Origin of the sequence: Bergeyella anatis, assembly GCF_036016955.1 — a bacterium.
Classification (GTDB): domain Bacteria; phylum Bacteroidota; class Bacteroidia; order Flavobacteriales; family Weeksellaceae; genus JAYWXI01.
The window spans coordinates 57,672-114,566 of sequence record NZ_JAYWXI010000001.1 but is presented as its reverse complement, the minus strand read 5'-3'; the positions used below and the strand labels follow the sequence as shown (position 1 = coordinate 114,566).

At 44.4% G+C, this 56,895-nt stretch carries 60 protein-coding genes and 1 tRNA gene (2 of these 61 running past the window's edge); 32 read left to right on the top strand and 29 right to left on the bottom strand.

The features are described from left to right. A protein-coding gene (gene recG, locus VQ048_RS00550) for an ATP-dependent DNA helicase RecG (protein WP_327609737.1) crosses the window boundary here: on the top strand, positions 1-1,271 show its 3' portion. Its footprint begins 817 nt before the window's first position; 1,271 of the gene's 2,088 nt are visible here — the last part of the coding sequence; its start codon lies off the left edge, out of view; it ends in the stop codon at positions 1,269-1,271. Between the two features lie 135 nt (positions 1,272-1,406). Next, positions 1,407-2,057 carry a permease-like cell division protein FtsX gene (locus tag VQ048_RS00545; RefSeq protein ID WP_327609736.1) on the top strand — a complete coding sequence of 217 codons (651 nt, stop codon included), beginning with the start codon at positions 1,407-1,409 and terminating at the stop codon, positions 2,055-2,057. A gap of 196 nt (positions 2,058-2,253) precedes the next feature. Here the strand turns inward: VQ048_RS00545 and VQ048_RS00540 are convergent, their stop codons facing one another. The 7 genes from VQ048_RS00540 to dapA form a co-directional block, all read right to left on the bottom strand. Continuing rightward, positions 2,254-2,487: a hypothetical protein gene (locus tag VQ048_RS00540; RefSeq protein WP_327609735.1), complete on the bottom strand. Its 234-nt coding sequence runs from the start codon at positions 2,485-2,487 to the stop codon at positions 2,254-2,256. A gap of 19 nt (positions 2,488-2,506) precedes the next feature. Then, entirely contained in the window at positions 2,507-2,668 is a 162-nt protein-coding gene (locus tag VQ048_RS00535) for a hypothetical protein (protein ID WP_327609734.1), read from the bottom strand. Between the two features lie 110 nt (positions 2,669-2,778). Next, positions 2,779-4,983: an ATP-binding protein gene (locus VQ048_RS00530; RefSeq protein WP_327609733.1), complete on the bottom strand. Its 2,205-nt coding sequence runs from the start codon at positions 4,981-4,983 to the stop codon at positions 2,779-2,781. A gap of 17 nt (positions 4,984-5,000) precedes the next feature. Then, a complete protein-coding gene (locus tag VQ048_RS00525) occupies positions 5,001-5,447 on the bottom strand; it encodes a response regulator (protein WP_327609732.1) in 447 nt (148 codons plus the stop codon). A gap of 4 nt (positions 5,448-5,451) precedes the next feature. Continuing rightward, positions 5,452-6,009, bottom strand: a complete 558-nt coding sequence (locus VQ048_RS00520; RefSeq protein WP_327609731.1) for a helix-turn-helix domain-containing protein — start codon at positions 6,007-6,009, stop codon at positions 5,452-5,454. A 162-nt stretch (positions 6,010-6,171) separates the two neighbouring features. Next, positions 6,172-6,690, bottom strand: a complete 519-nt coding sequence (locus tag VQ048_RS00515; protein WP_327609730.1) for a GNAT family N-acetyltransferase — start codon at positions 6,688-6,690, stop codon at positions 6,172-6,174. Between the two features lie 54 nt (positions 6,691-6,744). Continuing rightward, the gene (gene dapA / locus VQ048_RS00510; protein ID WP_327609729.1) at positions 6,745-7,620 is read right to left on the bottom strand and encodes a 4-hydroxy-tetrahydrodipicolinate synthase; all 876 of its coding nucleotides are present in this window, start codon (positions 7,618-7,620) and stop codon (positions 6,745-6,747) included. A gap of 114 nt (positions 7,621-7,734) precedes the next feature. On the opposite strand from dapA, the gene VQ048_RS00505 reads away from it, so the two are divergent. The 4 genes from VQ048_RS00505 to recO are packed head-to-tail and all read left to right on the top strand — an operon-like array spanning position 7,735 to position 12,428. After that, entirely contained in the window at positions 7,735-8,493 is a 759-nt protein-coding gene (locus tag VQ048_RS00505; RefSeq protein WP_327609728.1) for a 5'-nucleotidase C-terminal domain-containing protein, read from the top strand. After that, positions 8,493-9,452 (top strand): bifunctional metallophosphatase/5'-nucleotidase, encoded by a 960-nt coding sequence (locus VQ048_RS00500; RefSeq protein ID WP_327609727.1) that lies wholly within the window; start codon positions 8,493-8,495, stop codon positions 9,450-9,452. The genes VQ048_RS00505 and VQ048_RS00500 overlap by 1 nt, the downstream gene beginning before the upstream one ends. Beyond that, positions 9,404-11,737, top strand: a complete 2,334-nt coding sequence (gene porZ, locus VQ048_RS00495; protein WP_327609726.1) for a type IX secretion system anionic LPS delivery protein PorZ — start codon at positions 9,404-9,406, stop codon at positions 11,735-11,737. Before VQ048_RS00500 ends, porZ begins: the two co-directional genes overlap by 49 nt. 1 nt (position 11,738) lies before the next feature. Next, positions 11,739-12,428 (top strand): DNA repair protein RecO, encoded by a 690-nt coding sequence (recO, locus tag VQ048_RS00490; RefSeq protein ID WP_327609725.1) that lies wholly within the window; start codon positions 11,739-11,741, stop codon positions 12,426-12,428. Positions 12,429-12,446: 18 nt separating this feature from the next. Here recO and VQ048_RS00485 read toward each other — a convergent pair whose 3' ends face one another. Further along, on the bottom strand, positions 12,447-13,265 hold the full coding sequence (locus tag VQ048_RS00485; protein WP_327609724.1) for a glycosyltransferase family 2 protein: 819 nt from the start codon (positions 13,263-13,265) through the stop codon (positions 12,447-12,449). Between the two features lie 16 nt (positions 13,266-13,281). Beyond that, on the bottom strand, positions 13,282-13,893 hold the full coding sequence (recR, locus tag VQ048_RS00480; protein WP_327609917.1) for a recombination mediator RecR: 612 nt from the start codon (positions 13,891-13,893) through the stop codon (positions 13,282-13,284). Between the two features lie 290 nt (positions 13,894-14,183). On the opposite strand from recR, the gene secG reads away from it, so the two are divergent. Together secG and mgtE are read left to right on the top strand one after the other, a co-directional pair. Next, the gene (secG, locus tag VQ048_RS00475; protein WP_327609723.1) at positions 14,184-14,516 is read left to right on the top strand and encodes a preprotein translocase subunit SecG; all 333 of its coding nucleotides are present in this window, start codon (positions 14,184-14,186) and stop codon (positions 14,514-14,516) included. A 184-nt stretch (positions 14,517-14,700) separates the two neighbouring features. Continuing rightward, positions 14,701-16,008, top strand: a complete 1,308-nt coding sequence (gene mgtE, locus VQ048_RS00470) for a magnesium transporter (protein WP_442872804.1) — start codon at positions 14,701-14,703, stop codon at positions 16,006-16,008. Here mgtE and VQ048_RS00465 read toward each other — a convergent pair. The 8 genes from VQ048_RS00465 to greA form a co-directional block, all read right to left on the bottom strand. Next, positions 16,005-16,535, bottom strand: a complete 531-nt coding sequence (locus VQ048_RS00465) for a DUF1003 domain-containing protein (protein ID WP_327609722.1) — start codon at positions 16,533-16,535, stop codon at positions 16,005-16,007. The two genes, mgtE and VQ048_RS00465, sit on opposite strands and share 4 nt — an antisense overlap. A gap of 67 nt (positions 16,536-16,602) precedes the next feature. Further along, positions 16,603-16,676, bottom strand: a tRNA-Met gene (locus VQ048_RS00460). A gap of 44 nt (positions 16,677-16,720) precedes the next feature. Next, positions 16,721-18,001 (bottom strand): TlpA family protein disulfide reductase, encoded by a 1,281-nt coding sequence (locus tag VQ048_RS00455; RefSeq protein ID WP_327609721.1) that lies wholly within the window; start codon positions 17,999-18,001, stop codon positions 16,721-16,723. Between the two features lie 54 nt (positions 18,002-18,055). After that, a complete protein-coding gene (locus VQ048_RS00450; RefSeq protein ID WP_327609720.1) occupies positions 18,056-18,289 on the bottom strand; it encodes a hypothetical protein in 234 nt (77 codons plus the stop codon). Positions 18,290-18,300: 11 nt separating this feature from the next. Beyond that, positions 18,301-20,250 carry a T9SS type A sorting domain-containing protein gene (locus VQ048_RS00445; RefSeq protein ID WP_327609719.1) on the bottom strand — a complete coding sequence of 650 codons (1,950 nt, stop codon included), beginning with the start codon at positions 20,248-20,250 and terminating at the stop codon, positions 18,301-18,303. A gap of 118 nt (positions 20,251-20,368) precedes the next feature. Then, positions 20,369-21,550 (bottom strand): ATP-dependent Clp protease ATP-binding subunit ClpX, encoded by a 1,182-nt coding sequence (clpX, locus tag VQ048_RS00440; RefSeq protein WP_327609718.1) that lies wholly within the window; start codon positions 21,548-21,550, stop codon positions 20,369-20,371. A gap of 67 nt (positions 21,551-21,617) precedes the next feature. Then, positions 21,618-22,007 carry an HIT family protein gene (locus VQ048_RS00435; protein WP_327609717.1) on the bottom strand — a complete coding sequence of 130 codons (390 nt, stop codon included), beginning with the start codon at positions 22,005-22,007 and terminating at the stop codon, positions 21,618-21,620. 22 nt (positions 22,008-22,029) lie between these two features. Beyond that, positions 22,030-22,500 (bottom strand): transcription elongation factor GreA, encoded by a 471-nt coding sequence (gene greA / locus VQ048_RS00430; RefSeq protein WP_327609716.1) that lies wholly within the window; start codon positions 22,498-22,500, stop codon positions 22,030-22,032. 103 nt (positions 22,501-22,603) lie between these two features. Here greA and VQ048_RS00425 point away from each other — a divergent pair, with 103 nt between their 5' ends. Both VQ048_RS00425 and dtd read left to right on the top strand, forming a co-directional pair. Beyond that, complete coding sequence (locus tag VQ048_RS00425; RefSeq protein ID WP_327609715.1) at positions 22,604-23,041, top strand: hypothetical protein; 438 nt, start codon at positions 22,604-22,606, stop codon at positions 23,039-23,041. Between the two features lie 24 nt (positions 23,042-23,065). Further along, positions 23,066-23,515, top strand: coding sequence for a D-aminoacyl-tRNA deacylase (dtd, locus tag VQ048_RS00420; RefSeq protein WP_327609714.1), 450 nt, complete (start codon positions 23,066-23,068; stop codon positions 23,513-23,515). Positions 23,516-23,568: 53 nt separating this feature from the next. On the opposite strand, the gene VQ048_RS00415 is transcribed toward dtd, so the two are convergent. The 3 genes from VQ048_RS00415 to VQ048_RS00405 all read right to left on the bottom strand — a co-directional run bounded on the left by VQ048_RS00415 (position 23,569) and on the right by VQ048_RS00405 (position 25,753). Continuing rightward, positions 23,569-24,075, bottom strand: a complete 507-nt coding sequence (locus tag VQ048_RS00415) for a hypothetical protein (RefSeq protein ID WP_327609713.1) — start codon at positions 24,073-24,075, stop codon at positions 23,569-23,571. A 72-nt stretch (positions 24,076-24,147) separates the two neighbouring features. Next, positions 24,148-24,918: an enoyl-CoA hydratase/isomerase family protein gene (locus VQ048_RS00410; protein WP_327609712.1), complete on the bottom strand. Its 771-nt coding sequence runs from the start codon at positions 24,916-24,918 to the stop codon at positions 24,148-24,150. Between the two features lie 28 nt (positions 24,919-24,946). After that, entirely contained in the window at positions 24,947-25,753 is an 807-nt protein-coding gene (locus VQ048_RS00405; RefSeq protein WP_327609711.1) for an enoyl-CoA hydratase/isomerase family protein, read from the bottom strand. 452 nt (positions 25,754-26,205) lie between these two features. On the opposite strand from VQ048_RS00405, the gene VQ048_RS00400 reads away from it, so the two are divergent. From VQ048_RS00400 to murB, 6 genes are all read left to right on the top strand, one after another. Next, positions 26,206-28,902: a SusC/RagA family TonB-linked outer membrane protein gene (locus VQ048_RS00400; protein ID WP_327609710.1), complete on the top strand. Its 2,697-nt coding sequence runs from the start codon at positions 26,206-26,208 to the stop codon at positions 28,900-28,902. 62 nt (positions 28,903-28,964) lie between these two features. Continuing rightward, positions 28,965-29,117: a hypothetical protein gene (locus tag VQ048_RS00395; protein WP_327609709.1), complete on the top strand. Its 153-nt coding sequence runs from the start codon at positions 28,965-28,967 to the stop codon at positions 29,115-29,117. A 122-nt stretch (positions 29,118-29,239) separates the two neighbouring features. Further along, a complete protein-coding gene (locus tag VQ048_RS13065; RefSeq protein ID WP_503619818.1) occupies positions 29,240-29,839 on the top strand; it encodes a RagB/SusD family nutrient uptake outer membrane protein in 600 nt (199 codons plus the stop codon). Positions 29,840-29,999: 160 nt separating this feature from the next. After that, complete coding sequence (locus tag VQ048_RS00375) at positions 30,000-30,533, top strand: RagB/SusD family nutrient uptake outer membrane protein (RefSeq protein ID WP_327609706.1); 534 nt, start codon at positions 30,000-30,002, stop codon at positions 30,531-30,533. 153 nt (positions 30,534-30,686) lie between these two features. Next, complete coding sequence (locus tag VQ048_RS00370; protein WP_327609705.1) at positions 30,687-31,892, top strand: pyridoxal phosphate-dependent aminotransferase; 1,206 nt, start codon at positions 30,687-30,689, stop codon at positions 31,890-31,892. A gap of 90 nt (positions 31,893-31,982) precedes the next feature. Beyond that, positions 31,983-33,011 (top strand): UDP-N-acetylmuramate dehydrogenase, encoded by a 1,029-nt coding sequence (gene murB / locus VQ048_RS00365; protein ID WP_327609704.1) that lies wholly within the window; start codon positions 31,983-31,985, stop codon positions 33,009-33,011. Between the two features lie 5 nt (positions 33,012-33,016). Here murB and VQ048_RS00360 read toward each other — a convergent pair whose 3' ends face one another. After that, a complete protein-coding gene (locus VQ048_RS00360) occupies positions 33,017-33,481 on the bottom strand; it encodes a VanZ family protein (RefSeq protein WP_327609703.1) in 465 nt (154 codons plus the stop codon). A 46-nt stretch (positions 33,482-33,527) separates the two neighbouring features. On the opposite strand from VQ048_RS00360, the gene lnt reads away from it, so the two are divergent. The 6 genes from lnt (at position 33,528) to VQ048_RS00330 (ending at position 37,375) form a co-directional block, all read left to right on the top strand. Further along, positions 33,528-35,168, top strand: a complete 1,641-nt coding sequence (gene lnt, locus VQ048_RS00355; protein ID WP_327609702.1) for an apolipoprotein N-acyltransferase — start codon at positions 33,528-33,530, stop codon at positions 35,166-35,168. 136 nt (positions 35,169-35,304) lie between these two features. Continuing rightward, the gene (gene rpmB / locus VQ048_RS00350; RefSeq protein WP_327609701.1) at positions 35,305-35,541 is read left to right on the top strand and encodes a 50S ribosomal protein L28; all 237 of its coding nucleotides are present in this window, start codon (positions 35,305-35,307) and stop codon (positions 35,539-35,541) included. A 10-nt stretch (positions 35,542-35,551) separates the two neighbouring features. Then, complete coding sequence (gene rpmG, locus VQ048_RS00345; protein WP_327609700.1) at positions 35,552-35,734, top strand: 50S ribosomal protein L33; 183 nt, start codon at positions 35,552-35,554, stop codon at positions 35,732-35,734. Positions 35,735-35,759: 25 nt separating this feature from the next. Next, the gene (locus VQ048_RS00340; protein WP_327609699.1) at positions 35,760-35,912 is read left to right on the top strand and encodes a DUF4295 domain-containing protein; all 153 of its coding nucleotides are present in this window, start codon (positions 35,760-35,762) and stop codon (positions 35,910-35,912) included. A gap of 127 nt (positions 35,913-36,039) precedes the next feature. After that, entirely contained in the window at positions 36,040-36,993 is a 954-nt protein-coding gene (gene ftsY / locus VQ048_RS00335) for a signal recognition particle-docking protein FtsY (RefSeq protein WP_327609698.1), read from the top strand. Positions 36,994-37,120: 127 nt separating this feature from the next. Then, a complete protein-coding gene (locus VQ048_RS00330) occupies positions 37,121-37,375 on the top strand; it encodes a GlsB/YeaQ/YmgE family stress response membrane protein (protein WP_327609697.1) in 255 nt (84 codons plus the stop codon). 80 nt (positions 37,376-37,455) lie between these two features. On the opposite strand, the gene sppA is transcribed toward VQ048_RS00330, so the two are convergent. Beyond that, complete coding sequence (gene sppA, locus VQ048_RS00325; RefSeq protein ID WP_327609696.1) at positions 37,456-39,210, bottom strand: signal peptide peptidase SppA; 1,755 nt, start codon at positions 39,208-39,210, stop codon at positions 37,456-37,458. Positions 39,211-39,243: 33 nt separating this feature from the next. Between sppA and folK the strand changes: the two genes are divergently transcribed. From folK to fmt, 5 genes are all read left to right on the top strand, one after another. Next, a complete protein-coding gene (gene folK / locus VQ048_RS00320; protein ID WP_327609695.1) occupies positions 39,244-39,660 on the top strand; it encodes a 2-amino-4-hydroxy-6-hydroxymethyldihydropteridine diphosphokinase in 417 nt (138 codons plus the stop codon). Positions 39,661-39,672: 12 nt separating this feature from the next. Further along, positions 39,673-41,154 carry an OmpA family protein gene (locus VQ048_RS00315; RefSeq protein ID WP_327609694.1) on the top strand — a complete coding sequence of 494 codons (1,482 nt, stop codon included), beginning with the start codon at positions 39,673-39,675 and terminating at the stop codon, positions 41,152-41,154. A 48-nt stretch (positions 41,155-41,202) separates the two neighbouring features. Continuing rightward, entirely contained in the window at positions 41,203-42,660 is a 1,458-nt protein-coding gene (locus tag VQ048_RS00310; RefSeq protein ID WP_327609693.1) for an OmpA family protein, read from the top strand. A gap of 88 nt (positions 42,661-42,748) precedes the next feature. After that, positions 42,749-44,659: a RecQ family ATP-dependent DNA helicase gene (locus VQ048_RS00305; protein ID WP_327609692.1), complete on the top strand. Its 1,911-nt coding sequence runs from the start codon at positions 42,749-42,751 to the stop codon at positions 44,657-44,659. A 27-nt stretch (positions 44,660-44,686) separates the two neighbouring features. Next, positions 44,687-45,637, top strand: coding sequence for a methionyl-tRNA formyltransferase (gene fmt / locus VQ048_RS00300; RefSeq protein ID WP_327609691.1), 951 nt, complete (start codon positions 44,687-44,689; stop codon positions 45,635-45,637). Between the two features lie 59 nt (positions 45,638-45,696). On the opposite strand, the gene VQ048_RS00295 is transcribed toward fmt, so the two are convergent. From VQ048_RS00295 to VQ048_RS00285, 3 genes are all read right to left on the bottom strand, one after another. Next, the gene (locus VQ048_RS00295; protein WP_327609690.1) at positions 45,697-46,728 is read right to left on the bottom strand and encodes an asparaginase; all 1,032 of its coding nucleotides are present in this window, start codon (positions 46,726-46,728) and stop codon (positions 45,697-45,699) included. A gap of 75 nt (positions 46,729-46,803) precedes the next feature. Continuing rightward, positions 46,804-48,270, bottom strand: coding sequence for a M28 family metallopeptidase (locus tag VQ048_RS00290; RefSeq protein WP_327609689.1), 1,467 nt, complete (start codon positions 48,268-48,270; stop codon positions 46,804-46,806). After that, positions 48,203-48,436: a hypothetical protein gene (locus tag VQ048_RS00285; protein WP_327609688.1), complete on the bottom strand. Its 234-nt coding sequence runs from the start codon at positions 48,434-48,436 to the stop codon at positions 48,203-48,205. Before VQ048_RS00285 ends, VQ048_RS00290 begins: the two co-directional genes overlap by 68 nt. 220 nt (positions 48,437-48,656) lie before the next feature. Here VQ048_RS00285 and VQ048_RS00280 point away from each other — a divergent pair, with 220 nt between their 5' ends. The 3 genes from VQ048_RS00280 to VQ048_RS00270 all read left to right on the top strand — a co-directional run bounded on the left by VQ048_RS00280 (position 48,657) and on the right by VQ048_RS00270 (position 51,099). Then, entirely contained in the window at positions 48,657-49,187 is a 531-nt protein-coding gene (locus tag VQ048_RS00280) for a YceI family protein (RefSeq protein ID WP_327609687.1), read from the top strand. Positions 49,188-49,218: 31 nt separating this feature from the next. Further along, positions 49,219-50,532, top strand: a complete 1,314-nt coding sequence (locus VQ048_RS00275) for a hypothetical protein (RefSeq protein WP_327609686.1) — start codon at positions 49,219-49,221, stop codon at positions 50,530-50,532. 72 nt (positions 50,533-50,604) lie between these two features. Beyond that, entirely contained in the window at positions 50,605-51,099 is a 495-nt protein-coding gene (locus tag VQ048_RS00270; protein WP_327609685.1) for a YceI family protein, read from the top strand. A gap of 69 nt (positions 51,100-51,168) precedes the next feature. Here VQ048_RS00270 and VQ048_RS00265 read toward each other — a convergent pair whose 3' ends face one another. After that, the gene (locus VQ048_RS00265) at positions 51,169-51,405 is read right to left on the bottom strand and encodes a hypothetical protein (RefSeq protein WP_327609684.1); all 237 of its coding nucleotides are present in this window, start codon (positions 51,403-51,405) and stop codon (positions 51,169-51,171) included. 120 nt (positions 51,406-51,525) lie between these two features. On the opposite strand from VQ048_RS00265, the gene dnaG reads away from it, so the two are divergent. Beyond that, complete coding sequence (dnaG, locus tag VQ048_RS00260) at positions 51,526-53,445, top strand: DNA primase (protein ID WP_327609683.1); 1,920 nt, start codon at positions 51,526-51,528, stop codon at positions 53,443-53,445. 76 nt (positions 53,446-53,521) lie between these two features. Then, on the top strand, positions 53,522-54,199 hold the full coding sequence (gene clpP / locus VQ048_RS00255) for an ATP-dependent Clp endopeptidase proteolytic subunit ClpP (RefSeq protein ID WP_327609682.1): 678 nt from the start codon (positions 53,522-53,524) through the stop codon (positions 54,197-54,199). 94 nt (positions 54,200-54,293) lie between these two features. Here clpP and dnaJ read toward each other — a convergent pair whose 3' ends face one another. The 3 genes from dnaJ to VQ048_RS00240 form a co-directional block, all read right to left on the bottom strand. Then, positions 54,294-55,421, bottom strand: coding sequence for a molecular chaperone DnaJ (gene dnaJ / locus VQ048_RS00250; RefSeq protein ID WP_327609681.1), 1,128 nt, complete (start codon positions 55,419-55,421; stop codon positions 54,294-54,296). A gap of 72 nt (positions 55,422-55,493) precedes the next feature. Continuing rightward, positions 55,494-56,033 carry a nucleotide exchange factor GrpE gene (locus VQ048_RS00245; RefSeq protein WP_327609680.1) on the bottom strand — a complete coding sequence of 180 codons (540 nt, stop codon included), beginning with the start codon at positions 56,031-56,033 and terminating at the stop codon, positions 55,494-55,496. An 84-nt stretch (positions 56,034-56,117) separates the two neighbouring features. Next, positions 56,118-56,895, bottom strand: the 3' portion of a protein-coding gene (locus VQ048_RS00240) for an Nramp family divalent metal transporter (RefSeq protein ID WP_327609679.1). The gene runs 539 nt beyond the window's last position; only the last 778 of its 1,317 coding nucleotides appear in the window; its start codon lies beyond the right edge, outside the window; the stop codon is at positions 56,118-56,120.

The window sequence follows — 56,895 nt, the reverse complement described above, 5'->3', positions numbered from 1 at the left end:
GGGTTTTAAAAGAAATCCGCACCGACATGAAGCGCCCCATACAAATGAACCGCCTTTTGCAAGGGGACGTCGGCTCAGGAAAAACCATGGTCGCCCTACTCTCCATGCTCTTAGCCTTGGACAACCACTTCCAAAGCTGTCTGATGGCTCCCACCGAAATCTTGGCCCAGCAACACTTCAACAGCATCACCGAGCTTTTAAAAGACACGGGGCTTTCCGTCCGCCTGCTAACCGGATCCACCAAAACCGCCGAACGAAAGATGATTCACCAAGAGCTCCTCAGCGGAGAACTCTCCCTCTTGGTCGGCACCCACGCCCTCTTGGAAGACACCGTACAATTCAAAAACCTCGGACTGGCCATCATTGACGAGCAGCACCGCTTCGGTGTAGCCCAAAGAGCCAAACTATGGGCCAAAAACAAAATCCCGCCACACATCCTCATCATGACCGCCACTCCCATCCCCAGAACGTTAGCCATGAGCTTTTATTCCGATTTGGACGTGTCCGTGATTGACGAATTACCAGTCGGAAGAAAACCTATCATCACCGCCCATCGGAAGGAAAAAGACCGAAACACCGTATACCAATTCTGCAAAGACGAACTAAAAAAAGGGCGCCAAATTTATTTCGTCTACCCCCTGATAGAAGAAAGCGAATCGCTGGACTACAAAAACCTCATGGAAGGATTCGACCACATCACCCATCATTTCGACGGCTACAACGTCGCCATGCTGCACGGTAAAATGCCACCAGCCGATAAAGAAGCCGCCATGGATTATTTCGCCTCAGGGCAAGCCCAAATCATGGTGGCCACCACCGTAATCGAAGTCGGAGTAAACGTCCCCAATGCCTCCGTCATGGTCATTGAAAGTGCCGAAAGATTCGGACTCTCGCAGCTTCATCAACTCCGAGGGAGAGTCGGACGCGGAGCAGAACAAAGTTTCTGCATCCTAATGAGTGCCGATAAACTATCCAACGAAAGCCGAAAACGCCTCCGCACCATGTGTGAAACCAACGACGGCTTCAAAATCTCCGAAGTCGATATGCAACTTCGAGGTCCAGGCGACATCTTAGGAACCCAGCAAAGCGGCGTTGTCGATTTTAAAAGGTTGGATCTCGCCCAAGACGGCAAAATCATAAAAATAACCAAAAATGCCGTGGAAAAACTGTTAGCCAACGACCCTGCTCTAAATCATCCCGTACACGCTTCCATGCGGACATTCTACACCCAAAAATACCGCGGTAAAAACAAATGGAGTAAAATTTCGTAAACGCTAAACGCCGTTATCTAAAGAAATAAAAAAGAAACAAACCCTGCCATCCCCATAACAAAAAAAACTTTTGACCATTTCCACTTTACCATTCTATCTTTTTTACATAAGTTTATCTTAGTAAACCACAATGCCATGAAACAACGCCTAAAAATCTTTTTAACCTTGTTTCTATCGGCCTTTTTGCACGCTCAGAATGCCGATTGGAATGAAATAAAGAAAAATTATTTTCAAAAAATACTCTTTGAAAATTCGGATGTTCTTTTAACCCCACAAGACAGTCTGGAGCTATCGGTAGTAAAAATTGAAAAAGAGGCAGAAAAGAAAAACGAACTTAAAAATAATCCCCCTTTACACCAAGAAAAAACCAGTTTGGCAGATTTAAAATCCAATTTGGAGATAGAAAACCTCAACCTTAAAAAAAATTCTGCCTATTTTATCAAAATTAACTTTCCTAAACCGGAGCACCAAAACTACACAATCTACCTCAAGGATTCCATCCAAACAAAAGAAGTAAATGACTTAAAAAAATTCTTAGAACTACAATTTAAACCTGAAAAAATAACCTATACCTCAAAGGAAGAGGCCTCCAAAGAAGCGAAAAATCTACTCGGTGTAGAATATTCAGAACTGTTTGAAGAAAACATCTTTCCTGCAAGCCTTGAAATTACAACAAAAAACAAAATCAATATAGAATCTCTAAAGAAAAAATACCCCTACACCATTGATGACATTAAAAGCAATGAACTAAAAATCAAATCAATAACACTGAAAATTAAAACGTAAAACAAAGCCTTTATCGGCATCAGTAACTCCAATAATGCGAAATTTCTCGTTGAAAGATATCCTCCGTTGAATCTCAATAGGGTATCATCAGTTCGATCACTTAATAGCTTGACCGCCTAAAGCCAAAAAGTTTTATTGCCGAAAATTTGCCACTTTACCTCTCTACCTTGAAAACCCGACCTAAATAAAGAGCGACCTATCTCTCATAGCCATCGCCATCCATACTTCTTGCCACAAGTAGACCGATAAGAATAAATACAAGTCCCCCAATCACCCAAACCAAAGGCTGAGACAACCAGTGCGACGACGATGCTGCTACCTCATGCCGGCACCCGATAGGCCCTTCCCTATGCTCCGCCCAAGCCCTAAGCGGAAACCCCAAAACCAAAAACAATACAAAAAGCCAACGCCGTCCCAAAATACTACTCATTTTTCGATGAATTAATCAACTATTTACGGCTTTTACGGTAATCCGCCACAAAGCCCCACATGAAAAAAACAACAGCCAACAAAAAAGAAAAATGCGTCCACTGACCGGCATCAAGAATCATATAGGCCACCAACCAAAATGCCAAAAAAAATCCTGAAAACCAATACCGTAAGTTAGTCATCTCCACCTTTATTTAACTGCTGCTTACAAAATAACAGACTGACCGCCTTTGGTGTATTATTAGTTTCCGGTTTTGTTTTACACGATTACCATATTCGAAAAAAAGCCACTCTAAGCCGGAAGGTAAACCGTAAAAACCGCTCCTTCCTGCGGATACCCCTCCGCAAAAATATAACCGTTGTGATTATCCACAATTTTCTTGCAAATTGCAAGACCGATTCCCGTCCCCTTATATTCTTGCTTTCCGTGCAGGCGGTTGAACAAAGCAAAAATACGGTCGGCATATTTCTGCTCGAAGCCAATGCCGTTGTCCCGAAACGTCATCTTGTAATAACAAGATTGGGGTTTGCTTGCGAGGTGCTCCTCCTCCGAGGCATCCACTTTTTCCACCCTTACCTCAATGCAAGGTGGAGTCTCCGCTTTGGCGTATTTAAGCGAATTGCTAAGTAAATTGATGAAAAGCTGCTGAATCTGAAAAGGAACCACCTCCAATACCGGCATTTCATCCGAAGAAATCGTTGCTTTTTTATCCTCAATCGTCTGCGCCAACTCTTCCGTCGCATTAGAGAATAAAACATTAAGATCACTCGTTTCAAAAACCTGTTCGGCACGCGTTGTTCGAGAAAACTGAAGCAAATCGTCAATCAACGTCCGCATATTCCCCGCCGCAACAGCCGTACGGTCCATATATTGCTGCCCCGTTTCCGATAATTTATCGTATTCTTTGGCTTTCAATCGGGAAATAAACGTCTCTATTTTTCGCAAAGGCTCCTGAAGGTCGTGACTGGTAACATAGTTAAAAGCCTTCAATTCCTCGTTATTCGCTTCCAGAATAGCATTCTTCTGTTCGATATTTTCCTTGGCTAAAAATTCGGCGGTAACATCCCGAGCAATCACGAGCAGATACCGCCCTTTTTCTCTGCCGTCAATTCTTTTGCTGTTAATGGAAATATACCTCAATTCTCCATCCCGACGGAGGATACGATGGGTGAAAGGTTCAATGTCCTCCTCCGCATACATCTGCTTGATTTTTTCGTCCACAAAAGCCTTATCTTCCGGATAAACGTAAGGCAGAAAAGTGGCAAGATCATGCTGGAAGTTCTGAGGTTCCAAACCGTAAAGCCGAATCAAATTATCGGAAAAAGCAAACGCATCGTCCTCCACAAACCACTGCCAGGTACCGAATTGTCCTATTTTTTCGGCTTCGTCATAGGTTTCACTGGCTATACTGAGGTTGTCGTTGCGTTCCTTCAAAAGCCAGTTCACGCCTTCCAATTTTAATTCCTTTTCGACTTCTTCGGTAATGTCCGTGGTTATCCCCAAGATGATAGGCTCTCCCGACTGCAAAGTCACCCGACATCCCACCACTTGAAAATGCCTCAAAACACCGTCTTTTCGGATAATCCGGCATTTAAAAGGCGGAACATTTTTCAAACTTAGGATTTCTTGAAACTTTTCATGAATCCGAGTGCGATCCTCCGGATGGACAAATTCCGAAAAATACCCGTATGAAGCAGCCGAATCGCGAGAACTCACCCCCAACAAACGGTAAAGATTTTCCGAAAAAGCATACGATTTACCTTCCAAATCGTAAGTCCAAATGCCATATTCGCCGACCTCTTGGGCAAGGTTAGACGTTTCCAATGCCAACTTCAAAGCTCGGGACGCTTTCCGCTGTCTACGGAAATCCCTATTGGTCTGAAAAAAAGCAAACGACAAAAGCCCCAATGAAAAAAGAGAAATCACATAAAGATAAATGGGCGTATCTTTCTGTGTAAAAAGAAATCTCGACTTCCGTTCCTCCAGCAAACGTTTTTCCTTGGCCAACATGACGTCAATTTCTGAAGAAATGGACTTCATAATATCGCCTCCCGAAATCAGCGATCGCATGGTCGCCTCTTTATCCGCCGCATAATCGACCGAGCCGTCAATATAGGTGTTTACCAACTCGAGTTTTTCCTCCACAAGTTTACCCAAACGAGCCGCCGACGCCGACTGCTCGGCATTATCCCGAACCAAAAAAACAACAAGGCCCAAACTTTCCCGAACCTTTTCTTCCGAAGTTTTCAGGTCTTTTATCACCCTTCGGTCTCCCGTTACAATGTAGTCCCTCCGGCTGGTTTCCATATTTTTAATTTCAGAATAAAGCCCTTCCAAAGCCAAAGAAACATCAAAAGAATGGTACACCCGGTCGTTGTGATTGCTCAAACGATCCAAATGCTTGTACGTCAATCCCATAAGAAAAAATATGAGCGCCGTAGCAACCACATAAATCAACGTCAGATAAAATGTCGAACGGTCCGGTAAATATTTCATCGCCTATGACTTATCCCTTATAACCGAAGCAAAAAATTATCCTTGTTCATCCCCGAAGTCTGATACTGCCAACTCCTGGTAACCACTTCCGAAAGTACTTTCTTCAAATCCTCAAAGTCGCTGGGTTTGCGGATGTAAACATTAGCCCCCTTCACAAAGGTTTCCTCTATATGCTCCTCCGAGGAAGAAGTAGAGTAAATCGCAACGGCCATTTCCCGAAATCGATCGGACGATCGAATCTCTTCCAAGCATTCCATCCCGTTCTTTTTAGGCATATTAAGATCCAAAAAAAGAATCTCCGGCAACATGGATTCCGGGTCGTTCAAATAAGTCATCAACTCTTCCCCGTCTTTAAAAGTATGGATTTTGGTATGAATTTTCAATTCCTCGAAAGCGTCGGTAAAAAACAAACGGTCATCCTCATCATCATCCGCCAATATAATATAAGTGTATTCTTTTGTCATAAATTTAATTTTTAATGGCTTGAACCCTACGTTTGGCTATAATCTTCTGAAACTGAGAAGGCGTCATACCCGTCGTATTTTTAAACTGAGTACTGAGATGAGCCACACTGGAATAACTCAGCCGATGGGCAATATCCGTCAACGAAAGATTTTCGATGATTAACAACTGCTTAGCGTATTCAATTTTTTGTAAAATGATATAATTTTCGATAGACGTATAAGTTACCTGGGAAAAAACGTTAGAAATATACCCGTAACTATGCCCCAACTGTTCCGCCAAATACACCGAAGCCTTCACCTGGATACTTTCCTCCGAAAATACCATTTTGGCGATCACGTCTTTAATTTTCTGAACCAAAGCTGTTTTTTGATCCTCAATAATGTCGATACCATAGGCCTGCAAACGTTCTTTCAGCTCCGAATAACTCTCTTTAGGCAATTTTTCCAAGAGTTCGACCTCTCCAAAAGCCAACACTCTATGATTAACTCCCATTGCAGCCAGCTGTTCTTCAAGTACTTTGCGGCAAATGGCATTAAAATCAAATTTCAGATTAATTTTCATTCATCGGTTTTTTGTTTCAGAAAGTAAAGATACAATTACTTTACCAAAACCAACTCTAATTTTAAAAATAAATCACCATATTTTTCTACGCCTAAAAAAAACACCCTCATATTAAAAAAACGTTAAAAATTTCTCTATCAATCAAACCCTAAAAAAACAAATTCAAGAAAAAAACGAAAGATCTCGATAATCATACGCCATAAGGTAGTCATCCATCACGAAACCTCCCCCAATATCAAAAATCCCTTCACCATAAACCTCGAACCCCTGAGAACGATAAAAAGACAAAGCCTTATTTTTTTTATTCACATTAAGAATAATCTTTCGATTACCATACCGTGCCACTTGCTTCTTGAGAAAACCCAGTCCCGCTTTCCCTACCCCTTGCCCCTGGGATTCAGGCAAAAGATAAAGACGATGAAGCTTTGTTGTTTCCGGCTCATAATCGTGTTCAAACCCCATAAACCCCATTTCCTCCCCTCCATTCCGAAACAATACGTAACGATATTTAGACGCAGCAAAGTGACGCTCCAACTGTTCATCCGAATACATCATCTTCAGCATATAAGCAATTTGTTCCGGAGAAAGAACCTCCCTATAAGCCGCTTCCCAAGACCGCTTCGCAATAGCCCGAATCCGAGGAATATCCGACAAAGAAGCGTCGATAAAATCAATTTTCATAAAAACAAAACCCTAAAAAAGCAGGCTTAAAAAAACCTGCTCTATTTTTAAATCTTATTGCAAAAGCGCCATGGCTTCCCGTATCCTCTGCTGCAACCCTTCCGAAGCCGGAACCAACGGCAAACGAAGATGATTTTTAAGAATCCCCTTCTCGGCCAAAACGGTTTTAATCCCACAAGGATTCCCTTCGGCAAAAATCAAACGCGTAATATCCACCAAACGGTTATGAATAGCATAAGCCTCCTTCACTTTCCCCTCAAAAGCCAAGCGAACCATGGTAGAGAACTCCTTGGGATACGCCTGTCCTATCACGGAAATCACCCCGTCACCGCCAGCCAAAGTTACCGGCAAAGTAAATTCGTCATCCCCAGACACCAAAGAAAAACCAGAAGGTTTCTTTCTCAGTATATCAAAATACTGCAGGATATTGGGGGCCGCCTCCTTAATCATGAAAAGATTAGGAAACTCTTCCGCCAAACGAAGGGTCGTGGAAGCCTCGATATTCTGCCCCGTCCTTCCCGGAACATTGTAAATGATAATCGGTTTTCCCGTAGAAGCCAGCGCCTTATAATGCTGATAAAGCCCTTCCTGATTCGGCTTATTGTAATACGGCGAAACCGAAAGCACCGCGTCAAAAGCCGAGAGATCCGCTGCTTCGATCTGCTTTTTAACTTCTTGCGTATTATTACCTCCTATACCTAAGACCAACGGCACACGCCCGGCATTCACCTTAACCACGTGCTCAATCACTAAGGCCTTTTCTTCCTGAGAAAGCGTAGCAGCTTCCGCCGTCGTCCCCAAGACCACCAAATACCCAATCCCGTTTTCTATATTATAGTTTACCAGATTTGTCAAAGCTTCAAAATCAACCGACAAATCTTCGTTAAAAGGCGTTACCAATGCCACGCCCACTCCTTTTAGTCTACTCATTATACTGCATTAATTAAAAACCAAAGTTATAAAATTTTGTTCAAAGAATTACGCTTGAACCGCATAGAAAATACAAAGCATATATTTATCTTTGCAAAGTAACATCGCATCATCATGAAAAATAAACTTTGGATTTCCTTGCTTTCGGCTTCGATTCTCTGGTCCTGCCACTCCCCGATCGTTCTATCGTCGGTTCAGCCCCAGAAAAACATCGCCATTGCTTCGGAAAACGCTTCGGATAAAACCGTTGAACAAACCATCATTCCTTACAAAAAAGCATTGGAAAACCAAATGAATGCCAAAATTTCCCATACCGAAGTGGAACTCACCAAACAGGGAGACAACAGCAATTTGGGAAACCTTTTGGCCGACTACACGCTTCAGGGAGCAAGGCAATGGGCCGCTAAAAACGGACTCCCTATCACCGATGCTTCCGTCATCAACATCGGAGGAATACGCACCAGCATCGGCCAAGGCGACATTTTATTGAAACATGTATATGAAGTCATGCCTTTCGAAAATGAAGTCGTCATCATGAAAATGTCAGGCAAAGACCTCGAAGGCCTTTTTCAATACTATTTGGAAACCCAAAAAAACAATCCGGTATCGGGCTTTCTCATTGAAACCGAAAACAAAAAAATAACCCAAGCCCTAATCAACGGCGCCCCCATAAATCCCAACCAAACCTATTACATCGCCACGTCCGACTATTTGGCTTTCGGAGGGGATAATATGCGGTTTTTCAGCCGGGGCGAAATGATTAACACCGGAATAAAACTACGAGATCTCTTCATCGAAAAATTCAAGGAAAACCCCGAAGTCAAAACACCAAAAGACATCCGACTCATCTTCAAAGACAAAGCCCAAGAATAATGAACAGAAAGCAATTCATAAAAACAGCAGGAGCAGGCTCTTTAGCATTGGCTGCCTCCCCTAACTTTCTATTCGGTTCCACCAACGGAATCCTGAATCAAGAACCCGCGTACAAACTCACCATACTGCACACCAACGACCAGCACAGCCGTATCGAGCCCTTCGACGAAACCGGAGGCCGCAACGCCAACAAAGGAGGATTTGCACGAAGAGCCCACCTCATTGCCCAAATAAGGAAAGAAGAACAAAATGTTTTACTTTTGGATTCCGGAGATATTTTCCAAGGAACCCCTTATTTCAATCTTTTCGGAGGCGAACTTGAATTCAAACTCATGTCCATGATGGGCTACGACGCCGCCACAATGGGAAATCACGATTTCGACAACGGCTTGGAAGGCTTTATAAAAGTTCTTCCCCACGCCAAATTCCCCTTCATCACGTCCAACTACGATTTTACGAACACCATCGTGGAAGGAAGAACCCAGCCCTACAAAATCTTCAAAAAAGGCCCCATTAAAGTCGGAATATTCGGTCTTGGAATCGAGCTGGACGGATTGGTAGGTAAAAAACAATTCCTCGAAACCAAATATTTGGACCCCGTGGAAACCGCAAACCATTACGCCGAACTTCTAAAAAAAGAGAAAAAATGCGATTTGGTCATTTGCCTTTCTCATCTGGGCTACCAGTACCGCGATAACGACCAAAAAATATCCGACGTGCGTTTGGCTTCCAAAACCGAAAACATCGATCTTATTCTCGGCGGACACACCCACACCTTCCTCCCCGAACCTCAAGCCTACGAAAACCGGGCTGGAAAACAGGTCTTAGTAAACCAAGTGGGCTTTGCCGGTCTTCTGCTCGGCCGCATAGATTTCTTTTTCGATCGAAGCAAAAACCTCAAAAATACCGCATGGAACAACCAACCCATCAACGCTGCTTTAGATTCGGTTTTGGGATAAACCTAAACCCTTGGCAACGCTCGATTTCATGGCTTATACTGATGATTCTATCCGCTTTCCTCGGCAAAGCCCAATCCATCAGTTCCAGCCGGTGGAGCGACTTGTTTTCGTATCAAAACGTCCTGCTCATACGCCCGGACGGCCAAAGAATCGTGGCCGCCACCGAAAACGGACTGTTCTACTTCACCCCCGCCAGCGGAGAAATCACCAAACTCTCCAAAGCCAACGGTCTCCACGAAGTGAAAATTTCCGCTTTTGATTACAACGAAACACTGAAAATAGGATTAATAGGCTACACCAACGGAACCATGGACGTCATTAAAGAAGACGGCATTACCTATGTGATAGACATCCCTATGGCCTCAGGTTTTAACGGTTCAAAAAAAATCAACCATATCGCTATCACGGGCGATAAGGCCGTTATTTCGGCCGATTATGGCGTTTCCCTATTCAATTTGACCCGTAAAGAATTTGAAGACACTTGCTTCTTCCTAAACAACGGGGTTTATGAAGCTGCCAAGGCTTCCGTCATCCACCAAGGCACCGTGTATTCAGCGACCGCAACAGGCCTCAAAAGCCACGCCATCAACGTCGCTTTCTCCGTATTCTCGTCGTGGCAAACCACTGCTTCGGGAAATTTTCAATTCATCGCCAGCAACGGCAACCAACTGGCTTTTGGAAACCCCACGGAAGTTTACTACGGCGAAAACACCCCTTTCAACCGACTGCAAGAAACTTTTTCCAACCTAAAAAATCTTACCCTCTCGCCTGAAGAAATCATAGCCACTTCCTCCAAAGAAGTCAAAACCTTCCGTCTTTCTGGTTTACCAAACCGCTCCCTGAGCTCGAAAGAAGAATTAAACGCCGCTTGGATTTTCAAAGGAAAACTCTACGCCGCTACCGCTTCACGCGGCATCATCGCACCTGATGGAAATTATATTCTTCCCGACGGCCCTTACAGCAATCGAGCCTACAAAATGCACTTAAATAACGGTAAACTATGGGTCTCCACAGGCGTCTTCGAAAAGCGCTATAATGAACCTCCCTCGGTTGCCGCTTACCCCAATCTCGGTTTCCTTTTCTATGACGGCAGCCAGTGGGTCTACCCTTCGTTCTTTTTGAATAACAATTCGGAACGCTTCAACGTGATGGATGTCATCGCTAATCCCACAGATGACAACGAGGTTTTCTTCACCAACATGAGCAACACGCCGACTCAGGGAATTTACAAAATGCGCTACGACCGTAACGCTAAAGATTTTGAACCCGTCAAATTTTACCACAGTGGGCAACCCGACTACCTAAGCCGCCCCACCGGACTGGTCTTTGACGACAAAAACAATCTTTTCGCCACCTCTTTCGTAAACACGAACGACTGGCTGAGTGCCTACGCCTCCTACAATCGGAGCACCGACCGTTTCGACTACAGCCTCCTGCAAGGAACACGAGGCTTCGGCGCCTTAAAACCTGTATTCCATAACGGCTTGCTTCTTATCCCTCTCCCAAGAGCCAATAGCTTCGGTATCATCCATCTAAACAACACCCCTCTAAATACCGCCGATGATTTAAAAATCCTCCTAAATTCCGAATCAGGCCTCCCCTCCGGAAGCCAAGGTTCACTGAGTGTCGCCATGGATCAAAACGGAACCGCCTGGATCGGCACCGACCTAGGACTAAGAGTAATAAGCAATCTCTCTTCCAATTATCAAAATGCCTCCGCCGAACCCATAATCATTGAACAAAACGGCATCGGAGAAGAATTATTCAGAGACTCGGCCATTCTCCAAATCGCAGTGGATTCCGGAAATCAAAAATGGGTTTCCGTAGAAGGAGGAGGCGTATTTTACCTGAGTGCTAACGGCCAAAAAACCATCCAGCATTTTACCCGAGAAAACTCTCCCCTGCCCAACAACAACGTAACCGACATTAAAATAGATCCCAAAAGCGGTAAAATATTTTTTGCCACCATTGACGGCATCGTAACCTACCAAGGCGACGTCGCCAACGTTAGCGAAAATTTCGGGGAGATTCTCGTCTATCCAAACCCTGTGGTCTACGCCAATCACAAAGGCAGCGTCCGCATCAGAGGCCTTGCCGAACGTACCAATATCCGCATTACCGACGCGGCCGGCCATTTGGTTCATCAGGCCGTTGCACGGGGAGGATACTACGATTGGGACTTAACCAACAACGGAAAAAGAGTCGCTTCCGGCATCTATTTCGTCTTGATGACCAACGCCGACGGCACCGATAAAGCCACCGCCAAAATTGCCGTAGTCAATTGATATGGAACAAGAAAGAGGATGGCTGCTAGCCTACACCAAACACGGCGATCATAACGCTGTACTGCATTGCTTTACCTTAAAAAACGGCTACAACAGTTATTTCATCAAAGGGATTTTTGCTCCGAAAAACCGAAAAAAAGCCTTTATCCAACCCCTGAGGGAAATCGAGTTTTTAGTGCGAAATTCATCAAATTCAGCATTAAAAAGCATTCACAACATCGAGTTAGCCCCCAACGCGTTCCAAGATTGGAATACCGATTTCAAACTGGGAGCCATTGTTTTTTTTGTATCGGATTTCCTCAACCAAATCCTCCGCCACGAAAACAGCAACCCAGAACTCTACGAAGAAATCCGAGCCCTCCAATCTCAGTTTCAAAACAAAAATTACGCCTGCCATCTGGTGTTTCTCCACCGTCTGTTGCAAATCCAAGGCCTCCAACCCTTATACAGCACCAACCCTTTTTTAGATCCCGAAACCGCCCAATTTATCCCAACCCAAGCGCATTCGGTTTTTAACCAATCGGTTTCTGAACTCTGGCAGACCCTAAGCCTTGCCAAAGAGCCCTATGCAACCATAATCCCGTCTAAAGAAAGAGCTTTTTTCCTAGACAGCCTCTTAATCTATTACCACTACCATTTCGGTAATTTCCGATCGCCGAATTCCCTCGAAGTCCTCAAACAATTATTTTAAAAAAAATAAAAAAGAAGGCTAAACAAAATACCTCTTCACCCGAGCGAGAAAAACCCGAACTCTCAAAAACCAATACTTCCCCCTTTGGTAAACCTTATACCCCTTAACCTCCCAAAAACCAAGCCTTCCCATCCGATGCATCTCGTCAAGATTCTGCTGAAAACCAGATTCCATTGCCTCCAAATTGGCCGAAAGCCCCGACTCCCCAAACGTCCGTTTGCCTCCTCCCGCAAAAACCACCTCCTCATCCAACAAAGCCATGGCATGATTCAGAGAAATTTTCAACCAATAATTGACATCTTCCGCGTAACACTGCCCTTCCTTGAAAAATCCCGTGCTCTCCAAAACCTTCCTGCGAAAAATAACCGTCGAAGGCATAGCCTCATTTCTCAAAAGAATTTTCCTGAAGGTTATTTTGGCCAGCTTTCCTTTAACCGTATAAGGAAACCGAATCTTTTGCCCCGTTCGTTTCCCCGCCAAAAAATCCAACGCCATCGCTGCATCCGTGAGATACTCCAGCTGAATAGCCGTTTTTTGTTCAAGCCAAACATCATCGGCATCCAATAAAGCAAAAAAATCCCCCGTTGCCTCGCGCATCCCCGCATTACGAGCAGAAGAAACCCCTCGGTTTTCCTGCACAATATACCGAAAGGGAATTTCAGGATGCTCCTTTTTAAATGCCAAAACCTCTCTCTCACTATCATCCGTAGAGCCATCATTAACCACAACAACTTCAAACTCCACCCCTTCAACAGATTGACAAACAATGGATTCAAGGGATTTCCGAACAGTAGATTCGGCATTGTACACCGGAAGAATAACGGAAATTTTAACCATGATTTTTCAACTTTCGCTATCCCGCTTCGCTGTATGGAGTCCGGTTTTGGATGGAACGCCCCAACGAAAGTTCATCAGCATATTCCAGTTCGTCCCCTACCGCAATCCCTCGGGCAATCGAAGAAAACTTAACCTCATACCCCTTGTACTTTTTGTAAATATAGTACGCCGTCGTATCCCCCTCCATCGTGGCACTGAGCGCAAAAATAATTTCGGAAACCTCTCCCGAAGAAAGTTTTTTATCCAAAGCACCGATATTAAGCTGATTGGGCCCTACCCCTTCCATCGGAGAAATTCGCCCTCCCAAAACCAAATACTTGCCTTGGTATTTTCCCGTATTTTCAATCGCCATGACATCCCGTACATCCTCCACCACACACAATAATTGCGAGTGCCGCCTCTCACTGGCACAAATCTCACAGATCTCCGTATCCGAAAAATTATAACACTCTCTGCAATACTTGATCTCTTTAACCAACCTCTGAAGTGCCGTCCCCAAAGCCATCGCCTGACTTTCGGGCTGCTTCAGAAGGTGAAGCGCCAAACGAAGCGCCGATTTCTTCCCAATCCCGGGAAGCCCGCTGATTTCTTCAACGGCATGAGCCAAAATTTTACTCGGATAGTCCATCGCACAAAGATAACGGTTTTGGCGCCCCCCGCCAAGTTGCATCGTGAGCTTCATCCCAACATTAAATCCCTATTGAATGTTTGCATCGGAAAATTAAATCAGCATTCCCTCCTGAAAACTTCATTCAAAAAAATAGAAATCTCAAAAATTTCATCCTGCATCTCCCAATCGCTAGTTCACCACCAAAGTCGCTCCCCCAAAAGGCCTATCCTGCTCTCGTTCAAGCTTAAAAATAATTTGTAATTCGCCAAAAAATACCTATATTTGCGAACTAAAATTCGGAACAACACATGAGTACAATATTTTACCTCTTCATGGTACTTATCATGATTGCCTGTCTGCTTCTTATCATTGTTGTAATGGCTCAAAATCCCAAAGGTGGAGGGCTTTCTTCAACATTCGGAGGATCCGGGGCAGCTCAATTCGGCGTGCAACGAACCAACGATTTCATGGAAAAATCCACTTGGACGCTCGGAACAACCATTGTTGTACTTATCGTTCTAAGCGTCGTCCTAACGGCTAAACCTTCCTCTACGACAAAACCAGCTCCGGTGCAGCAGTCTTCTGCCCCAGCGCAACAAACTACGGCCCCTGCCTCTCAGCAGGCTCCCGCAGGAAAATAAAATCTATATTTATTTCGATTATCCTTCCGCTTTTAACTTTGTTAAAAGCGGATTTTTTTATTTCTTTCGGGCATTCGTTTAATATTAAATCCTTACTTTTGCTCTCTCCGAAAAATCATAACTACTCTATTCTAATATTTTGGCAGAAGAAAACAGAACCTTTCAGACCCAGCTAAAAAAAGCCATTGAGCAGCGCAACGTAAGTGAAACCGCCATCCTTATCTCGGAGATGGAAGCGGTAGATATTGCCGTGCTTTTTGAAGAACTGGACGAAGAGGAACAAAAATTCCTTTACGACCATATGGGTAATGAACAATCGGCCGAAATGCTTTTGGAAATCGACGAAGACGACCGAAAAAAATTCCTAAGCCACCTCTCTTCCAAAGAAATCGCCGATGAAATCATAAACGAAATTGATTCCGACGACGCTGCCGACATCATCGCCGAACTCCCCGAAGAACAGCAGGACGAAATCATCCAGCATCTGGATGACGAAGAACACGCCCAAAATATCGTGGATCTCCTCCGCTATGACGAAGACACCGCAGGAGGATTAATGGCCACCGAATTGGTAAAAGTAAATCAAAACCTTTCCATCATTTCCGCCGTCAAAGAAATGAGAAAACAAGCCGAAGAGATGGAAGAAGTCTACTCCATCTACGTGGTGGACGACAGCGAAAAACTCCTCGGCATACTCAGTCTGAAAAAACTACTGACCACTTCGTCCTCGACCAAAGTAGCCGAGGTTTTTAATCCCAAATTCCGTTCCGTTAAAGATTCCGAAGAAGCCGAAGAAGTTGCCCGTTTTATGCAACGTTACGACCTTTTTGAAGTGCCCGTTGTCGACTCTTTGGGTAAACTCGTAGGACGAATTACCGTGGACGACGTGATGGATTTCGTAAAAGAAGAAAGCGAAAAAGATTACCAATTGGCTTCAGGGATTTCCAGCGATGTCGACCATACCGACAATATCTTCAACATGACCAAAGCCCGATTACCTTGGTTGTTTATCGGTATGGTCGGAGGGCTTGTCGGCTCTCGAGTTTTGCAAGGCAATCAAAGCGCTCTCCAAAACGTTCCCGCTTTAATGTTTTTCGTCCCCCTAATTGCAGCTACCGCAGGAAACATCGGTGTCCAAGCCTCGGCCATCATCGTTCAGGGATTGGCGAACGACACCCTGGGAAAAGACACTTTCCGAACCCTCATCAAGGAGGTTAGCGTATCCGCCGCTTCAGGCCTCATTCTCTCCCTTATTATTTTCGGGTTCAACCTCCTTATCAACCATCATGATTTAACGGTTTCTTTAACCATCTCGGTCTCTCTGCTAGCCGTTATCATGGTCGCTGCCGTCATCGGAACGGTAGTCCCCATCATCCTTAACAAAAATAAAATTGATCCCGCTATCGCTACCGGCCCGTTTATCACCACCTCCAACGACATCCTCGGCGTACTCATCTATTTCTCCATCGCCCGAATGATTCTCCATATCTAAGGCGTATTTTCCTGTCTGATTTTATTAAGCAACCGCTCAATCTCATCCATCTTCGATTTTAAAGAATCAATGTTATTTTTATTGTTCGACACTTTGCTTTTCAGCATCACGGTACGAGCCTTTTCACTATAGTGTTCGTCATCTTCCCCCAATTCTTCGTGAATATCTTCGTTAATTTCCTCAATATCCTCCTGAATATCTTCAATGTTTTCGTTAATCTCCTCCACGTCTTCTTTTAAGACTTCGATGTGCTCGTTACTCTTATTAACCGACATTTGAATGAAAATCGCCAAATAAATCGCTTCCAAAGAAAGAATCGTGGTCAAAGTAAGAAGCATTGTATCAAAAGGCACCCAACCGAACACCGGTAAAAGAAAAGCCGCAATAAAAAGCAACGTATGAACCACTAAAGAAGATACCGATCCCACCCATAACATAACGCTATTAGCCACCCTCTCCAACCAACCGATTTTAGCCTGAATCCGCTCATCGAGCTCCGCCGCCGTATGATTTTGTTTCTGTTGCATGGTTAAAGATAAGGTTTTTTCTGCGGAATCGAAAATAAAAAACCACTCCTATAATAGGAGTGGTTTGTAGCGAAGACGGGAATTGAACCCGTGACCTCAGGGTTATGAATCCTGCGCTCTAACCATCTGAGCTACCTCGCCTTTAGAGTGGTGCAAATATAGAAATATTTTACAAATCCACAAAATTATTTTAAATCTAACGAAGAAATTACTTCACCAAAATGTTCCGGCTTATCCAAAATCACATTATTTTCATTTAAAATAATATAACTCGGCGTTGCATGAATGTTATACAACTCTCCATAAGAGCTATACCACCCTTTTAATTCCGAATCGTTAATCCATGGATAACTCTCCGCTTTAGCCAAATAAGAAGCCTTATCCGAGTCAAAAGACAATCCTATAATTTCCACTCCATTACGTTTCATTTGCTCGTAGTAAGGGATAAATTTAGGCAGCTCCGTTTCGCAATGCGAACAAGTGGAAGACCAAAACACCAAGACTTTTTTCTTCGCTTTCACTGCAGCAATGGACTTTGCTTTGGTATTGGTTGCCGAACGGAAAACATAGTCCGGAAGTTTTGCGCCTATTTCGGTTCTTTTATTCGTTTCAAGCGTAGACGCCAACCTTTCGTTAATCGTACACTTGAGATTTTTGGCCTCCGTCAAATATTTTTCTTTCAAAGCAGTCATCCCATAAGCATCAAAAATATCAATCAATTCCGAAAGCACCGTCTGACCTCTAGGCGTTTCTACATTCACCTCATCAAGTAAATTTTGCACCGCTGTCTCCGGCGATACCCCTCCCGCATTTTTGAGATAAGTCAATAAAAGAGGTTTCATAAGCCCACTGGTTTCCAAATAATCTCCAGAGTTCGATATAAAACGAAGAACCTCTTCATTAGATTCTCCTGCTTCTGAAGCCTGAAGAAGAAAACGCCCATACGTTGCCGTATAGTAACCGATGAAAGGATGAACAGAAACATCCGGCATAGTAGAAGACAAACGCGTTATCTCCTCATTAAGATTTTTATAAAAAGGAGCCGAAGGCTTATAATACCCTTTGATTTGGGAAAGCACCGGCAAAATATTTTTTTTCCGCATCTGAAGCCCCTGAACCTCATCCATCAAAGCATTAACCTCATCCGAAAAAATAACTTCTGTAATCTTATCGCCCTCGGTAGTCAATCGAATAGCCACATCTTTATTTTCCGATACTAAATTCACATTATAGTTAAATTCCGGAAAATAGATCTTCATCATTCCCGTATAAGACTTGGGATAAACCAGTTTCCATTGGCCTTTTTTCTGAAGAACTTTTCCGACCAAGACATCCTTAGAACCGTTAAGCGTATAAAAAAAAGCTTCGCTCCCTTCAAGATTACGATCTGAAACAACCTCGATTTTAAATTGCGCTCCTATTGAAATCCCCAAAAAGAGCAATAAAGAAAAAAAAATCCGTCTCATAGTAAAACTAAAAATAACCCACCAAGGTGGGTTATGTGTTATCTCATAATAAAATTAAGCTACTCTCTTGCGGTAATACCGACTAACAAAATAGAAAATAAAAGCTAAGCCAATGACTAACAAAGCGCCTTCATACATATCAATTGGTGTCTCCACCGGTGTACCAGGTCCTCCAGTAGCCTCTTCATTTAATTCAGGAGGCAAGGAAACAGATTGCTGAGCACTTAGTAAAGCAAATGAAATCGCAAAAACACCTAAGACCAGCTTATTGATTATTTTATTCATCATTATGTTTTTAATTATTTAAGAATTTTCTTCAAAACAGTTTCCCCTTTCTCTGAGGTAACTTTAACCAATAGTATTCCTTCCGATTTATCGTTCAAAGGCAGAACATAATCATTCACCGTAGACACATTTTTAGCCGAATGAATCAATTGCCCCGTAGCAGAATAAACTTCCACATCGGCTTTGGTCCATCCTTGAGCGAAACGCACCACCCATTCCTCACTCTTCTTAGCAACTACAGTAGACAACGAAGTCGTTCCCGATAATGCGGACAACGTACCTGAAGAAGGCTGCCCATAGTATAAATTATACGTAGCATATCCTACTGAGAGTTCATCTCCAGTTACTAATTTGGTGAGCCCCCCCTCTTCATTTCCAATATAGAAACTTTCACCTGAAGATAATTGATCTACAAGAAGTCCTCTTTCGTAAACAAAAAACTTAAGAGATTTAACCTTCGGATTAGCAATAACCATCGTTATTTTTTTTCCTTTGTAGTCTACCTCATTAGCCTCGTTGATATATAACTGCTTATTGGCGGTATAATCATCCTCTCCTTCACTTGTCTCTTCCTTCGTATATATTGCCGCTCCATCAAAGTTTGCTTGAAGTCTAGCCGCTACCGAAGACCCGGTAACAGCAGATGGAGAAACAGCATAGTAAGTTCTTCCTATCTCTTTATTATTCTCGTCCAATGCAATGACTCCCACCTGTTTAACGATAGCACTTGCAGGTAAAGCATTCGAAGAAATCCCCCTTCCAGTAGGACTAATTGAAGATTTTGAAGTATCCACAACGCTCGAAAACTTCCTACCATTGCCCAAGTTTACAACAGGATTTACATCCGAACTAAACTTTATTGCTACTTCTCCCAAAGGTTTTATCATCAGAGATTGTTCCACTGCTCCTACTTGCCATATCCCTCCCGATTGCTTTACAATAACCATTGTTGAAGCAGCATCATTATAGGTCGTTCCTACGCCATAAGACCAATTCAATCCTCCTCCACTAAAGTAAGATATACCTTCAACATCTGTCATAGCTAACCCCAAATTCGCCAAATGATACAAGTCTAGGTTAGTAAGAAATGGATTAGCAAATTGGCTCATTCTCTTGCCATAATTAGCACTCCATTTCACACTTTCAAAGACATCATTCAAATAGGAATTATACCTTTCTCTGTAATAATTTATCGAAGCTCCATTGACTCCAAAAGAAGACACTGTAGAAGTGAGCAAAGAAACAGCATTAGTATTCGCCTCGGCATCTCCCACTGGAACACCTTTAAACTCTTTTAAATCTGTATCTGGAGTCCATACCATAGACGCCAATGAATTTTGCACAGGAACAATGAAATAATCCGTAGGATTTCCCATCTTAGAATCCCCCCCTACTACCTGATCAAATCTAGAAGCTATATTATTCCATCTAAAAACCGAATTAGGAGCCCATCTCCCATTTCTTGTAAAGGTACCATTCGTTAAATTAAGATATCCTCCTACTGAATTATTTAAATCTTGCAGTGTAAAATCATAAAAAGGGAGACCAATTTGCTGACTTCCTCCCGTTGTACTATGATTAACATCTGCCATATATTCCTTCACAACTTTTCCGGTAATGCTTGCCTGAGGAATTCCTGAGATATAAAGTTGACCGTAAATGTTTTTCTGCAAAGAAGGGAATGTAGTATCCTCATAGAATTTTCTCCCAAAAACCAAACGGAAATTCGCACTATTGTCTATATCAATTCTGGATGCAACCGCCGCCGAATTATCCTTCATCACCATCATATTCCCCATGTTCAGCGCCGTACTATTAGCGTCCGCCTTTAGGCCTCCCCCATTGTACACCAATGTCCCATTGTTGACCGCCATGCTGGTACCAGGACCTATATAGGCTACATACTGAGCACCCACGGGAAGTGTCATCATTAGTAAACCAATAGCCAATAAATTTTTTTTCATTACCACTATATTTTGTGTTGTTTATTACATCAATCAAATACAATATATCACCTGCAAAGGTATTCATTTTTTCTGAATCCCCAACTTTTTTAATCCTTAATTATCGAAAATACTCAAATTATTCCAATTCAATTGCTTCTGCATCCAAAACAATCGCGCTCTCCTCCCCGATATTAAACATATAATCCTCTAAAACTTTTTCCGTCGTTCCCCGAAGGCCACGTGCGCCCAAACCTTTCGCCATGGTTTTTTCCACAATCTTCTCAATGGCTTCATCGGTAAACGTCAGCGTTATCCCGTCCATCTTGAACAACTCCACAAATTGGTTCACAATAGAATTCTTCGGCTCCTTCATAATACGCACCATCGTCTCTTTGGTCAAAGCATCCAAATAAGTCACAATCGGAAAACGCCCTAACAACTCCGGAATCAGCCCAAACTTGCGCAAATCAATCGCATTGATATACGGCAACACATCCTCTTCCTGCTTCTTCTCCAATTTATCCGCACTAAAACCTATCGCCTGTTTATTGAGCCTACGCTCGATAATTTCCTTAATTCCGTCGAAAGCCCCTCCCGCAATAAACAAAATATTCTGTGTATTGACCTGGATGTATTTCTGATCGGGATGCTTGCGCCCCCCTTGAGGCGGCACGTTAACAATACTTCCCTCCAAAAGCTTTAAAAGCCCCTGCTGAACTCCTTCTCCCGATACATCCCTCGTAATACTGGGATTATCGGACTTGCGGGCAATCTTATCAATCTCGTCGATAAACACAATGCCTCGTTCGGCCTTCTCCACATCGTAATCCGCCACCATCAAAAGTCGGGACAAAATACTTTCCACATCTTCTCCCACATACCCTGCCTCGGTCAAAATCGTGGCATCCACAATGCAAAAAGGCACATTAAGTTCGCGAGCGATGGTTTTAGCCAAAAGGGTTTTCCCCGTTCCGGTTTCCCCAATCATGATGATATTCGACTTCTCGATCTCCACCTCGCGCGACTCGTCCTGGGCATGAAGAAGCCGTTTATAATGATTATAAACCGCTATCGCCAACTGCTTCTTGGCCTGATCCTGACCAATCACATATTGATCCAGAAAAGTCTTAATCTCCTTCGGCTTTTTAAGTTCATCCAAATGAACCGCCGGCGATCCCGCCCCTTCCTTGAGCGTATCTTTTACAATGACGTGAGCCTGCTCGATACAGTTTTCACAAATAAAACCATCCTGGCCGGACACCAGCATCTGCACTTCCTGTCTTTTTCGTCCGCAAAATGAACATTGATTAGGATTCATTCTTTACTTATAAATATTTATATAATGAGCTTTCGGCTCCGAAACCGCTTTTTTATCTATGCAATTACTAAGCCGTCGTAATTTTCGCTTGAATCTCCTGATATTCCTCAGGAGTTAATTTCAGCCTTTTGTTTTCAAAATTCAAATCCGAAACCGACTGAAGAGGAACCAAATGGATATGCGCATGAGGCACTTCCAACCCCACAACCGCTACCCCAACACGAACACAAGGAATCGCCGCGCCAATCTTTTGAGCCACTTCTTGGGCAAACCCCCAAAGATTTTTAAAAGCCTCGCTCTCCAAATCGAAAATAAGATCCACCTCCTTCTTCGGAACCACCAGCGTATGCCCCTTTACCAAAGGCATCGCATCCAAAAACGCGATAAAATCTTCGTCCTCCGCAATTTTATAACACGGAATTTCCCCGTTGATGATTTTCGTAAAAACAGAACTCATGACCTTAAATTTTAATATCGGACTAAAGGGTTATTTCTAAAACCTCAAAAGACAACTTATTTCCGTTAGGCAAAACAATTTCAGCCTTGTCCCCCACCGCTTTCCCCAAAAGCCCTTTGGCAATAGGAGTATTCACGGAAATCTTTCCACTTTTCAAATCGCTCTCGTTATCGGGAACCAAAGTGAATTTCTGTTCTTGTTTCGTCCCGTGGTTCATCAATCTCACCGTCGTCAAAATGGCCACTTTAGACGTATCCAACTGAGACTCGTCAATCACCTTAGAAGTCGCAATAGCATCCTTCAACTTGGCAATTTTCATCTCCAACATGCCCTGAGCCTCCTTAGCCGCATCGTATTCGGCATTTTCGGAAAGATCCCCTTTGTCCCTCGCTTCCGCAATCTGCTGGGTGATACGGGGTCTTTCAACGCTCTCTAACTGCTCCAACTCCGCTTTCATTTTTTCCAATCCTTCTTTTGTAACGTATGTTGCCATAATTTTTTAATTTTGAATTTGGTAAAAAAAAATTATCCGACCTCTTGGCACGGACAATGTTTCGCTTTTAATATCGTTTACAAAGATACACATATTTTTTGACATGAGACAAATATTAGTTTTAATTTTATTGATTTCCAGCATCTTAACCCTTTCCTCCTGCCGAAACACCGAAGAAACGGTTTCTTGTTTCCCTCACGCCCCCGTTAACGTAAGTCTAAACCTCAATTTACCTTCTTATCAAAACCTTCAAACCGTCGGAGGATGGGTTTACATCAACGAACAAAGCGCCGGAACAAGAGGCCTAATCGTGGTACGAACCGATTCGGGATTTCGGGTGTACGACCGCAATGCGCCCCACCTTTGCCCCGACACCCAAACCACGCTTTCCGTAGTCAACAACATCAAAATCGTATGCGAAAAAGACGGCGCCGAATGGATTTTACTAACCGGCGAACCAACAAAAACCGCAAAAATCCCCCCTAAAATCTACCCTTACCAATACTTCCCATCAAGCAACATTCTCGTTCTGTACAACTAACACCATCATTACAATACCCCAACCATGAAAATTATTCTCCAAAGGGTACGCCATGCCCAAGTCGAAGTTGAAGGAAACATCATCGGAAAAATCAACCAAGGGCTATTACTACTGGTCGGTATCGACCAAGACGATAGCGAAGCCGACGCCGACTGGTTGGTTCAAAAAACACTAAACCTCCGAGTCTTTTCGGATCAAGACGGGAAAATGAACCTTTCCGTTCGCGATATCGGCGGCGAACTGCTATGCATCAGCCAATTCACCCTTTTAGCCGACTACAAAAAAGGAAACCGTCCCTCCTACATCCGCGCCGCCCGTCCCGAAAAAGCCATCCCCCTATTCGATTATTTCAAAAAAGAACTCGCCAAAAGCGGACTAAAAACCGACAGCGGCCAATTCGGCGCCGACATGAAAGTCTCACTCCTCAACGACGGCCCCGTTACCATCGCCATGGACAGCAAAACCAAATCGTAAAAAAAATGGCCTTTCAGCCGTGTCATCAATTTCAAGAAACATACCCGCAAACATTATTTCTCCTGAGGCACACTACTAAAAGTAATGGAACTGCGCACATTCAAATCCGAAGTCGGCGAAGACTTCAAAGTGTACACGATACGCTGTTGCACCGCCGTCCCCGACTTCATCACCGCATCCAAAACCCCGGATTTCACATCCAAAGAAAGCGTCCCGCCGAGATTATCCGCAATACGGTCCCGCTCCGCCACCAAAATCTCGTTTCCACCCGAAGTAAGATAAACCTTCACCTCTTTGAAAACCCCAACCCCTTGCGCCCCCGACGTCACCGTAAGAGAAGCCGTTCCAGCCGTGATATTCTTCACATTGGAGCTCGCCCCAAACATTTGACTCAAATTCGTCCCCGACCCCACCGAAGCAAGTGTTGTATGCGCCGGAGAACCCTGAGCCACTACAAAATTACTATTATAAGGCAGAGTATTCTGCACGATAGAAGAAACCGTCCCACAACTTCCCAAAACAGAAGCCGCCACAAGCCCGATCAAAATTTGCTTTCTCATAAAAAATCGAATTTTAAGCCTTACAAATTACGAAAACCATACCAAACCCCTCACCCCTTTCGCAAAAAATCATCATTTACGCTTCGCCCCAAGAGCCTGCTTTACCTTTTCTATACTCCGCTTAGCCGAATCCTCCAAAACCAATGAAGCACTCATCAAAATACGCTCCGGCATCAGTTCCGAAAAATGCGACGTTCCCTCCCAAGCCATTCTTTTGATAAAACCCAACGCCTCCGGACTCCGGGAAACCAACCGCTCCATAAAAGCCGAAATAGCCAAATCCATCGACGCAATATCCTCCGACACCGAATGGTATATATTATGCCGCGCCGCCCAATCAGCACTGCGAAACCCCGCATCAATCGCCATCGCAGCCAGTTGAGAAGCTCCAATCTTCCGCTCAACATAAGGACCAATCACAAAAGGACCAATCCCCAAATTAACCTCCGTAAGCGCCAAAGACGCCTCTTTAGTCGCAAAACAATAATCCGCACCGCAGGCAATCCCAACGCCGCCCCCCGTCGTCTTCCCCTGCACCCTCACTACAACAATCTTTCCGCACGTCCGCATCGCTTCCAAAACCTTGGCAAAACCTCCAAAAAAAGCCCGAGAAGCCTCCAGCGTTTCAATTTCTAATAATTCCTCGAAACTAGCCCCCGCACAAAAAGCCTTCTCACCATGGGATTTCAACAAAATCGCTTTCACTTCCTCTTTAGCCGCCTGAACCTTAATCGTCTGAGCCAAACGCTCCAGTATCTCCCCCGGCAACGAATTGCTCTTAGGCGTACCAAACGTAATTTCAGCCACGCCGTGAATTACTTCAGCCCTTACAAATGCCTCCATAAATATTCCTTTTATTTTTTTAATTCAACTACAATCCTTTGTATTTAGGTTTTCTTTTCTCCAAAAAAGCAGAAACCCCCTCCTTAAAATCTTGCGTTTCCGCAGCCTCCTGCTGCAAAACCCCTTCCAAATCCAACTGCTCCTCCAACGTAAGACGATACGACGACGCAAAAGCCCTCTTCGTCAAAGCAATCGCCCGCGTCGGCTGATCACAAAGCGACTCCAAAACTTCCAAAGCCTCCTCCATAAAGGTCTCGTCCGGAAAAACTTCCGCAACCAACCCCATTGCCACTGCCTCTTCCGCCGAAACCCGCTTCCCCGTAAAAGCCAGATAGGAAGCCCGTTGCCGCCCAACCAACTTGGGAAGGTAATACGTCCCCGCCGTATCCGGAATCAAACCAATATTAACGAAAGCCTGCGAAAAATAAGCCGTTTTCGCCGCCAAAGAGAAATCACAGATTAAAGACAACATCGCGCCCGCCCCCACAGCCGCCCCATTCACCAAAGCGATCACAGGCTTGGCACATTCGGTGATTTCCAAAACCAAAGGATTATAATAAGTCTTAACAAAGCATTCCACCGACCGATCTTCCTCCATCGCCCCCAAAGCCAAAACCTCTTTGAGATCCTGCCCCGAACAAAACGCCTTGCCACGTCCCGAAATCGCCAAACACCTAATCTTTTCGTCCCTGCCACAAGCCTCCACCCAATCCCGCAATTCCGTAAGCACCTCCGCATTAAGACTGTTAAAGCGTTCCGGGCGGTTAAGGTAAGCCAGCCCCAACCGTCCCTCAAAATGAAGCTCCGTCTCTAAAAACCTGTAATTTGCTCCCATTCTTATCATTTTTAGCATCCGCTAAATATATAAAAAATACCACAAAAACACCCCTGCGACATTCCACACCCCTCAAAAAACCGATAAACCCTATTTTTTACGGTTTAATCCCCCCCTTTAAAAACACAAAAAAGCAAACAATAAACAAATAACAATAAAATAAACTTTTTTAATTTGATAATTCAGAATATTTTATTTTGTTTTTATAATTTTGAAGAAACAAATAACCAAAACCATAAAAAAAATAGGAATTACTCTTCATGTCACATTCTATTAACAAAAAAACCTCTAACGCTTTCTTCTTCATGTCCCACATCATGAAGAAGAGAAAAAAATCCGCAAACGTGTAAGAAGTCTCAAAAACTCAATTCCTATTTAAAAGCTTCGAACACTGAACCGTTCGGAGCTTTTTTTCAACATCAAAAAAAAGAAAAAAAATAATACAACCAATTATGAAAAAGAAGCTACTAAATGCAGGCGCCCTCGGCCTCCTTTTCTTCGGAGGAGGACAGGCCCTCGCCCAAGCGCAAGACAGCACGAAAACCAAAAACATCGAAGAAGTGGTAATCGTAGCCTATGGAAAACAAAAAGCAAAAGCCGTGGTAGGCTCCGTTTCCAGCATCGGAAAAGACATCCTCTCCACCCAACAAACCACCAACGTGGCAACCGCCATCCAAGGAAGCGTTCCCGGTGTCAATATCATAGGTTCAGCCACCCCAGGCAGCACCCCTACCATCCGAGTGAGGGGAATCGGCTCTATCAACGCCAGCTCCGACCCCCTTATCGTTGTTGACGGCGCCCCCTACACCGGAAGCCTCTCCAACATATCTCAAGAAGAAATCGAAAGCATCAACATATTAAAAGACGGCTCTGCCACGTCGCTCTACGGCTCCAGAGGAGCCAACGGCGTCATATTAGTAACCACCAAAAAAGGCAGAAAAGGCGCCCCTAGAGTAACCCTCCAGTCGTCCTTGGGGTTCTCCTCCCCCGTCAACAACCTCTATCCGCTTATCGACAACACACGCTACCTAAATTACACCTGGGAATCCCTGCGCAACACCTACGTCGCCAACAACGGTTATTCCCGAGCAGAAGCCGGAGTGAAAGCCTCCAACGAGGTCATCCCTCTGCTTCAATACAACCCCTATAACGTTACCACTCCGGTTGACGCAAACGGAAACCTCGTTCCCGGCGCATCCCTGCTATGGAACACCGACTGGGCCAAGCATCTTCTTAACCGATCCGCCGAAAGACAAGAAACCAGCGCAACCGTCTCCGGTGGTTCCGAACAGAATTCTTACTTCCTGAGTGCAAACTACCTCAAACAAGAAGGCGCCATCAAAACCACCAATTTTGAAAGATTCGCCACCCGTTTAAACTTGGAATCCAAAGTTAAATCCTGGCTCACGATAGGCCTTAACACTTCTTACGTTTCCAACTCCCGAAACGTTCCCAATCAGTCAGGCTCCACTTACGGTTCTGCCATGTCCAGCATCTACGGAATATCTTCCGTCTATCCGGTTTACCAAAGAGATCCCAACGGCAATCTGGTTCGCGACCCCAATGGCAACCTCCTCTACGACTACGGAGGAGGCTCTCCCGGTGTCCTGAACTCCCAAAGGCCGTTCTTAAGAAACGTAAACCCCGTGGGAAGACAACAAGAAAACGAATATCTGAGAACAACCAATACATTATCACTTAACGGATTTGTGAAAATAGACCTCTCCGAAGATCTCTCATTCCGTTCCAACTACTCCTACGAGCAAAATAGCCTGAACAATGCCACTTACTACGACAGCCAAAACGGAGAATACGCCCCTCAAGGCGGAATGGTAACCGTATCAAGAGACATTTATTCCACCAAAAACTTCATCAATTCCCTAAATTATTCCAAAGCATTAGGCCACCATCACGTTACCGCCGATGCCATTAGTGAAATGTTCGACAAAAAAGCAGATTTCCTAACGGCATCCGGACAAGGACTATTCCCGGGCATTCAAGTCCTGAGCGGAACCACCACCCCTTACCAAACCACAGGTTATCTACTAAACCAACGACTCATCGGGCTATTAGGCCGGCTAAGCTACAACTATAAGGAAAAATACTTTCTCGAAGGTTCTTTCCGTAGAGACGGTTCCAGTGTCTTTGGAAGCGACACAAGATGGGGGAATTTTTACTCCGTAGGAGGTGCCTACATCGTCAGCGAAGAAAATTTCCTGAAAAACAATCGAACCCTTAGTTTCTTAAAACTAAAAGCCTCGTACGGCGAGCTGGGAAATAACGACTTTGGCCCTCTCAATTATTTCCCTTACCTTAATACTTACCTCACCGGCTATTCCGTAGGAAATGCCATCGGCATCCTCTTATCCAGCCCCAAAGACGCTTTCCTGACCTGGGAAAAAACCGCTTCGTCCAATGTCGGAATCGAGCTGGGCTTATTCCAAAACCGAGTCAGCATCAACGCCGACTACTACAACAAAACATCCGTTGACCTGATCGGCCCCATGATCACCGCAGGCTCTACAGGCGCAACCTCCATCACTTCCAACATCGGAAAACTCAAAAATTACGGTTGGGAATTCAGCCTCAACACCAAAAATGTCCGAAGCAGCCAATTTCGCTGGGATACCGGACTGAATTTCTCCTTTGACCGTAACCAAATCCTAGCCCTGAGTCGAGACAACACCCCTCAGATCATGGGAACCAAACGATGGGAAGTGGGACGTTCCCTCTACGATTTCTATCTCCAAGAGTACGCCGGTGTCAATCCCGATAACGGAAACCCCATGTGGTACAAAGACGTCACCAACGCCAACGGAGTAACCACCAAAGTAACCACCGAAGATCACTCGGAAGCAAGCCAATACTACCACAAAAGCTCCCTGCCTTGGGTTATCGGAGGATTCACCAACTACGTCAGATACAAAAATTTTGACTTCAACGCTTTGGTCAACTTCAGCTTCGGAGCCCATCTCTACGATTACACTTACGCCGGTTTAATGAGCGGAAGCTTCGACGGAAGCCCCCGCAGCACAGATTTGGAAAGACGATGGCAAAACCCCGGAGACCAAACCGACGTCCCACGGCTAAGCTATTCGTCCCTTCAGGAAACCCAGCTTTCCACCCGATTCTTGTTCAAAAACGATTAGTAAGGTTAAAAGCCCTCAATCTCGGCTATAATTTCAATCGCCAAGACCTCGAAAAAATCGGATTGCGAAACCTAAGACTCTTCCTTCAAGCAGACAACCTATGGACTTGGCAAACCCGAAAAAACATCGACCCTGAACAAGCCCTAAACGGATTGACCGACAACAGGGCCTCCAACCTTAAAACCGTGTCTTTTGGATTAAAACTCGAACTTTAAAAAACAGAAAAAATGAATCTAAATCAAATAAAAATCGCTGCGGCAGCAGCCCTTCTGACTCTCTCCGTAGCCTGTAGCCGCTACCTTGACGAACCCCAACCTACCGATGAAATCAGCCTCGGATTGGTTTTTTTTCCAACACGGAAAACGCCGAAGCCAACCTCACGGGGATTACCGGCCTACTGAGAACCGACTCCGGATCTCTTCTCGGACAGGACGCCACCAATCTAGGCAGCGTCTATTTCGCCCGAACCGTAAGAGGTGAAGATTTCATCGTCCCCAGCAGCTGGTACTCGGGCGATTACCAAAACATCGCCCGGCTGGCCACCTACCGAAGACCAAACTTCACATGGAATTATTTCTACAAAATGATCCGCCAGGTTAACGAATTCATCGCCGGCGTACAAAACAGCTCCGGTATTGCCGACGCTCAAAAAAACTCATTAATCGCCCGAGCCAAGGTACTGAGAGCATTAGCCTATTTTGAATTGGTTCAGGATTTCCAACTGAACTACCAGGTCGCCAAAGACCTTCCCGCCCTGCCGATCTACTCGCAGTACAAGCAAAGAAGCCAACCCTCTGAGCTCTACCGCCGAGGTGTACGATTTCATCACCTCCGATCTGGAAAGCGCACTACCAGAACTATCGTACGCTCGAACCTCCAAAGCTTTTATCAACAAACAAGTCGGCTACGCCATCGCAGCCAGAGTCTACCAAGTTAAAGGCGATTGGAACAAAGCCGCAGAATACGCCAATCTCGCTTACGGAAGCAGCGTAGGAGGCGCACTAAATGCGACCGAATACGCCGAAGGATTCAAAAACCTAAACAGCCACGAGTGGATCTTAGGTTACGGACAATAATCCGGACAAACCATTTACTGGATGCAGGCTCCCCACTCCTTTACCGACCTTTCCCCCGTAAACGACGGCTACAGCAACGTCTACGTCAGCGCCTCCCTTTACAATCTCTTCTCCGATACCGACGTGAGAAAGCGATTCAACGTTAACCCAAGGCTCAACAACCACACCAAATACAGCACTCATAAATTCACTTTCAACAAGGATGCTTCCGCTGCACCTTACATCAGAACCTCAGAAATAATCCTGATCGAAGCCGAAGCCAAAAATCTGCTTTTCCAACTGCAAAACAACAGAGATCCCCAAGCGGTAAAATCACCCCATACAGGAGCCGCCTTATTTGAAGAAATCCTTACCGAGAGAAGAAAAGAACTCTATGGCGAAATCGGCGTGGAAGTTTACGACGCAAGACGACTCTCCCGCCCTTTGAAAAGAAGCAGCGTACACCCCGTACAACTCTCCTTTGAGGCCAACGACAAAAAACTTCTCTACCAATACCCCCAGCAGGAGATTGATGCCAATCCGCATCTCCCCAAAACCATCAATTCGGATCGTTAGGACTATAGTTTTTTCATTTTTATTTAATTTTTAATCCGCAGGGAGCCTCTTGGAGAAGCTCCCTGCAACATTTTCCCACCAAGGGTTTAACTTGGAATTCCTCCCGTCTTTTTTACCGAAGATTCTTTATCTTTGTGAAAAAATAACTACAATATGCCGAAAATATCTCAAAGAGCCTCCCAAATGCCTGCTTCGCCGGTAAGAAAACTCGTTCCTTACGCCCTGCAAGCCAAACAAAAAGGAATAAAAGTATACCATCTCAACATCGGCCAACCGGACATCGAAACACCGTCCACCGCATTGGAAGCCCTAAAGAACATCGACCTAAAAGTCTTGGAATACGCCCTTTCCGAAGGAAATTTAGATTATCGGAAAGCCTTGCAAACCTATTACCACAATTTAGGCTTTTCCGACTTAACCACCGATCAATTCATTGTAACCAACGGCGGTTCGGAAGCCCTAAGTTTTGCCATCTCCACTCTTTGTGATGACGGCGACGAAATCATCATTCCCGAACCTTATTACGCAAACTACAACGGGTTCACCAGTAATTTCAACGTGAAAGTCGTTGCCGTTCCTTCCTCAATTGAGACCGGCTTTGCGCTCCCCTCCATTGAAGAGTTTGAGAAGAAAATTACCGACAAAACCAGAGCCATCATCATTTGCAACCCCGGCAACCCGACGGGCTACCTCTACACACGTGAAGAACTGCAAAAATTGGCCGAGATTGCTTTGAAACACGACATCGTCATTATTTCCGACGAGGTTTATCGGGAGTACGTTTACGACGGAGAAAAACAAATTTCCATTTTGGAATTCCCCGAACTAAAGAACCACGCCATCGTCATCGACTCCGAATCCAAACGCTACTCCATGTGTGGCGCAAGAATAGGCTGCCTCATCACCCGTTCCCAAACCATTCGCGACGCCGTTATGCTTTTTGCACAAGCGCGACTTAGCCCCGTCCTATTAGGGCAAATCGCTGCCACAGCCGCACATCAAGACGACGACGCCTACATCCGTAGCGTAAGGGAAGAATACACCCGTCGCCGAGATCTTTTGGTAGGATTATTAAACGCCATTCCGGGCGTAAGCTGCCCAACCCCTAAAGGCGCCTTTTACTGTGCCGCCGAGCTTCCCGTCGACGATTCCGACAAGTTCGCCCAATGGCTCTTGGAAAAATACGCCGACAACAACGAAACCGTTATGGTCGCCCCAATGAGCGGCTTCTACAGCAACCCCGAATTAGGCAAAAAACAAGTCCGGATTGCTTACGTCCTCAAAGAAGAAGACCTGAAACGCAGCGTGGAGCTCCTAAGCGATGCCCTCAAAAAATACCGAGAAGAATTCAACCTTTAATTCCTTCTACACCGAAGCCGTGTCCAACGATACGGTTTCGGTGTTTTATTCCCTTAATCCCCTTATCATTCGGATCAACCGACGCAAACCATGAACAAAATAAAAGAAAACATCTCCCTAAAACCCTATAATACGTTCGGCGTTGAAGCTAAAACCCGATACTTCGTCGAAATTCATTCCACAGAAGAACTAAAGCAACAGCTTGAATACTTCCGAAAAGAACACCCCTCTCTCCCTCTCCTCTTACTGGGAGGTGGAAGCAACATCTTGCTCACAAAAGATTTTGAAGGCTTAACCCTAAAATTAAACCTCAAAGGCTTAAGCGAAGCCCGCACCACCGACAACACCGTACTGATCACAGCACAAGCCGGAGAAAACTGGCACGAATTCGTCCTCCACTGCATCGAAAAAAATTACGGCGGACTGGAAAATCTTGCCCTAATTCCCGGCAACGTAGGAACTTCCCCCATGCAAAACATCGGGGCTTACGGCGTGGAAATTAAAGACGTGATGCATTCCTGCAAAGCCCTGAATCTGGAAACCTTGGAAATCGAAACCTTCACCAACGCCCAGTGCCAATTCGGCTACCGAGATTCATTCTTCAAACAGAAAGGAAAAGGAAAATACATCATTACCGAGGTAACGTTTTGCCTAACCACCAAAAATCACAAAATCCAAACCGAATACGGCGCCATCCGACACGAACTTGAGCAAATGAAAATCACCTCGCCAAGCATTCAGGACATTGCAAAAGCCGTGATAAAAATAAGAGAAAGCAAACTCCCAAACCCTCTTCTGATAGGCAACGCAGGAAGCTTCTTCAAAAACCCCACCGTCAGCCAGGCGTTTTTCAAAAATCTGCAACACCTACACCCCAACATTCCGCATTATCCGACCGGCGAGCAAATCAAAATCCCCGCCGGATGGCTCATCGAACAATGCGGCTGGAAAGGCCGCCAAATCGGAAACGTCGCCGCCCATCCCCTTCAAGCCCTGGTCCTGACTAATGCCACGGGAAAAGCCAGCGGACAAGAAGTCTACGACTATTCCAGCGAAATCATCCAATCGGTCCATGAAAAATTCGGAATAGAACTGGAAAGAGAAGTCAATATTTTATAAAATTCCTACTTTTCAAAAGGCGCCCTGCCAAAACACCGCAAGGCGTCTATTTTTCCCCTAAGAACATAGCCCAGCCATACCCCCAACGTATTCAGTAAAAAATCATCCACATCAAAAACTCCCATCCGGGAAAAGTATTGCGCCGCTTCAACCAAAAGCAAAGCCGACCAAAACAACCTCAAAAGCGTCCCTAAATCCTTATAACGTTCATTCATCCAACCCAAAAAACCAAAGGGCACAAATAAAAAGACATTTCCCAAAATATTCACGACCAAATTCCACCACCGCCCCCAAAGGATATTTTGACGAACAAACTCCAAAGTAGACCCCACCAGCACCAACCGAACCACATAATGATCCATCGGCGCCCGCCCCACTCCCAACAACATAAGATACAACAATAATATCGTATAAGGGATTATTGCAATGCGATAAAGCCTCTTCCACATTTCAAGGCAAAGATAATTCAAATTGAAAATAGTATTTTTGCATTATTCTTAATCCTCCGATTTCATCATGAAACACCTTTTACTTTCACTAATATCCGCCCTACTACTTTCCATTGCATGGCCCACCTACGGCATTCCTTTTTTCTTATTTTTCGCCTTGGTTCCGCTCCTGATGATGGAACACGACCTGACCCTCTTCAGCAAAAACAAAAAAACCACATGGCGCGTGTTCGGACTGGCCTACCTTACCTTCACCGTATGGAATGCCGTTACCACCGGCTGGCTTTACGGCTCCCGAAACCCCGACGGCTCCCACTCCCTGATGGCCGTACTCTTTCCCGTACTCATCAATGCTTTGCTTTACACCGTTGTTTTCACCCTTTACCATTGGTACAAAAAAAAACAAGGCACATACTGGGGACTTGCTTTTTTGATCGCTCTATGGATGGCTTTTGAAAAATTCCATCTCGAATGGGAGTTCTCTTGGCCTTGGCTTAATTTAGGAAACGCCTTTGCCCAATACCCCAAACTCATCCAATGGTACGACACCTTTGGAGCGACAGGCGGAAGCCTTTGGGTGTTAAGCATTAATGTTTTCATCTTCTACACCCTTAGAATTTGGCAGGCAGGCAGACAACGAAAAGCCCTCATAAAAAACAGCCTCATCTTAGGCCTAGGAATTTTCCTTCCCATGGGGATTTCACTCATCCGTTACTCCCAATTTGACCACAAACCCACGGGAGAAATCAACGTCTTAATGCTACAGCCGGATTTGGATCCCTACCAGGAAAAATACCAAAAAGACAGTCTCCAAATCCTAAACGAACTGCTCCAATTAGCCGAACAAAACGCCACCGGAAACATTGATTTTTACATCGCTCCCGAAACAGCCATCCCCGGAAGAGGTTCGATTTCCGAAACAGGCTTGCAACAAAGTCTTTTAATCCAAGAAATCCAAAACTTCCTCGCCTCAAAAAAACACGCCGTTTTCCTTACCGGACTCTCTTCACATCGCCTTTTCACCCAAGAAGCAGACGCCCCGAAAAACGCCTATGCGATTGCCGAAAACCTTTGGGTGGAGAGTTATAATTCCGCCATCCAAATCAGTAGCTCAACCCGCCCCGAAGTCTATCACAAGGGCAAACTCGTCCCGGGCGTGGAAATCTTCCCCTATATGACCCTCCTAAAACCTTTACTGGGTGAGGCCATGCTGAATTTCGGAGGCACCATCGCCTCATTAGGCACCGACCAAGAAAGAAAAGTCTTCCGATCCCCCTACAACACAGCGAAAGCCGCTCCCGTGATTTGTTACGAAAGCATCTACGGAGAGTTCACCGCCGACTATGTGAAAAACGGAGCAAACTTCCTCGCCATTATGACCAACGACAGCTGGTGGGGCGTTTCCCAAGGCCATAAACAACTACTTGCCTATGCTCAATTACGAGCCATCGAAACCCGGAGGGAAATCGCACGAGCAGCCAACAGCGGCATATCCGCCCACATCAACGCCCTCGGCGAAATCGAAGCAGACACCTTCTATGGCGATCAAACCGCCCTCCCCGCCAAAATAAAACTCTACGAACAAAAAACCTTTTACGTGCGCGCCGGGGATCTTCTCTCGAGATTTTGTATCTTCGCGCTCGGGTTTCTGCTTTTTTACCCCTTGGTTAAAAAACTTCAAAAGAAAAATCTTTTCCGAAGCCATTGAAATTGGAAACCAACCCTTTAAAAAAAGGACCAAGTGAAATTTTATAGAGAAAAAAACGAAAAAGATTTGTCAAAATAAAAATTTCTTTATACTTTTGCACACTCAAATAATAAAGTTGTAAAAAGAACATCGAGATATGTCAAGAATTTGCCAAATAACAGGAAAGCGTGCAATGGTTGGTAACAACGTTTCTCACGCTAATAACAAAACGAAGCGTCGTTTTGAGATTAACTTATTAGAAAAGAAATTTTACCTTCCGGAGACAGACGAAAACATCACTTTGAAAGTATCTGCACACGGATTGAGAGTTATCAACAAAGTTGGTATCGAGGAAGCAGTAGAAAGAGCAAAAAGAAACGGATACATTAAATAATTAGGGAGTCATGGCAAAAAAAGGTAACAGAGTTCAGGTCATTTTGGAATGCACTGAGCACAAAGAAAGCGGTGCTGCAGGAATGAGCAGATACATCACGACAAAAAACAAAAAGAACACCACTGAAAGACTGGAACTAAAAAAATACAATCCGGTTCTTAAAAAGTACACCGTTCACAAAGAAATCAAGTAATAACACTTTATAAAACCAGTTTACAATGGCAAAGAAAGTAGTAGCATCCCTACAAACCGGTCAGTCAAAAAAAATGACCAAAGTTGTGAAAATGGTAAAATCCCCTAAAACAGGAGCTTACGTTTTTGAAGAAAAAGTAATGAACGCCGACGATGTCGATGCTTTCCTAAAAAAGTAATCGTCATCCCAAGTCATAAAATAGAACTACTCACCTCTGAGTAGTTTTTTTATTTTATATTTGTGAGCGGAACCGAAGACCACTGTCAAAATCAGCTAACCCTTATCATTATACTTATTTCAAAAATATGAGTTGGTTCAAAAAAATATTCAATAAAGAAGAAAAACAGAGCTTAGACCAAGGCCTCGAAAAATCCAGCCAAGGTTTTTTTGAAAAGATGACCAAAGCGGTCGTCGGTAAAAGCAAAGTGGATGAAGAAGTCTTAGACGACTTGGAGGAAATCCTCATTGCTTCGGACGTGGGCGCAGCAACCACCATCAAAATCATCGAACGAATCGAAAATCGCGTCGCAAGAGACAAATACCTGGGCACCGACGAATTGGACAAAATCCTAAGAGAGGAAATTGCCGCCTTGCTCCTGGAAAACCCTCACGCCGGCACCGGCAATATTGATTCAAGCAAAAAACCCTATGTCATTATGGTCGTAGGTGTTAATGGCGTGGGCAAAACCACCACCATCGGAAAATTAGCTCATCAATTCAAATCCGAAGGCAAAAAAGTAGTTTTAGGTGCAGCCGACACCTTCCGTGCTGCTGCCGTAGACCAACTCGTCATTTGGAGTGAACGCGTCGGCGTCCCCATCGTCAAGCAGAACATGGGATCCGACCCTGCCTCCGTCGCTTTCGACACCGTGCAAAGTGCCGTCGCCCAAGAAGCCGATGTAGTCATCATCGACACCGCCGGACGACTGCATAATAAAATCAACCTAATGAACGAACTCTCCAAAATAAAGCGAGTGATGCAGAAAGTCATTCCCGATGCGCCTCACGAAATCCTTTTGGTATTGGACGGCTCCACAGGTCAAAACGCTTTCGAACAAGCCAAGCAATTTACCGCAGCAACAGAGGTTAATGCCTTAGCCGTCACCAAACTGGATGGAACCGCCAAAGGCGGAGTGGTCATCGGCATATCCGATCAATTCCAAATCCCTGTAAAATACATCGGTGTGGGCGAAAAAATGACCGACCTCCAACGCTTTAACGGAGAAGAATTTGTCGATAGTTTTTTCAAAAAACGTTAATTTTCTCTTTTAAGAATTTTCAGAAAAAATTACATCATTCGACATCAATTGAAAATACCCCAAAACTTTGGCTTAATTTTGGACGTTGTAAAACCAAACAAATTAGTCTAACAAAAAAACAGAAATTATGGGTATTATTACTTGGATCATTTTCGGTCTTATCGCAGGAGCACTTGCTAAAATGATTATGCCGGGCAACCAAAGCATGGGTTGGTTGATGACTATTATTCTTGGAATCGTGGGAGCCTTTGTAGGAGGATTCGTTGGAAGTTTCCTAGGCTTAGGCACCGTGGACTCTTTCGATTTTGGAAGCATGGCCTTGGCGGTACTGGGAGCCATTATTGTTCTTTGGATTTATGGCGTCGCCACCAAAGGCAAGTAGTTTTTCTACCATTAAAAAACAAAAATCAGCAGAGTTTAAACTCTGCTGATTTTTTTATACCTCCGTCAAGAAGGTTTTCTTTAAAAAACCAATTTATACGGCGATTCCATTAAAATCCCTTTATTTTCATCCCAAGTTTTAACCTGACGGTAAATCTCGTATTGAGACGGGCTCAACTGGCTTTTCATCCATCGCGTAGAAAGCTCTTGCTCATCCATTTGCCCAAAAAACTCTTCAAAAATCCCCATACGCTCAGGATAGCTCCGTACATGGTATTTTTTGGATTTTGCAAGCGAAGCCGCATGCGCTATAGCATCATTCAAGGTGCCCAGTTCATCCACAAGCCCCAACGTTTTGGCTGCCGTTCCCGACCAAACCCTTCCGCCTCCAACAGCATCAATCTGATCAAACGTTTGCTGTCTGTTTTTGGCTACAAAATTCACGAAGCGTCTATAGGTGCCCTCTACACTTTTCTGCATCATCATTCGTCCACCGGGAGAAAGCCCCTGCAATAAAGAAATATAATTCGCATTCTCATTCGTCTGAACCACATCCGAACGTATCCCGTTGCGCTCCGCCAATTTTTTCGCATTGGGAATCATCCCAAATACCCCTATCGATCCGGTAAGCGTATTGGGCGAAGAATAAATTTTATCCGCCGCCATAGCAATATAATAACCTCCCGAAGCCGCATAATCCCCAAACGAAACCACCACCGGTTTTTTATTTTTCAACTGTTGAAGTTCAAAAAGAATCTCGTCCGAAGCATTAGCACTACCCCCAGGAGAATTTATCCGAAGAACCACCGCCTTAACCTCATCGTCCTGCTGAAGCTCTTTAATGTATTCCACATAACGCTCAGAAGAAATCCCCTCGTACTCGTTTCCGTCCTGTATCGTCCCCGAAGCATAAAGAACCGCTATCCGTTCGCCTTCCTCCTTATCCGATTCATAAGATTTTATATAGTTAAGAAACGATACTTTATGAAGTTCGTCCTCCGATTTCAATCCCAATTTCGTTTTCAACATCTTATCGTATTCGGATTTTTGAACCAGCTGATCCGTCAGTCTATACTTCAAGGTGTTTTCAGGAATTAATCCGTATAAACTATCCACAACCGTTTTAAACGCTCCCGCATCAATCTTACGAGAAACCGCTATTTTCGCCGATGCATTCCCCCAAAGATCACCCAAAAGTTTAGACAACTGCTCCTTGTTTTCTTCCGATATTTCATTCCTCAAAAAAGGTTCAACAGCCGCCTTAAATTTTCCATGCCGCAAAACCTCCATGCCTATACCATATTTCTCGGTAAAGTCTTTATAAAAAACCACTTCCGAAGACAATCCCTTAAGATCCACTCTGCCCGCAGGATTCAGATAATACTTATCCGCTACCGTTCCTAAATAATAACTGGACTGTGATACCATGTTACCATAAGCATAAACGAATTTTCCACTCTTTTTGAAATCCTCCAACGCCCTGCGTATGTCGTCAATCTGGGTAAATCCCGCATTAAGAAAATCAGCCTCTAGACTGATGCCTTTAATCTTATCGTCGGTTTTGGCTTGTTTGATGGCCTCAAGAATATCATAAAGCATAATATTTTGAGGGACATCCGAACTCAAAAAGGTTAATGATTCCCGATCCTCCGTGGGCGAATCCACAATTTGCACTTTTGATGTAAGTGTAAGAACGGTATTTTCCTTTAGCCTCACCTTCCCCGACCCCGATGCACTAGCCACCGCAATCACCATTACAAACATGAAGAAAAACACCCCACAAAGAATGAGTATGGCTACCATATTTGCCAGTACATACTTAAAAAAACTTTTCATAATTTTATCCCTGTCTAAATTTTATTTCCCCATATGTCGAACAATAATGTCGTTTTGTTACTCGGTTCTAACCTTGGTGATCCAAAAAAAAATCTACAAGAAGCCAAAAAACAAATCCAAAAACACATAGGCCCCATCCTAAAAGAAAGCCAAATACTAGAAACCCGCCCCGTAGAATTTGCGAGTTCTAATAATTTTCATAATTTTGCGCTTGTAACCAGTACCAGCCTGTCGCCTATGGCATTGTTAAAAACAATAAAAACAATCGAGTACGCGATGGGAAGGAAGCGGGATTCGGCCTCATTAGGAGGATATACCGATCGGTTGATTGATATTGATATTGTTCGGTATTCCGGTTTGGTGTATGCGAGCCCCACCCTGAAAATTCCACATCGCAAACATTGTTTCGAAAGGGAATTTTCAAAAATCTTACTTAAAGAATTAGATTAGAAAAACATAAAAATGAAATTAAGTTTACTGCTGTCGCTTTCTCTACCTATAGCGATATACGCACAGGACAGCGTCTCGGTACAGAAAGATCAGTATCCGAACACGTTTTCCTCATGGTCAAAAGACGTTAAACCTTTTGACAATAATGCGAGAAAATTTAACGACTGGGCAGTGTCCGTCGGAGGTGGAACAGCATTAATGCAGTCTGCCGATTTGGTATCTATTAATAAAGGAAGACCCATCGATTGGGGCTGGGTTGCTTACGTTAGTTTAGACAAACAAATCAATCATATCTTTGGACTCTCCCTGCAATACCAATCTGGGAAGAGCAACCAATCTGCCGTGGTAAACCCCAGCTGGGGAGTTGGTCAGGCATGGACTAAATTTCATCAAATCAACTTATTGGGAGACATTAACTTCTCTAATCTTTTGAGAAGAGTCGATAATTTCTCGCCTTATCGTTGGTCCGTTCATGGCTACGCGGGTATTGGCTTTATGGGGTATAACACGTACTTGACCGACGACACCCCTCTTAGACAAAGAGTCCCTCTTGAAGTAGATCAAAAACTGGATATCGCTTCATTTTTCTACCAAGGAGGTCTAGGATTGAAATATAAAGTTTCCCGCAGAGTGGACATTGAAGCCCGTGCCATGTACATGATTTCCGGAGACGACGAGTTCGACGGAGGCGGCTGGGAAAACGATATGATTCTCGGAACCTACAGAGAAACCGAATACCCTTATAATTTTGTCAAAAAAAACAATTCTGACAACTTGCTAACTGCAACTTTAGGGCTCTCTTTCAAACTAGGGAAACATCTTTCCCACTTACAGTGGCACGACCCTCTTCAGGAAGTGTACTACCAAATGGATGCGCTTGAATCCATGCCTAAGGATTATCTAGTTTGTAAAAAAGGAGATGCGGATAACGACGGGGTTTGCGACGATTGGGACAGACAATTAGATACCCCGGCAGGCGCAAGAGTGGATGGCGCAGGCGTTGCCCTTGATACGGATTTAGACGGAGTTATTGACTTGTACGACGAGTGCGTTACGGTTCCTGGCACGATTGAAAACAAAGGTTGCCCGGCTCCTGCTCCAGGTCCTGTGGTTACTTCAGTTTCTTCTATTGAAACCATCAACAAAGACTTTGAAGGAATCGAATTTGCTCTAAATAGCGACGTTATCCGACCACAATCTTTTGATAAGATGAATCATGCGGCTGAAATTATAAAATCGTTGGATAAAAACACCCAATATATTGTGGTGGGCGCAACGGATACCAGAGGATCTGCTGCCTACAATAAAAAATTGTCTCAGCGCAGAGCCGATGCCGTAGTCAAATACCTTACTGACCGCGGAGTAACGCCTGGTATGCTTATCGCTGAAGGGCGAGGAATGACGGATTTAAAATACCCTGAATGTGATCCTGCAACCAAGTGTCCCGAGTGGAAAAACGAAGCCAACCGAAGAGTCTTCTTCGAAGCCAAATAACTAGGGGCAAATAACAACTGATCATTTATTAAACTAAAATACAATTTTATGAAACTTAATTTCGCTAGCCTGGCTTTGGCTCTTACCATACCGGCCACTGCTATCGCTCAAAATGCGAACACGGGAGAGTACCCTAACACGTTCTCCTCCGGTTCGGCTAACGTGAGTCCTTTCACGCAAGAATCAAAGAGATTCAACGATTGGTCTCTTTCCTTCGGAGGAGGAGTACCTTTGGTTCAGTCGGCCGACCTTACGTCCATCAAAAACGGAAACGGCAAAAATCTTTTCGGTTACTCCGCTTATTTTAGTGTGGATAAGGCCATCACCCACGCTTTTGGCTTAAAACTTCAGTACGATAAAGGGGAAACAAGACAAGGAGCTTTCAATACAAAAACCGATAACACCACCACCGGAAATATAGCACTTGGCAAAGGGGTAGGTGCAAGAACCCAATACGATGCAATCTCCTTATTGGGAGACATCAATTTCTCCAACCTTTTCCGTAGAGTGGACAACAAATCGCCTTACCGTTGGGCAATCCATGGGTATGCCGGTATTGGAACATTGGCTTACAGAGCTTATGCCGAAGATGCAAGCGGTCAACACCTTATGACGGAGGTTAAGCCCTTTAAACTTAGCTCACTTTTCGGACAAACCGGAGCGGGACTTAAATATAAAATTTCCAGAAGAGTTGACGTGGAAGGGCGTCTAATGTACGTTGTTACTGGTGATGATTCTTTCGATGGCGGTGGCGAGCAATACAGCGCTATCAACCGGAGAGAAGATCAGGTTTCCGATAACTTCTTCAATGCAACCCTTGGTTTGACTTTGAAATTGGGTAAACACCAATCTCATTTGTTCTGGCATGATCCTCTTCAAGAGATTTATTACAAGCTGGATGTCATGGAGAACAACACGCCTGAATTTGAAGTTTGTAAGAAAGGAGATGCCGATAACGATGGCGTTTGTGACGATTGGGACAGACAGTTGGATACGCCGGCTGGTGCGAGAGTGGACGGTGCTGGTGTTGCTCTTGATACGGATTTGGATGGGGTGATTGACCTTTACGATAAGTGTGTTACCGTACCTGGTCCTGTAGAAAATAACGGCTGTCCGACCCATGCGCCTGTAATGAGCCAAGGCTTTGTTACAGACAATACCAAAACGTTGGAAGGCATCGAGTTTGATTTTGATTCTGATCGAATTCTTCCATCCAACACTCCTATTCTTAACAATGCAGTAAGCTATATCAACTCCTCTCCCGGTTCTTACAATATCATCGGAGGAACCGATACAAAAGGAAGTGATGCCTATAACCAAAAGCTATCCGAAAGAAGAGCTAACAGCGTTAAAAACTACTTGATTCAAAATGGAGTAGAAAGCGGAAGACTCAACGCAATCGGTAGAGGTAAAAAAGACCTTAAGTATCCGGAGTGTAACCCTGCCTCTAAATGCCCTGAGTGGAAAAACAGAGCAAACAGAAGGGTTTACTTCGAAGCTAAATAATTGAGAAATTAACTTTTCTTCAAACAAAAACCACGCTAAGCGTGGTTTTTTGTTTTTCACAATTCTTCTTTTTCCTTACTTTTACGAAATGAATCCCGTTTCCAAAAACTATCAAAAACTTAAGTACGATACCCTCAAGCACTTTTGGGGATACACAGCGTTTCGGGATTCCCAAGAGGCCATTATCGACAGTATTGTGAGCGGACACGACACCTTGGCTCTGCTGCCCACGGGAGGAGGCAAATCCTTATGCTACCAACTGCCTTCGTTAATAACGGAAGGAATGTGTTTGGTTGTTTCCCCCCTGATTGCCCTGATGAAAGACCAAGTTGATCAGTTGCAAGCCCGAGGAATTGAGGCCGAATACCTTTCTTCGGAATTGGAGGACTTCGAGGAAGACGAACTTCTAAACCGATGCAAAAATGGATTAGTCCAAATTCTTTACGTCTCGCCGGAGCGACTCAGCAATCCTAAATTTCTAAGCCTCGCCGAAGAGTTCGACTTATCCTTCATCGCTGTAGACGAAGCACACTGCATCTCCGAATGGGGACAAGATTTCCGCCCAAGCTATCAAAACATCAAAATCTTTAGAGCCAACTTCAAAGCTCTTCCTTGTTTAGCTTTAACGGCAACCGCTACCCCGATGGTCATCAAAGAAATCATCGAAAAATTAGGTTTAAAACAACCTCAATGTTTCCAAAAAAGCTACCGCCGAGAAAACCTCTCCCTGATTACCCATAAAGTTTCGGACAAACACCAGCTTATTCACGACCTATTGACCTACAATCCTGTTTCTGGAATCATCTACACCCGAACACGAAAAGACGCCGAGGAATTAAGCCGTTTTCTCAATGCCAAAGGGCATCAAAATGTCGATTTTTACCACGCCGGTCTTCCTTCGGCAGAAAAGCACCGCCGACAGAAACAATGGCAAAACTCCGATACCCGCATTTTGGTATCCACCAATGCCTTCGGAATGGGAATTGACAAAGATAACGTGCGCCTGGTGATTCACTATTCTCCTCCCTCTTCTTTGGAGCATTACTACCAGGAAATCGGCCGGGCCGGAAGAGACGGCCAAGAAAGTTACACGCACCTGCTATGGAACCCTCAGGAGCTCCAAAATTTTGACGATATCTTGGGAAATCAAATCCCCAGCAAAACCGAATACCTGAATATCATCCGCTACATTTATTCAAAATTCCAAGTTTGCGAAAACGAATTGCCTCAGGAGACTTTTCAACTCCATACAGAAAGCATTCGCCGTTTTACGCGGTGCTCCAATGCTAAGATAAAAAACGTTTTAGGTTTTTTGCATCATCAGGAAATCATCTACCTCAATAGTCAAAAAAGCTTATCCACCTTGGAACTCAAAATTCTTCCCGAGCAGCTGGATCTCCTTCCGTCCAAAGAGGCCTACTTCATCGAACTGCTTTTGAGAAACCTTGCCGGCATAAGCCAACAAAAAGCTCATTTCAGTGAAAACACTCTGGCTTCCAAGCTGGGAACCACCCCCGAAATCTTAAAAGAAAACCTCATCGGAGCGCATCAGAAAAACCACCTCCATTACATTGACGGAGCCCAAATGAGCCTCCGCTTCCTAAAAGAACGAAACGATAAATACATCGAAAACCGCTACTGGACTCTCTTTGAAAAAATACAACGCAATAAACTTCAGAAGTGGGAAGAAATGAAGTTTTTTCTCCGAGAGGAAGACTATTGTAAAATGAAACTCATTTTGGCTTATTTCGGCGAAAAAAACACGAAAAATTGCCAAAAATGCAGCACCTGCAAAAACAAAGCCCAGTCGGTTTTCGGGCCAAAACATTCCGTCTCTCAATCCATCGAAACGGTTTTGAAAAACGGACCGGCCACCATTGAACAAATCGCCCTCCAATTGAAATTCCACCGTAAAGAAATTCTGCTGGAAACCCTGATCGATCTATTGGACGAAGGCCGCGTAAAAATGCTTAATTTTCGCACTTATGCCTTGGCTTAATCGGCCTTATCCCTTTATCTTTGCACTATGAAACAGCTAAACATCGTTTTTTTCGGTACCCCCGAATTTGCCCGTTCCGTTCTAGAAGCCGTACACCACTCGCACCATCAGGTTGTCGGTGTGGTTACCGTTGCCGACAAAGCCAGTGGCAGAGGGCAAAAAATAACCCAATCCCCCGTGAAAATCTATGCCGAGGAGCAAGGACTCCCCGTCTTTCAGCCCGATAAATTAAGAGATCCCGAATTTTTGGATGCCATGCGAAAACTCGAGGCCGACATCTTCGTTGTTGTCGCTTTCAGGATGATGCCGCAAGTGCTTTTCAATCTGCCGCCCATGGGTACTTTCAACCTCCACGCTTCTCTCCTTCCCGATTACAGAGGCGCCGCCCCTATTAATTTCGCATTAATTAACGGCGAAAAACAAACCGGCGTAACCACCTTTTTCATCAACGAAAAAATCGACGAAGGCCACCTCCTTTTGCAAAAGACCACAGCCATCTCCCCCGAAGACAATGCCGGAACCCTTCACGATAAACTAATGGCAATCGGCGCCCAACTGGTAGTAGAAACCCTAAACGCACTGGCCGAAAACCGCATTGAACCCACTCCACAGCCCGTAGTAGAAAATCCCAAAAACGCCTTCAAAATTTTCAAAGAAGACACTCTAATAAATTGGGAACAAAATTCGGAGGTCGTTCATAATTTCATTCGAGGAATGTCCCCTTACCCTTGTGCTTTTACCGTGATGGAAATCGACGGAGAAGAAAAATCCTTGAAATTATTTTCTGGCCGCTTCCAATTAACTGAACACAACCACCCCTGCGGAAGCGTGGACATCTCCAAAACCCATTTCAGAATCTACACCCAAGACGGTTTTTACGAACCTTTGGAATTGCAACTTCAAGGCAAAAAGAAAATGCCTCTGAAAGATTTCCTCAACGGATTCCGAAATTTCGACCACATCCGCCTGAAAAAATAAAAACCAACGCCCGACGAACTTCATCATCGGGCGTTTTTAAAATCATCTCCTCTTCTCTCCTATTTATCAATAGTCTTATCATTCATCTCCCCTCTTAAACTTCGGGAAAACCAATCGGCAAAATTCCCACTGTATTTGGGATTGCCAATCAAATGCATGGCTTTGGTAATCGCGCTTTCCGCTGTCATATCCCTACCGCTAATCGCCCCTATCCGGGTAAAAACATTACTATTCTCGTATTTACCAAACGAAATTCCTCCCGAAATGCACTGGCTCACCACCACGATTTCCGTACCGTTGCGGCGCAGAGCCCGAAGCAGCTCCACCGTTTTCTCGGAATTAAAAATCGTTCCCGAACCAAAAACCTGCAAAATAAGCACCTTAACTTTAGGAAGTTCGCTAAAGTAATCCAACGTCATCCCCGGAAAAATACGCCAAAAAAGCACGTCTTGGGAAAGATGCATATCAACAGTAAAAGCTTCGTCTTTTTCCGCTCGGTACAGCACCTCCCTATCCACATTCAGATGCACACCGCTTTGCCCCAAAATAGGATAGTTGGGACTTCGGTAAGCATCAAAATACTCGGCCGAATATTTCAACGTACGGTTCCCACGAAGCAGTTTGTATTCAAAATAAACCGCAACCTCCTGAACAACCGCTTCCTCCCGTTCGTATAAACTGGCATAATATAAACTCGTCAGCAAGTTCTCCTTGGCATCCGTCCGCAAATCACCGATAGGAAGCTGAGAACCGGTAAGAATCACCGGTTTACGAAGCCCTCTAAGCATAAAACTGAGCGCCGAAGCCGTATAAGCCATCGTATCGGTGCCATGAAGAATCAAAAAACCGTCGTAAGCCTCATAATTCTCGGCAATGCACGCCGCAATAATCTGCCACTGTTCCGGCCCCATATCCGAGGAATCCAAAGGTTTTTCAAACGGAGAAACCGTAACCTCACATTCCAAAAGCCTCATCTCCGGTATCTTGCTGAAAATCGCCTCGAAATTGAAAGGCGTTAAACTTCCCGTCTCATAATTCTTCTCCATTCCGATGGTTCCGCCGGTATAGATAAGAAGGACTTTTCTTTTCATATTGTTGTTCTATCTGTTTAGGGTACGTTTTAAGCCGATTTTGCATCCGCCGAGAAAAACAACCCGTTGTTATCATTATCTCTCAAAAACCACATGAGGTAAAAGTTTGGGACGTTCCGCCTCATTGGCCACTTTCCAGCTGGTACGGTACATCCACTCGGTCATTTTATGCAATTTTTTAAAATTAATGTTTTCCGACTCATCCTGAGGCTGATGGTATTGGTGATGCAATACACTGGTGAAAAAAACCGCCGGAATTCCCAACTTAGCATAAGGCACATGATCGCTACGGAAATAAAAATACTCCGGATGCTCCGGTAAATCCCAGTCTCTCAAAAAACGAAATTTCGGCCCCTCCGCATTGGCTTCTTCCGCCATCCGAACCAAATCGTCCGAATTCTTGTGCGGAGTATTCCCTCCCAACAGTGCCGCTTCGTCGTTGGCATTACGCCCTATCATATCGCCGTTAAGTACCGCAACAATACTTTCCCGAGGCACCACAGGATGAGCCGCATGCCATCTCGATCCCAATAAGCCTCTTTCTTCCGCCCCATGAAATACGAATAAAATACTGCGTTTTGAAGGCTGCTGTTTATAAGCCCTCGCCATAGCCAACATCGCCACGCAAGTGCTCGCATTGTCATCCGCACCATTGTAAATCGTATCGTTTTTCACCGGATGCCGAATGCCGTCATGATCCTGATGCCCACTGATTAAAACATACTCCTGCTTTAACTTCGGATCCGTCCCTTCAATCTTGCCAATCACATTCACCGAAGGGTATTTGTAGGTTTCCACCATCAGTCGAAAATCAATGGACGAACCGTCTTTAATCCAATTTTCATTCGAACGTTTAATCCAAAAAATAGGAAGCCCCTCAGAGACGGTTTCCCGAAGCCCCTCTACTCCATACTGCCCGCGAGTCATCGGAGGAACCACTTCCTCCCAACTCTTATCCGATATTTCATCCGTAATGAAAATAATTCCCTTCACTCCAGCTTCCTCTGCCGCCTTATAATATTTTTGACGAATAAACCCCGGATACCGCCGCTCAAAAAGGGTCATTTCCCTCGACACCCCCTGATCGGAAACGTTAATTGCAACGACTTTTCCACGCAAATCCAATCGGGACAACGCCGAAGGCTCCACCTTGCCCACTTTCGCAATAACCCCTTTGTACTCTGCTTCAACCACGTCGGCCACCAAAACATCAGCCCATAATTTCAGCGGCTTTTGCCCGATGGAAATTCGACTCTGAGGAGCCACGCGATGCCTATACATATCAAAAAACTGAAAAAACGTACCATGCTCCCCCGCAGGCTTCATACCGGCCTGCGCAGCCTTATCCGCCAACCAAACCGACACCTTAAGCTCATCCAAAGTCCCGGCTTCCCGCCCCCAAAACTGATCGGCCGCCATCTGATACATATCCGTACGCAAATCCTTCTCCTTAATCGCCGACACCAAAGGCTTCTTATAAGACTGAGCCGACACCACCTGCGTCAGAAAAAACAAAAATCCAAAAAATAACGCTTTTCTCATCCTTAATCAAATCTAAGTCTAAATTCTTAAAGCTACGAAGATAATGATTTATCCCAAGCGCATCAATCCATTTTTTCCTCCTCTCTCTCCTACTCAGTGTAGCCATTACGATAGAAATAAAAAAAATTCCGAGCATGATTTTTATTTCCCCCTCAATCCATCCCATTTTACACCGTTTAAATCCAAACAATTGTTTAACACCCTTCAAAAACAAAAAGAAAAACCATTTTTTAAAAATAATTTATGCCAAAGTAAAATAAATTAAAAAATTCACACACAAAAACACCATTTGATATATATCACACATAAATAAAAGCAAAAAAGCAAGTAAAAACAAAACAGATATGTAATTTTGCAGAGTTAAATTTAATTCTAAACCAAGAACTATGAAAAAGACATTTCTGACAAAAGGATTAGCCGTTTTAACTCTTCTTTTTTCCACTTTGTTTTTCGGTCAAAACATTACCGGAAAATCGGCCAAAATTACCGTGGACGGAACTTCACCACTTCATAATTGGACGATGACGTCATCCTCGGCTACTTTTTCGGGATCGGTCAGCGGAAGCACCATAAGCAACGTAAAATTCTCCATGCCGGCCAAAAACCTAAAAAGCACCAAAGGAAAAATGATGGACAACAAAGCCTATGGCGCATTGAAAGCCGATAAAAATCCTAATATTTCTTTCTCGGCCAGTTCGCTTTCCGTAGGTAAAAGCAATCTTACCGGAAAACTCACCATTGCAGGAGTTACCAAAACCATAACCCTCCCGGTAACCGTAACCCAAAACGCTAATACCTACACCATCAGCGGAACCCAAAGCCTGAAAATGTCCGACTTCGGGATGGAAACACCCGGATTTATGGGGGTACGCACCGGCGATGCCGTTACCGTGAAAATTAACATTGTTGCAAACTAATTTTTTTTATTATCTCTTATTTTATAAAACTATGAAAACGACCATTTTAAAAATTTCGTCTCTCGCATTTCTTTTTGCTGGTCTAATCTCCAAGGCTCAGGAAGCCCCCCAAACCATCAGGGAATATTTAGCTCCTGAAAAATACCAGCGTAATCTGTTTGAAGATCCAAAAGTGGAAGCTCCCGAATACGAAGGTGTAAAAGTGTCTATCGGAGGAGATTTCGCATTGCAGTTCCAAGCTCTGGAGCATCAAACCAAAGCCTCTCTGCCCCAAGACAAACCTTTATTGACCATGGGAAAAGACTTCAATCTTCCCACCGCCAATTTGGATCTGAACGCCTACTTAGCCAAAGGCGTAAAAATGCACCTGAGAACCTACCTTTCAGCCAGACACCACAATGAAGCTTGGGTAAAAGGCGGTTACATCCAAATCGACAATTTGGATTTCATCTCTTCCGGATTTTTGTCCGAAGTCATGAAATACACCCGTTTCAAAGTCGGTATGGACGAAATCAACTACGGAGATTCTCACTTCCGCAGAACGGATAACGCTAAAGCCATCAATAACCCCTTCGTAGGCAACCTCATCATGGACAGCTTCACGACCGAACCTTTCGCCGAAGGATACGTTTTCTATAAAGGTTTCATCGGAATGCTAGGGGTATCCAACGGAAAGCTGAATCAGTCCGCCGTAAAAGGAACCAACGATAACGCCCCTTCCGTCTACGCCAAAGTCGGCTTCGACAAACAAATTGATAAAGACCTAAGAGTAAGACTAACCGGATCCGTGCTAAAAACCAACGGACTAAGCACCGGAGGCTACCTCTACAGCGGCGACCGTGCCGGCTCTAGATACTACTATGTTCTGCTGCAAAACGGCGATGCCATGGGAACCAGCAACTACACCACAGGACGCTTCAACCCTGGACTGAGAGAAATGTTAGCCTTCCAAGTTAACCCCTTCATCAAATACCACGGATTGGAATTTTTCGGCACCCTGGAACACGTTAAAGGCAATAAACTCGTCAACGCAACCACCAAAAGAGAAAGTGACGCCGCCTACACACAAGTGGCCGCAGAACTACTTTACAGATTCGGTGTTAAAGAACAATTCTACCTTGGTGGAAGATACAACCAAATCAGCGGCAAAGATTACAACGGCGCCGACACAAGACGCATCAACCGTATGAATCTAGGAGGCGGCTGGTTTATGACCCCTAACGTACTAGCCAAAATCGAATACGTTAATCAAAACTACAACCAAAGCAACGCTTGGGGCACAACATCACCCCTCTATGGTGGAAAATTCAATGGACTCATGGTGGAAGCCACCATTGGTTTCTAATCAAATCAAATTATCTTAAAAGGAAAAAGGGCATTTTAATTTTTGCCCTTTTTCCAATTAAAAAGCACCGGAATGAAAAACCTTTTTTTCATATTTTTATTTTTAAACGCCCTTTATTACGCCCAAAACAACATCGTGACCATCGGTGGCAGAACCAATATCAATACCTTCAAATGTCAAAATTCGGATTTCCCCGCCACGGTATCACTATCGGAACGCAATCTTCAAGACATTACATTAAAAACCAAACTCTTCCGATGCGACAACAAAGTCATGACCAGTGATTTTAGAAAAATTTTAGACGCCGAAAATCATCCAAACATCCCAATCCGCATTCTAAAGCTTTCCAAAACAAACAACCGGCAATATTCCGGTACATTCGAAATCAAACTTGCCGGCAAAACCCAAACCTACACTTCCCTCTTCACCCTGCAAGGAAATCTCTTAAAAGGCAGTCAAACCGTACGCTTTTCGGACTTCGGGCTAAATCCTCCAAAGAAATTCGCAGGCGCAGTGGTCGTCAAAAACGATTTGCACATCTCCTTCAGTTTCAATACCGTACCATAAAATCAAAAAAAAGAAGCTCTTCTCCAAAAGCTCCTTTTTTAAATCTTACCGGAAAAAACCTATTCTAGATTAATTACTCTGCGCTATCTTTTCGGCGTACTCCTTTGCGAAAAGTTTTTGGTCTTCCTGCAATTTCGCTAAAGAAGAAGGCAAAACGTAATTGAACAGCAATTTGTCTTCCTCATCCAAAAAAAGTATCTCCTTCTCCTCCCCGTCAATCATTTGGGCAAAAATTTCCCACATGGAAGTATCCTTCAACTTGAGTAATTCAAAAAAATCTTTGGCTTTAATCTGTACATGTTTCATTGCTATCGGTTTTAAAATCGTAATCCGACCCCAAAATTAACAATAAATCGCCCGAGTCCAATCCCCGAAAAGAAAAAATCCCTCCGCAAAAATTCAAAAAATCTTCACTACTTTTACGGCATGATTACGCAGCAGACCATCGATAAGATTTTTTCGACCATCAGAGTCGAAGAAATCATCGGCGAATACGTCCAGCTGAAAAGAGCCGGCTCCAACTATAAAGGCCTAAGCCCTTTTCAGGACGAGAAAACGCCCAGCTTCGTCGTCTCTCCGAGTAAACAAATTTGGAAAGATTTTTCCACGGGTAAAGGCGGCACAGCCATTTCGTTCCTTATGGAAATCGAAAATTTCACTTACCCCGAGGCGCTTCGCCATGCCGCAAAAAAATACGGTATCGAAATCGAAGAAACCAAAAGCGAACAGTCCGAAGAACAAAAAGCCGCCCAAACCGAACGCGAACAACTCTATAAAATTCATGAAGTTGCCAACGATTTCTTCCAAAACCAACTTCACCAAACCACCGAGGGACAAAAAATAGGACTTTCCTATTTTCGGGAAAGAGAACTTCGGGATGACCTCATCAAGAAATTTCAACTCGGCTATTCGCCCGAGAAAAAAAACGCTTTTACAGAATACGCCTTAGCCAAAGGCTACAGCAAGGAATTGTTGGAAAAATCAGGCCTTTCCATTTTTCCGGAATATTCCAACGAAGGCATTGACCGCTTTCGGGAACGGGTGATTTTCCCGATTCATAGTTTTTCGGGAAGGGTATTGGGCTTCGGAGCCAGAATCCTGAAAAACAACGTTAAAACCGCAAAATACCTCAACTCTCCCGAGACCGATATTTATCATAAATCCAACGTGCTCTACGGGCTGAACCAAAGCAAGCAAAGCATTTCCAAAAACAACCTCTGCCTTTTGGTGGAAGGCTACATGGACGTGATCGCCCTTCACCAAAGCGGCATAGAAAACGTCGTTGCCAGCTCGGGAACCGCCCTGACTACGGAACAAATCAAACTCATTAAACGGCTCACCGAGAACATCACCATTCTATTCGACGGAGATCAGGCGGGCATCAAGGCCAGTTTCAGAAGCATCGACCTTTTGCTTTCCCAAGGAATGAACATCCGCGTCCTGCTGTTCCCCGACGGAGACGATCCCGATTCATTTTCCCGCAAACATCCCAAAGCGTATGTAGAAGAATACATCGGAAAAGAAGCCACGGATTTTATTGACTTCAAAGCCGGCATCCTTTTAAAAGAAGCCGACAACGACCCCATTAAAAAAGCAGAAGCCATACGCGACATCATCAAATCCGTTGCTTTTGTTTCCAACACATTAAAACAAGAGGTTTACCTCAAAGAAGTCGCCTCCAAATTCGGATTGAGCGAACAAAGCCTTTTCAACGAATTGGGCGTTCAAAAACAAATCACCCAAAAACAAAAAACCGAAGGCCCCAAATCCCCCGCTCCCACAAAACTCGAAGTAGTAAAAGAGCCTTTTGCCAACGTTGACCCCTTAATCGTTCTGGAGGAAAAACTCATCGAACTCATGCTCAAGTACGGCGAACGCATCATCACCCTCCGCGATGCCGAAAACAAACCATACGACACTACCGTTATCGAAGAAATCCTCAACCATTTCGACGAAGACGACTACATTCTCCAGTCGCCAATCAATACCAAAATCCTCCAAGACATCCGCCAAGGCCTGGAAAAAGACCAGCTCCGATCCGGAAGGTTTTTCCTAACCCTGATGGACGAAGAACTTTCTTCAAAAGTAGCCAACACCCTCATTGATCCCCATCAAAACAGCAATTGGAGCAAACACAACATCTATTTCAAAACCGAGGAGGAAGTCGTGTCCAAAATCGTGGAAGACGTCATCGTAAGGCATAAAAGAGAATACATCGTCAAAATGATAAAAGACCTGACCTCCACCCTGTCTCAAGACCAAGATCACAGCGAGGTCTATATGAAAATCATCAAACTAAACCAACTAAAAAACACCATCGATCACGCCCTCCATCGGATTGTGTGACAAAATGACTAACTTTGAAAGAGGTATAATTTTTGCGCAAAACCATTATAATCAATACTAACAACAACGTAATACTATGAACATAAAAAAAGATTTCAGGGATTTCTCAGTAAAACACCTTGGCAACAGCGGCTTAGCCACCGACCAATATATGGGACTGTTTCAGCCTACCAACCTTACGCCATACATCATGGAAGAACGCAGGATGAATGTCGCCCAAATGGACGTTTTCTCTCGTCTGATGATGGACCGTATTATCTTCTTAGGTACAGGAATCGACGATCAGGTGGCCAACATCGTAACAGCCCAATTGCTTTTCTTGGAAAGCGCCGATCCTTCCAAGGACATCCAAATCTACATCAACTCTCCCGGAGGCAGCGTCTATGCAGGACTAGGCATCTATGACACCATGCAAATCATAAAGCCCGACGTGGCGACCATCTGTACCGGTATGGCTGCCAGCATGGGTGCCGTTCTTTTGGTTGCCGGAGAAAAAGGGAAACGTTCGGCATTAAAGCACTCCCGTGTCATGATTCATCAGCCTTCGGGCGGAGCCCAAGGGGTGGCCAGCGACATGGAAATCAACCTAAGGGAAATGCTAAAACTAAAAGACGAACTCTACCAAATCATCGCCCAACACTCGGGACAACCCTACGAATGGGTTGAAAAATCTTCCGACAGAGACTATTGGATGACCTCTTCCGAAGCCAAAGAATACGGCATGGTCGACGAAGTTTTGGAAAGAAAAGGCTAAGCCTCCAACGCCCTTCACAAAACAAACAAAAACCGTTTCATTTTAATAATGAAACGGTTTTAATTTGCATCAAAATCCCTCAAAAGGGTTTCTTTCAACTAAATAAATCCTTTACCTTCTCGAAAAATGTTTTTTCCTTTCCTGAAGGCTCCGCCTGCATTTCTCCGCTCTGCAACTGGTTTTCAAAAAAGGTTTTCTGTTCGGGAGTAAGCTTCTGCGGCGTCCAAACATTAATGTGCACAAACATATCTCCTTTCCCATAATTATCAATGCTAGGCAATCCTTTCCCCGCCAAGCGCAAAATCTTGCCAGATTGTGTTCCTGCTTCGATTTTGATTTTCACTTTACCGCCTACCGTAGGAATCTCTTTGGACGTTCCCAAAGCCGCCTCCGCAAAAGAAATATAAAGTTCCTGATGAAGATTGTCGCCTTCCCGCTTAATTTGCGCATCTTCTTCCTCTTCCACAACGACAAACAAATCGCCCGGTGTTCCTCCAAACGGCGCGTCGTTTCCTTTTCCTCTGACATTCAGCTGAATACCATCTCTGGCTCCCGCCGGAATATTGATTGTAATTTCTTCCTCGTCTTTAATCAAGCCCTGAGCATTGGCTCCCGCCGGAATTTTATCCGCTACTTTCCCGATACCTTGGCAGATTCCACATTGCGTTTGCGTCTGCATCTGCCCAAGCATCGTATTCATAACGCGTATCTGAACCCCGCTCCCATTACAGGTCGGACACGTCTTGGAGGTCGCCCCCGGAGCCAACTTCATTTTTTTAACTTTAATGGTTTTTTGTGTCCCATTAAGCATTTCTTCCAAATTCAGCTTAATCCTAACCCTTAAATTAGAACCTCGGGCTTGTTGAGTTCGAGCTCCGCCGCCGAAGCCACCAAAGCCGCCGCCGAAATGCCCTCCAAATATATCTCCAAACTGAGAGAAAATATCCTCCATGCTCATCCCGCCACCGAAGCCACCGCCACCAAAGCCGCCGCCACCGCCCATACCGGCATGACCGAACTGATCGTAACGTGCTTTCTTGTTTTCGTCGCTGAGGACTTCGTAGGCTTCCGCAGCTTCTTTAAATTTCTCTTCCGCCTCCTTATCCCCCGGATTTTTGTCCGGATGGTATTTCAACGCCATCTTCCGATAAGCCTTCTTTATTTCGTCTGCCGAAGCCCCCTTGGAAACCCCAAGCACTTCGTAATAATCTCGTTTTGCCATTTTTAATTGATAAAATTGACTCCGAAGCCACTTGCCAAAGCAAGCCCGCCTCAAAATCCGTCGTTAAAAAAATTAATTTCCCGTAACCACTTTAGCAAAGCGAATTACTTTGTCATGAAGCGTATACCCCGTTTCAATAACATCCACAATCTTTCCTTTCAAATCCTCAGACGGCGCAGGAATTTGAGTAATGGCTTCATGAAAATCAACATTAAATTCATCCCCCGCACTCACCTCAATGGTTTTCAATCCTTTGTCTGTTAATTTCCCTTTAAGCTTTTGGTAAATCAATTCCACCCCTTGCAAATCGGCTTCATTACCCGATTTAGCCATTTCCTTAAGCGCCCGTTCGAAGTCATCCAAAACCGCCAGCATGGAAATCATCAAATCCTGATTGGCATAAAGAAAAAACTCGTTACGTTCCTTAGCCGTCCTTTTTTTATAGTTTTCAAACTCGGCAAAAAGACGAACATAGCGATCCTTCTCCTCTGCCAAAAGGTCCTCCGTAGAAGGCCCCTCTGTCACATTTTCTTCATTTCCTACCGGCGTTTCTTGATTATCCTGCTCCAAAGAAACAACTTTTTCCTCCTGATTATCGTTATTTACTGACATAGTCTATCGTTTTATTTATCCCTGTTGCTCAAAATCATTGCCAAAGCCCTTTTGTGGAAATTTTGGCAGAAAAAAAACCTTTGCTTAGAATAATTCCGCATACAGCAAATAAGCATTAAGCACCACAATAATAAACGTAATAATTCCCGCCAAAATCTTCAACCATAAAGGATTGACAAAGCGTCCCATTTTCAAACGGTCCCCCGTAAACATCACCAACGGAACCACCGCAAAACTCAACTGCATCGAAAGCACCACCTGACTCAGCACCAAAAGATCCGACGTCCCCTGCTCCCCGTACAAAATCGTAACCACAAACGCAGGAACCACCGCCACCAAACGAGTGATCAGCCGACGAAGCCAAGGCTTTATACGAATATCCAAAAACCCCTCCATCACAATCTGCCCCGCCAGCGTTCCCGTAAGCGTCGAATTCTGTCCCGAAGCCAACAAAGCCACCGCAAAAGCAATACTCGCCAAACCTGTTCCCAAAAGAGGTTCTAACATTTTATGAGCATCATGAATATCCGCAATATGTTCGTACCCCGTCCCATGAAAAGTAGATGCCGCCAAAATCAAAATAGCCGCATTAATGAAAAAAGCAATAAACAAAGCCACCGTGCTATCAATTGTCGCAAAACGAATCGCCTCGCGCTTCCCTTCCTCCGTTCTTTTATAATTTCGGGTCTGAACAATACTGGAATGCAGATACAAATTATGCGGCATCACAGTAGCCCCCAAAATCCCAATGGCAATGTAAAGCATGGACGGATTAGTTACAATTTCTTTCTTAGGCAACAGCCCCTCCAAAACAGGAAACAACGCCGGGCGGGAAATAACCAATTCGTAGGCAAAACAAACC

Excerpts from the sequence above, each read along its gene's own strand:
- greA (WP_327609716.1), bottom strand. The coding sequence starts at position 22,500 with ATGGCAACATACGTTACAAAAGAAGGATTGGAAAAAATGAAAGCGGAG.
- dnaG (WP_327609683.1), top strand. The coding sequence starts at position 51,526 with ATGATTACGCAGCAGACCATCGATAAGATTTTTTCGACCATCAGAGTC.
- VQ048_RS00280 (WP_327609687.1), top strand. The coding sequence starts at position 48,657 with ATGAAAAAGACATTTCTGACAAAAGGATTAGCCGTTTTAACTCTTCTT.
- VQ048_RS00540 (WP_327609735.1), bottom strand. The coding sequence starts at position 2,487 with ATGAGTAGTATTTTGGGACGGCGTTGGCTTTTTGTATTGTTTTTGGTT.
- clpP (WP_327609682.1), top strand. The coding sequence starts at position 53,522 with ATGAACATAAAAAAAGATTTCAGGGATTTCTCAGTAAAACACCTTGGC.
- dtd (WP_327609714.1), top strand. The coding sequence starts at position 23,066 with ATGAAAATTATTCTCCAAAGGGTACGCCATGCCCAAGTCGAAGTTGAA.
- VQ048_RS00520 (WP_327609731.1), bottom strand. The coding sequence starts at position 6,009 with ATGAAAATTAATCTGAAATTTGATTTTAATGCCATTTGCCGCAAAGTA.
- rpmG (WP_327609700.1), top strand. The coding sequence starts at position 35,552 with ATGGCAAAAAAAGGTAACAGAGTTCAGGTCATTTTGGAATGCACTGAG.
- VQ048_RS00310 (WP_327609693.1), top strand. The coding sequence starts at position 41,203 with ATGAAACTTAATTTCGCTAGCCTGGCTTTGGCTCTTACCATACCGGCC.
- VQ048_RS00530 (WP_327609733.1), bottom strand. The coding sequence starts at position 4,983 with ATGAAATATTTACCGGACCGTTCGACATTTTATCTGACGTTGATTTAT.
- VQ048_RS00290 (WP_327609689.1), bottom strand. The coding sequence starts at position 48,270 with ATGAGAAAAGCGTTATTTTTTGGATTTTTGTTTTTTCTGACGCAGGTG.
- VQ048_RS00485 (WP_327609724.1), bottom strand. The coding sequence starts at position 13,265 with ATGGTTAAAATTTCCGTTATTCTTCCGGTGTACAATGCCGAATCTACT.
- fmt (WP_327609691.1), top strand. The coding sequence starts at position 44,687 with ATGAAACAGCTAAACATCGTTTTTTTCGGTACCCCCGAATTTGCCCGT.
- VQ048_RS00525 (WP_327609732.1), bottom strand. The coding sequence starts at position 5,447 with ATGACAAAAGAATACACTTATATTATATTGGCGGATGATGATGAGGAT.
- recR (WP_327609917.1), bottom strand. The coding sequence starts at position 13,893 with ATGGACTATCCGAGTAAAATTTTGGCTCATGCCGTTGAAGAAATCAGC.
- VQ048_RS00450 (WP_327609720.1), bottom strand. The coding sequence starts at position 18,289 with ATGATGAATAAAATAATCAATAAGCTGGTCTTAGGTGTTTTTGCGATT.
- recO (WP_327609725.1), top strand. The coding sequence starts at position 11,739 with ATGGAACAAGAAAGAGGATGGCTGCTAGCCTACACCAAACACGGCGAT.
- VQ048_RS00315 (WP_327609694.1), top strand. The coding sequence starts at position 39,673 with ATGAAATTAAGTTTACTGCTGTCGCTTTCTCTACCTATAGCGATATAC.
- VQ048_RS00285 (WP_327609688.1), bottom strand. The coding sequence starts at position 48,436 with ATGGGATGGATTGAGGGGGAAATAAAAATCATGCTCGGAATTTTTTTT.
- sppA (WP_327609696.1), bottom strand. The coding sequence starts at position 39,210 with ATGAAAAGTTTTTTTAAGTATGTACTGGCAAATATGGTAGCCATACTC.
- dnaJ (WP_327609681.1), bottom strand. The coding sequence starts at position 55,421 with ATGGCAAAACGAGATTATTACGAAGTGCTTGGGGTTTCCAAGGGGGCT.
- ftsY (WP_327609698.1), top strand. The coding sequence starts at position 36,040 with ATGAGTTGGTTCAAAAAAATATTCAATAAAGAAGAAAAACAGAGCTTA.
- VQ048_RS00455 (WP_327609721.1), bottom strand. The coding sequence starts at position 18,001 with ATGAGACGGATTTTTTTTTCTTTATTGCTCTTTTTGGGGATTTCAATA.
- VQ048_RS00465 (WP_327609722.1), bottom strand. The coding sequence starts at position 16,535 with ATGCAACAGAAACAAAATCATACGGCGGCGGAGCTCGATGAGCGGATT.
- VQ048_RS00410 (WP_327609712.1), bottom strand. The coding sequence starts at position 24,918 with ATGGAGGCATTTGTAAGGGCTGAAGTAATTCACGGCGTGGCTGAAATT.
- VQ048_RS00305 (WP_327609692.1), top strand. The coding sequence starts at position 42,749 with ATGAATCCCGTTTCCAAAAACTATCAAAAACTTAAGTACGATACCCTC.
- VQ048_RS00295 (WP_327609690.1), bottom strand. The coding sequence starts at position 46,728 with ATGAAAAGAAAAGTCCTTCTTATCTATACCGGCGGAACCATCGGAATG.
- VQ048_RS00375 (WP_327609706.1), top strand. The coding sequence starts at position 30,000 with ATGCAGGCTCCCCACTCCTTTACCGACCTTTCCCCCGTAAACGACGGC.
- porZ (WP_327609726.1), top strand. The coding sequence starts at position 9,404 with ATGGAACAACCAACCCATCAACGCTGCTTTAGATTCGGTTTTGGGATA.
- VQ048_RS00330 (WP_327609697.1), top strand. The coding sequence starts at position 37,121 with ATGGGTATTATTACTTGGATCATTTTCGGTCTTATCGCAGGAGCACTT.
- murB (WP_327609704.1), top strand. The coding sequence starts at position 31,983 with ATGAACAAAATAAAAGAAAACATCTCCCTAAAACCCTATAATACGTTC.
- VQ048_RS00245 (WP_327609680.1), bottom strand. The coding sequence starts at position 56,033 with ATGTCAGTAAATAACGATAATCAGGAGGAAAAAGTTGTTTCTTTGGAG.
- VQ048_RS00270 (WP_327609685.1), top strand. The coding sequence starts at position 50,605 with ATGAAAAACCTTTTTTTCATATTTTTATTTTTAAACGCCCTTTATTAC.
- folK (WP_327609695.1), top strand. The coding sequence starts at position 39,244 with ATGTCGAACAATAATGTCGTTTTGTTACTCGGTTCTAACCTTGGTGAT.
- dapA (WP_327609729.1), bottom strand. The coding sequence starts at position 7,620 with ATGAGTAGACTAAAAGGAGTGGGCGTGGCATTGGTAACGCCTTTTAAC.
- VQ048_RS00535 (WP_327609734.1), bottom strand. The coding sequence starts at position 2,668 with ATGACTAACTTACGGTATTGGTTTTCAGGATTTTTTTTGGCATTTTGG.
- VQ048_RS00445 (WP_327609719.1), bottom strand. The coding sequence starts at position 20,250 with ATGAAAAAAAATTTATTGGCTATTGGTTTACTAATGATGACACTTCCC.
- rpmB (WP_327609701.1), top strand. The coding sequence starts at position 35,305 with ATGTCAAGAATTTGCCAAATAACAGGAAAGCGTGCAATGGTTGGTAAC.
- clpX (WP_327609718.1), bottom strand. The coding sequence starts at position 21,550 with ATGAATCCTAATCAATGTTCATTTTGCGGACGAAAAAGACAGGAAGTG.
- VQ048_RS00545 (WP_327609736.1), top strand. The coding sequence starts at position 1,407 with ATGAAACAACGCCTAAAAATCTTTTTAACCTTGTTTCTATCGGCCTTT.
- lnt (WP_327609702.1), top strand. The coding sequence starts at position 33,528 with ATGAAACACCTTTTACTTTCACTAATATCCGCCCTACTACTTTCCATT.
- VQ048_RS00340 (WP_327609699.1), top strand. The coding sequence starts at position 35,760 with ATGGCAAAGAAAGTAGTAGCATCCCTACAAACCGGTCAGTCAAAAAAA.
- VQ048_RS00435 (WP_327609717.1), bottom strand. The coding sequence starts at position 22,007 with ATGAGTTCTGTTTTTACGAAAATCATCAACGGGGAAATTCCGTGTTAT.
- VQ048_RS00370 (WP_327609705.1), top strand. The coding sequence starts at position 30,687 with ATGCCGAAAATATCTCAAAGAGCCTCCCAAATGCCTGCTTCGCCGGTA.
- VQ048_RS00400 (WP_327609710.1), top strand. The coding sequence starts at position 26,206 with ATGAAAAAGAAGCTACTAAATGCAGGCGCCCTCGGCCTCCTTTTCTTC.
- VQ048_RS00515 (WP_327609730.1), bottom strand. The coding sequence starts at position 6,690 with ATGAAAATTGATTTTATCGACGCTTCTTTGTCGGATATTCCTCGGATT.
- VQ048_RS00500 (WP_327609727.1), top strand. The coding sequence starts at position 8,493 with ATGAACAGAAAGCAATTCATAAAAACAGCAGGAGCAGGCTCTTTAGCA.
- VQ048_RS00505 (WP_327609728.1), top strand. The coding sequence starts at position 7,735 with ATGAAAAATAAACTTTGGATTTCCTTGCTTTCGGCTTCGATTCTCTGG.
- VQ048_RS00415 (WP_327609713.1), bottom strand. The coding sequence starts at position 24,075 with ATGAGAAAGCAAATTTTGATCGGGCTTGTGGCGGCTTCTGTTTTGGGA.
- VQ048_RS00265 (WP_327609684.1), bottom strand. The coding sequence starts at position 51,405 with ATGAAACATGTACAGATTAAAGCCAAAGATTTTTTTGAATTACTCAAG.
- VQ048_RS00425 (WP_327609715.1), top strand. The coding sequence starts at position 22,604 with ATGAGACAAATATTAGTTTTAATTTTATTGATTTCCAGCATCTTAACC.
- VQ048_RS00405 (WP_327609711.1), bottom strand. The coding sequence starts at position 25,753 with ATGGGAGCAAATTACAGGTTTTTAGAGACGGAGCTTCATTTTGAGGGA.
- secG (WP_327609723.1), top strand. The coding sequence starts at position 14,184 with ATGAGTACAATATTTTACCTCTTCATGGTACTTATCATGATTGCCTGT.
- VQ048_RS00275 (WP_327609686.1), top strand. The coding sequence starts at position 49,219 with ATGAAAACGACCATTTTAAAAATTTCGTCTCTCGCATTTCTTTTTGCT.